This window comes from Streptomyces sp. NPDC007917, assembly GCF_042959105.1.
Lineage (GTDB): Bacteria > Actinomycetota > Actinomycetes > Streptomycetales > Streptomycetaceae > Streptomyces.
The window spans coordinates 1-55,394 of the sequence record NZ_JBIBKK010000041.1; the positions used below are offsets into that span (position 1 = coordinate 1).

The 55,394-nt window shown below is 70.9% G+C and carries 56 protein-coding genes (1 of these 56 running past the window's edge); 22 read left to right on the forward strand and 34 right to left on the reverse strand.

All coding sequences use genetic code 11. The annotated features are described in order from the left end of the window. Positions 1-104: 104 nt before the first annotated feature. Positions 105-1,265, forward strand: coding sequence for an oxygenase MpaB family protein (locus ACFZDL_RS44090; RefSeq protein ID WP_353596375.1), 1,161 nt, complete (start codon positions 105-107; stop codon positions 1,263-1,265). Positions 1,266-1,665: 400 nt separating this feature from the next. Here ACFZDL_RS44090 and ACFZDL_RS44095 read toward each other — a convergent pair whose 3' ends face one another. Further along, the gene (locus ACFZDL_RS44095) at positions 1,666-2,697 is read right to left on the reverse strand and encodes a helix-turn-helix domain-containing protein (protein WP_353596374.1); all 1,032 of its coding nucleotides are present in this window, start codon (positions 2,695-2,697) and stop codon (positions 1,666-1,668) included. Here ACFZDL_RS44095 and ACFZDL_RS44100 point away from each other — a divergent pair. After that, on the forward strand, positions 2,696-3,361 hold the full coding sequence (locus tag ACFZDL_RS44100; protein ID WP_353596373.1) for an HD domain-containing protein: 666 nt from the start codon (positions 2,696-2,698) through the stop codon (positions 3,359-3,361). The two genes, ACFZDL_RS44095 and ACFZDL_RS44100, sit on opposite strands and share 2 nt — an antisense overlap. Before the next feature lie 646 nt (positions 3,362-4,007). On the opposite strand, the gene ACFZDL_RS44105 is transcribed toward ACFZDL_RS44100, so the two are convergent. The 3 genes from ACFZDL_RS44105 to ACFZDL_RS44115 form a co-directional block, all read right to left on the reverse strand. Continuing rightward, positions 4,008-4,808 (reverse strand): alpha/beta hydrolase, encoded by an 801-nt coding sequence (locus ACFZDL_RS44105; RefSeq protein ID WP_353596372.1) that lies wholly within the window; start codon positions 4,806-4,808, stop codon positions 4,008-4,010. A gap of 393 nt (positions 4,809-5,201) precedes the next feature. Then, positions 5,202-5,852, reverse strand: a complete 651-nt coding sequence (locus tag ACFZDL_RS44110; protein WP_353596371.1) for an NAD(P)H-binding protein — start codon at positions 5,850-5,852, stop codon at positions 5,202-5,204. A 61-nt stretch (positions 5,853-5,913) separates the two neighbouring features. After that, on the reverse strand, positions 5,914-6,555 hold the full coding sequence (locus ACFZDL_RS44115) for a DsbA family protein (protein ID WP_353596370.1): 642 nt from the start codon (positions 6,553-6,555) through the stop codon (positions 5,914-5,916). Positions 6,556-6,694: 139 nt separating this feature from the next. Here ACFZDL_RS44115 and ACFZDL_RS44120 point away from each other — a divergent pair, with 139 nt between their 5' ends. The 3 genes from ACFZDL_RS44120 to ACFZDL_RS44130 all read left to right on the forward strand — a co-directional run bounded on the left by ACFZDL_RS44120 (position 6,695) and on the right by ACFZDL_RS44130 (position 9,312). Then, complete coding sequence (locus ACFZDL_RS44120; protein ID WP_353596369.1) at positions 6,695-7,612, forward strand: AraC family transcriptional regulator; 918 nt, start codon at positions 6,695-6,697, stop codon at positions 7,610-7,612. 168 nt (positions 7,613-7,780) lie between these two features. Next, on the forward strand, positions 7,781-8,368 hold the full coding sequence (locus tag ACFZDL_RS44125) for an HD domain-containing protein (protein ID WP_353596368.1): 588 nt from the start codon (positions 7,781-7,783) through the stop codon (positions 8,366-8,368). 164 nt (positions 8,369-8,532) lie between these two features. After that, positions 8,533-9,312: an SDR family oxidoreductase gene (locus ACFZDL_RS44130; RefSeq protein ID WP_353596367.1), complete on the forward strand. Its 780-nt coding sequence runs from the start codon at positions 8,533-8,535 to the stop codon at positions 9,310-9,312. A 136-nt stretch (positions 9,313-9,448) separates the two neighbouring features. Here ACFZDL_RS44130 and ACFZDL_RS44135 read toward each other — a convergent pair whose 3' ends face one another. Then, positions 9,449-10,693 (reverse strand): MFS transporter, encoded by a 1,245-nt coding sequence (locus ACFZDL_RS44135; RefSeq protein ID WP_353596366.1) that lies wholly within the window; start codon positions 10,691-10,693, stop codon positions 9,449-9,451. 217 nt (positions 10,694-10,910) lie between these two features. Next, positions 10,911-11,948, reverse strand: coding sequence for a helix-turn-helix domain-containing protein (locus ACFZDL_RS44140; protein WP_353596365.1), 1,038 nt, complete (start codon positions 11,946-11,948; stop codon positions 10,911-10,913). Between the two features lie 43 nt (positions 11,949-11,991). Between ACFZDL_RS44140 and ACFZDL_RS44145 the strand changes: the two genes are divergently transcribed. Further along, the gene (locus ACFZDL_RS44145; RefSeq protein ID WP_353596364.1) at positions 11,992-13,338 is read left to right on the forward strand and encodes an MFS transporter; all 1,347 of its coding nucleotides are present in this window, start codon (positions 11,992-11,994) and stop codon (positions 13,336-13,338) included. Between the two features lie 110 nt (positions 13,339-13,448). Here the strand turns inward: ACFZDL_RS44145 and ACFZDL_RS44150 are convergent, their stop codons facing one another. Beyond that, positions 13,449-13,976 (reverse strand): GNAT family N-acetyltransferase, encoded by a 528-nt coding sequence (locus tag ACFZDL_RS44150; protein WP_353596379.1) that lies wholly within the window; start codon positions 13,974-13,976, stop codon positions 13,449-13,451. A 182-nt stretch (positions 13,977-14,158) separates the two neighbouring features. Then, positions 14,159-15,541, reverse strand: coding sequence for an MFS transporter (locus ACFZDL_RS44155; protein WP_353596363.1), 1,383 nt, complete (start codon positions 15,539-15,541; stop codon positions 14,159-14,161). 487 nt (positions 15,542-16,028) lie between these two features. Here ACFZDL_RS44155 and ACFZDL_RS44160 point away from each other — a divergent pair, with 487 nt between their 5' ends. Next, the gene (locus tag ACFZDL_RS44160) at positions 16,029-17,201 is read left to right on the forward strand and encodes an aminotransferase class I/II-fold pyridoxal phosphate-dependent enzyme (RefSeq protein ID WP_353596378.1); all 1,173 of its coding nucleotides are present in this window, start codon (positions 16,029-16,031) and stop codon (positions 17,199-17,201) included. Positions 17,202-17,653: 452 nt separating this feature from the next. Here the strand turns inward: ACFZDL_RS44160 and ACFZDL_RS44165 are convergent, their stop codons facing one another. The 10 genes from ACFZDL_RS44165 to ACFZDL_RS44210 form a co-directional block, all read right to left on the reverse strand. Further along, positions 17,654-19,123: a hypothetical protein gene (locus tag ACFZDL_RS44165; RefSeq protein ID WP_353596362.1), complete on the reverse strand. Its 1,470-nt coding sequence runs from the start codon at positions 19,121-19,123 to the stop codon at positions 17,654-17,656. A gap of 49 nt (positions 19,124-19,172) precedes the next feature. Then, positions 19,173-19,649, reverse strand: coding sequence for a hypothetical protein (locus ACFZDL_RS44170; RefSeq protein WP_353596361.1), 477 nt, complete (start codon positions 19,647-19,649; stop codon positions 19,173-19,175). Between the two features lie 309 nt (positions 19,650-19,958). Beyond that, on the reverse strand, positions 19,959-21,764 hold the full coding sequence (locus tag ACFZDL_RS44175; protein ID WP_353596360.1) for a complex I subunit 5 family protein: 1,806 nt from the start codon (positions 21,762-21,764) through the stop codon (positions 19,959-19,961). Then, positions 21,761-22,108, reverse strand: coding sequence for a sodium:proton antiporter (locus ACFZDL_RS44180; protein ID WP_353596359.1), 348 nt, complete (start codon positions 22,106-22,108; stop codon positions 21,761-21,763). Before ACFZDL_RS44180 ends, ACFZDL_RS44175 begins: the two co-directional genes overlap by 4 nt. Beyond that, positions 22,105-22,863: an MnhB domain-containing protein gene (locus tag ACFZDL_RS44185; RefSeq protein WP_353596358.1), complete on the reverse strand. Its 759-nt coding sequence runs from the start codon at positions 22,861-22,863 to the stop codon at positions 22,105-22,107. Before ACFZDL_RS44185 ends, ACFZDL_RS44180 begins: the two co-directional genes overlap by 4 nt. After that, positions 22,860-23,129: a hydrogenase subunit MbhD domain-containing protein gene (locus ACFZDL_RS44190; RefSeq protein WP_353596357.1), complete on the reverse strand. Its 270-nt coding sequence runs from the start codon at positions 23,127-23,129 to the stop codon at positions 22,860-22,862. The genes ACFZDL_RS44185 and ACFZDL_RS44190 overlap by 4 nt, the downstream gene beginning before the upstream one ends. Then, positions 23,122-23,613, reverse strand: a complete 492-nt coding sequence (locus tag ACFZDL_RS44195; RefSeq protein ID WP_353596356.1) for a monovalent cation/H+ antiporter complex subunit F — start codon at positions 23,611-23,613, stop codon at positions 23,122-23,124. The genes ACFZDL_RS44190 and ACFZDL_RS44195 overlap by 8 nt, the downstream gene beginning before the upstream one ends. Continuing rightward, positions 23,610-23,786 carry a hypothetical protein gene (locus tag ACFZDL_RS44200; RefSeq protein ID WP_353596355.1) on the reverse strand — a complete coding sequence of 59 codons (177 nt, stop codon included), beginning with the start codon at positions 23,784-23,786 and terminating at the stop codon, positions 23,610-23,612. Before ACFZDL_RS44200 ends, ACFZDL_RS44195 begins: the two co-directional genes overlap by 4 nt. Positions 23,787-24,038: 252 nt before the next feature. Further along, positions 24,039-24,407, reverse strand: coding sequence for a DUF6479 family protein (locus tag ACFZDL_RS44205; RefSeq protein ID WP_353596354.1), 369 nt, complete (start codon positions 24,405-24,407; stop codon positions 24,039-24,041). Between the two features lie 79 nt (positions 24,408-24,486). Next, positions 24,487-24,930 (reverse strand): CBS domain-containing protein, encoded by a 444-nt coding sequence (locus ACFZDL_RS44210; RefSeq protein ID WP_353596353.1) that lies wholly within the window; start codon positions 24,928-24,930, stop codon positions 24,487-24,489. A gap of 277 nt (positions 24,931-25,207) precedes the next feature. Here ACFZDL_RS44210 and coxB point away from each other — a divergent pair, with 277 nt between their 5' ends. Genes coxB through ACFZDL_RS44225 form a run of 3 tightly spaced genes read left to right on the forward strand, consistent with a single transcriptional unit; the run spans position 25,208 to position 27,914 of the window. Then, positions 25,208-25,870: a cytochrome c oxidase subunit II gene (coxB, locus tag ACFZDL_RS44215; protein ID WP_353596352.1), complete on the forward strand. Its 663-nt coding sequence runs from the start codon at positions 25,208-25,210 to the stop codon at positions 25,868-25,870. Next, on the forward strand, positions 25,867-27,555 hold the full coding sequence (locus ACFZDL_RS44220; RefSeq protein WP_353596351.1) for a cbb3-type cytochrome c oxidase subunit I: 1,689 nt from the start codon (positions 25,867-25,869) through the stop codon (positions 27,553-27,555). The genes coxB and ACFZDL_RS44220 overlap by 4 nt, the downstream gene beginning before the upstream one ends. Further along, positions 27,552-27,914 carry a hypothetical protein gene (locus ACFZDL_RS44225; RefSeq protein WP_353596350.1) on the forward strand — a complete coding sequence of 121 codons (363 nt, stop codon included), beginning with the start codon at positions 27,552-27,554 and terminating at the stop codon, positions 27,912-27,914. Before ACFZDL_RS44220 ends, ACFZDL_RS44225 begins: the two co-directional genes overlap by 4 nt. A 54-nt stretch (positions 27,915-27,968) precedes the next feature. Here ACFZDL_RS44225 and ACFZDL_RS44230 read toward each other — a convergent pair whose 3' ends face one another. The 13 genes from ACFZDL_RS44230 to ACFZDL_RS44290 form a co-directional block, all read right to left on the reverse strand. Beyond that, positions 27,969-28,652 (reverse strand): SDR family NAD(P)-dependent oxidoreductase, encoded by a 684-nt coding sequence (locus tag ACFZDL_RS44230; RefSeq protein ID WP_353596349.1) that lies wholly within the window; start codon positions 28,650-28,652, stop codon positions 27,969-27,971. After that, positions 28,649-29,686, reverse strand: a complete 1,038-nt coding sequence (locus ACFZDL_RS44235) for a glycosyltransferase family 9 protein (RefSeq protein ID WP_353596348.1) — start codon at positions 29,684-29,686, stop codon at positions 28,649-28,651. Before ACFZDL_RS44235 ends, ACFZDL_RS44230 begins: the two co-directional genes overlap by 4 nt. Further along, positions 29,683-31,134: a D-glycero-beta-D-manno-heptose 1-phosphate adenylyltransferase gene (gene rfaE2, locus ACFZDL_RS44240; RefSeq protein WP_353596347.1), complete on the reverse strand. Its 1,452-nt coding sequence runs from the start codon at positions 31,132-31,134 to the stop codon at positions 29,683-29,685. The genes ACFZDL_RS44235 and rfaE2 overlap by 4 nt, the downstream gene beginning before the upstream one ends. Before the next feature lie 2 nt (positions 31,135-31,136). Then, positions 31,137-31,811, reverse strand: a complete 675-nt coding sequence (locus ACFZDL_RS44245; RefSeq protein ID WP_353596346.1) for an SIS domain-containing protein — start codon at positions 31,809-31,811, stop codon at positions 31,137-31,139. Positions 31,812-31,876: 65 nt separating this feature from the next. Continuing rightward, a complete protein-coding gene (locus tag ACFZDL_RS44250; RefSeq protein WP_353596345.1) occupies positions 31,877-33,151 on the reverse strand; it encodes a glycosyltransferase in 1,275 nt (424 codons plus the stop codon). Continuing rightward, positions 33,148-34,113, reverse strand: a complete 966-nt coding sequence (locus ACFZDL_RS44255; RefSeq protein ID WP_353596344.1) for a glycosyltransferase — start codon at positions 34,111-34,113, stop codon at positions 33,148-33,150. The genes ACFZDL_RS44250 and ACFZDL_RS44255 overlap by 4 nt, the downstream gene beginning before the upstream one ends. Next, positions 34,110-35,168: a glycosyltransferase family 9 protein gene (locus tag ACFZDL_RS44260; protein ID WP_353596343.1), complete on the reverse strand. Its 1,059-nt coding sequence runs from the start codon at positions 35,166-35,168 to the stop codon at positions 34,110-34,112. Before ACFZDL_RS44260 ends, ACFZDL_RS44255 begins: the two co-directional genes overlap by 4 nt. Continuing rightward, entirely contained in the window at positions 35,165-35,776 is a 612-nt protein-coding gene (locus ACFZDL_RS44265; protein ID WP_391194251.1) for an HAD-IIIA family hydrolase, read from the reverse strand. Before ACFZDL_RS44265 ends, ACFZDL_RS44260 begins: the two co-directional genes overlap by 4 nt. 60 nt (positions 35,777-35,836) lie before the next feature. Continuing rightward, the gene (locus tag ACFZDL_RS44270) at positions 35,837-36,865 is read right to left on the reverse strand and encodes a glycosyltransferase (RefSeq protein ID WP_353596342.1); all 1,029 of its coding nucleotides are present in this window, start codon (positions 36,863-36,865) and stop codon (positions 35,837-35,839) included. Positions 36,866-36,919: 54 nt separating this feature from the next. Beyond that, the gene (locus ACFZDL_RS44275; protein WP_353596341.1) at positions 36,920-38,599 is read right to left on the reverse strand and encodes a carbamoyltransferase C-terminal domain-containing protein; all 1,680 of its coding nucleotides are present in this window, start codon (positions 38,597-38,599) and stop codon (positions 36,920-36,922) included. 50 nt (positions 38,600-38,649) lie between these two features. After that, the gene (locus ACFZDL_RS44280; protein ID WP_353596340.1) at positions 38,650-39,624 is read right to left on the reverse strand and encodes an NAD-dependent epimerase/dehydratase family protein; all 975 of its coding nucleotides are present in this window, start codon (positions 39,622-39,624) and stop codon (positions 38,650-38,652) included. A gap of 107 nt (positions 39,625-39,731) precedes the next feature. Then, a complete protein-coding gene (locus ACFZDL_RS44285) occupies positions 39,732-41,048 on the reverse strand; it encodes an MFS transporter (protein WP_391194275.1) in 1,317 nt (438 codons plus the stop codon). 274 nt (positions 41,049-41,322) lie between these two features. Then, complete coding sequence (locus ACFZDL_RS44290; RefSeq protein WP_353596339.1) at positions 41,323-42,801, reverse strand: aminotransferase class I/II-fold pyridoxal phosphate-dependent enzyme; 1,479 nt, start codon at positions 42,799-42,801, stop codon at positions 41,323-41,325. A 241-nt stretch (positions 42,802-43,042) separates the two neighbouring features. Here ACFZDL_RS44290 and ACFZDL_RS44295 point away from each other — a divergent pair, with 241 nt between their 5' ends. The 4 genes from ACFZDL_RS44295 (at position 43,043) to ACFZDL_RS44310 (ending at position 45,130) form a co-directional block, all read left to right on the forward strand. Next, the gene (locus tag ACFZDL_RS44295; RefSeq protein WP_353596338.1) at positions 43,043-43,276 is read left to right on the forward strand and encodes a hypothetical protein; all 234 of its coding nucleotides are present in this window, start codon (positions 43,043-43,045) and stop codon (positions 43,274-43,276) included. A gap of 301 nt (positions 43,277-43,577) precedes the next feature. After that, the gene (locus ACFZDL_RS44300; RefSeq protein ID WP_353596337.1) at positions 43,578-44,105 is read left to right on the forward strand and encodes an alpha/beta hydrolase; all 528 of its coding nucleotides are present in this window, start codon (positions 43,578-43,580) and stop codon (positions 44,103-44,105) included. A gap of 81 nt (positions 44,106-44,186) precedes the next feature. Continuing rightward, complete coding sequence (locus ACFZDL_RS44305; RefSeq protein ID WP_353596336.1) at positions 44,187-44,960, forward strand: hypothetical protein; 774 nt, start codon at positions 44,187-44,189, stop codon at positions 44,958-44,960. Continuing rightward, complete coding sequence (locus ACFZDL_RS44310) at positions 44,954-45,130, forward strand: hypothetical protein (RefSeq protein WP_353596335.1); 177 nt, start codon at positions 44,954-44,956, stop codon at positions 45,128-45,130. The genes ACFZDL_RS44305 and ACFZDL_RS44310 overlap by 7 nt, the downstream gene beginning before the upstream one ends. A gap of 19 nt (positions 45,131-45,149) precedes the next feature. On the opposite strand, the gene ACFZDL_RS44315 is transcribed toward ACFZDL_RS44310, so the two are convergent. Beyond that, entirely contained in the window at positions 45,150-46,034 is an 885-nt protein-coding gene (locus ACFZDL_RS44315; protein WP_353596334.1) for an SDR family oxidoreductase, read from the reverse strand. Between the two features lie 99 nt (positions 46,035-46,133). Further along, a complete protein-coding gene (locus ACFZDL_RS44320; RefSeq protein ID WP_353596333.1) occupies positions 46,134-46,739 on the reverse strand; it encodes an XRE family transcriptional regulator in 606 nt (201 codons plus the stop codon). Here ACFZDL_RS44320 and ACFZDL_RS44325 point away from each other — a divergent pair. The 4 genes from ACFZDL_RS44325 (at position 46,738) to ACFZDL_RS44340 (ending at position 50,868) form a co-directional block, all read left to right on the forward strand. Continuing rightward, positions 46,738-47,256 carry an N-acetyltransferase family protein gene (locus tag ACFZDL_RS44325; protein ID WP_353596332.1) on the forward strand — a complete coding sequence of 173 codons (519 nt, stop codon included), beginning with the start codon at positions 46,738-46,740 and terminating at the stop codon, positions 47,254-47,256. The genes ACFZDL_RS44320 and ACFZDL_RS44325 overlap by 2 nt on opposite strands. Positions 47,257-47,386: 130 nt before the next feature. Continuing rightward, on the forward strand, positions 47,387-48,004 hold the full coding sequence (locus ACFZDL_RS44330) for a TOPRIM nucleotidyl transferase/hydrolase domain-containing protein (RefSeq protein ID WP_353596331.1): 618 nt from the start codon (positions 47,387-47,389) through the stop codon (positions 48,002-48,004). A gap of 308 nt (positions 48,005-48,312) precedes the next feature. Next, entirely contained in the window at positions 48,313-49,488 is a 1,176-nt protein-coding gene (locus ACFZDL_RS44335) for a macrolide family glycosyltransferase (RefSeq protein WP_353596330.1), read from the forward strand. 147 nt (positions 49,489-49,635) lie between these two features. Next, entirely contained in the window at positions 49,636-50,868 is a 1,233-nt protein-coding gene (locus tag ACFZDL_RS44340) for a GntR family transcriptional regulator (RefSeq protein ID WP_353596329.1), read from the forward strand. A gap of 87 nt (positions 50,869-50,955) precedes the next feature. Here the strand turns inward: ACFZDL_RS44340 and ACFZDL_RS44345 are convergent, their stop codons facing one another. Then, positions 50,956-51,621 carry a GntR family transcriptional regulator gene (locus ACFZDL_RS44345; protein ID WP_353596328.1) on the reverse strand — a complete coding sequence of 222 codons (666 nt, stop codon included), beginning with the start codon at positions 51,619-51,621 and terminating at the stop codon, positions 50,956-50,958. 94 nt (positions 51,622-51,715) lie between these two features. Here ACFZDL_RS44345 and glyA point away from each other — a divergent pair, with 94 nt between their 5' ends. The 4 genes in view from glyA to ACFZDL_RS44365 are tightly spaced (at most 32 nt apart) and all read left to right on the forward strand, a layout consistent with a single transcriptional unit that may run on beyond the window. After that, entirely contained in the window at positions 51,716-53,032 is a 1,317-nt protein-coding gene (gene glyA / locus ACFZDL_RS44350) for a serine hydroxymethyltransferase (RefSeq protein ID WP_353596327.1), read from the forward strand. Next, positions 53,029-54,249, forward strand: a complete 1,221-nt coding sequence (locus ACFZDL_RS44355) for a sarcosine oxidase subunit beta family protein (protein ID WP_353596326.1) — start codon at positions 53,029-53,031, stop codon at positions 54,247-54,249. The genes glyA and ACFZDL_RS44355 overlap by 4 nt, the downstream gene beginning before the upstream one ends. 32 nt (positions 54,250-54,281) lie before the next feature. Then, positions 54,282-54,578, forward strand: coding sequence for a sarcosine oxidase subunit delta (locus tag ACFZDL_RS44360; RefSeq protein ID WP_353596325.1), 297 nt, complete (start codon positions 54,282-54,284; stop codon positions 54,576-54,578). After that, a protein-coding gene (locus ACFZDL_RS44365; RefSeq protein WP_353596324.1) for a sarcosine oxidase subunit alpha family protein crosses the window boundary here: on the forward strand, positions 54,575-55,394 show its 5' end (the start). It continues 2,096 nt past the right edge of the window; the window shows 820 of its 2,916 coding nt (coding positions 1-820); the start codon lies at positions 54,575-54,577; the stop codon falls past the right edge of the window. The genes ACFZDL_RS44360 and ACFZDL_RS44365 overlap by 4 nt, the downstream gene beginning before the upstream one ends.

Here is a 55,394-nt window from a genome sequence, read left to right on the forward strand (position 1 = left end):
AGCCATCCAGCGGTCTCCCCACCATCTGCCATACCCAGAGCCCCTGGGTCCCGCTGATCTTACGAATGATCATTTCGAACCCACCAGAAAGGTAGAGCCCTGCCATGACCTACACCGAGGCGTCGATGGACGCCCTGCGGCAATCCGGTGACGAACTCGCCGACGCCACCGTCGCCGCGCTCTTCGAACGCGGCCAGATCGGCATGTTCAACAGCCTGATGCGCCACGTCTCCACCGCCGGCGCTCCCCTGCCGGACGGGCTGCCCGACGTCGCGCGGGACTACCTCGAGGCCACCCGTGTCCCACCGTCCTGGGTGGACTGGGCTGAGATGGAGAAGGCCCGGCTGTTCTTTATCGACAACAACGTGCACATCTCCACCGCGCTGTCCTTCGCCTCCATGCCCGCCTGCTACGTCGTTCCGCATGTGGCGAAGCTGCTGTCGGCCGCCCACGGACTGAAGTACCCCTCCAAGCGCATGGCGGAGACCGGCCAGTTCACCGTCTACCTGATGCAGCCGGACGCCTTCGAGGCCGGCAGCCGCTTCATCCCCGCCGCCCAGAAGGTGCGCCTTCTCCACGCCTCCATCCGCCACCACCTCAAACGCGAGAACCAGTGGGACACCGAGGTGCTGGGGGTGCCGATCTGCCAGGAGGACATGATCGGCGGGCAGATGTTCTTCTCGCTGCTCGTGCTGGACAGCCTGCACCGCCTCGGCATCCACATGTCGCAGGACGGCGCGGACGCCTACTACTACGCCTGGCGCGTGGTCGGTGCCATGCTCGGCGTCGACCAGGACGCCGTCCCCAAGGCCCTGGAGGAGGCGCGCCGGTTCCTCGACCTGTACATGGTCCGGCACATGGGGCCTTCCGAGGAGGGCACACATCTGACCCGGCAGCTCATCGACCTCTACGAGGAGGTGGTGCCCGGCACCTTTTTCGACCCGATCGTCTCCGCCCTCATCCGCCACCTCATCGGCGACACCTGCGCCGACTGGCTCAACGTGCCGCACACCCCGTGGGACACCGTCGTCAGGGCCGTACCCCACCTCCTCGGCATCCTGGAGACCATCGAGGATCGCTCCCCGCTCGGCGCCTGGGCCCTGGACCGCCTCGGCCACCTCACCACCGTCTTCGAGCTGTCCTCTCTCACCCGCGGACGCGTCATGCACTACGCCATCCCGGAGCAACTCAAGAAGGACTACGGCATCTCCAGTACGGTGCCGCGCACCCAGCAGTGGACCCCACCGGCCGCCACAGTCTCTTGAATCCGTTCGCGCAGGTCACGCAGGTCGGCGGCGTGCCGCGCGGTCGCGTACGCGTCCAGCGGCGCGGGCGTCCGGTCGCCACCGCGGGAACAGCGGACGAGCAACCATGGATTCCGCCTCGCACCACCACTGGCCGTCGGGGGTGCGGGTCCGACCGACTTCCGGTGTTCCTCCTCGGCCAGCGCCGGCCCTCGGTGCCAGCGGCCGACGACGTACCCGACCGCGTCCCCGGCTACGCCGACTACCTTCAGCCTCCCGAACCCGAAGTGATCGCAGCACTTCGCGCGGCGCGAGCGCACTTTCACAAGGCTCTCGGAACTACCCCAACCGCCTACCGACGCACCTTTCGACAACTCGCGGCCGCCTAGCCTCCGGGCGGTCTTCGGCAAAGGTTTGGCGGTCATGCATCCGCCGTCTCCTCCTTGTGCCGGAACAGAGTCCGGTATTCCTGAGGAGAGGTGCCGAGGTGCCGGTGGAATGCGGCCCGCAAGGAGGCGGGAGCGCCCAGCCCGGTGAGGCGGCCGATCTGCTCGATGGGCACGGTGGTCGCCTCCAGCAGTTCGCGCGCTCGGTCGATGCGCGCGTCGGTCAGCCAGGTCATGGGCGGAGTGCCGGTCTCCTCACGGAACCGGCGGATCAGTGTACGCCGGGACATATGGGCGCGTTCTGCGAGGTCGTCGACGGTGAGGGATTTCGTAAGGTTGTCAAGCATCCACTCCCGCAGAGAAGCAAGTTCATCTCCGCTCGCTTCGGGGCGGAATTGTTCGATGAACTGTGCTTGGCCTCCCCGTCGCCGTGGCGGCGCGACGAGATCGCGTGCGTGTGTGTTTGCCGCTGCGGCGCCCAGATCGGCGCGGATCAAGTGCAGGCACAAGTCAATTCCCGCAGTCACACCGGCGGACGTAAGGATCTCGCCGTCGTCGACGTAGAGCTGATTTGGCAGGACATCGACGTGTGGGTACCGCTGACGCAATTGCTCGGCGTGCCGCCAGTGAGTGGTCGCGGGGCGCCCGTCGAGAAGCCCGGCCGCGGCCAGCGCGAAGGCCGCGGTGCAGATGGAGACGAGCCGGGCACCTCGGGCGTGAGCCGCCCGCAGTGCCGCCAGAAGCCCAGCTGACGGGAGCGCGTCAATGTCGTCATAACCCGGAATGATCACAGTGTGGGCGTCGTCCAAGGCCTCAAGGCCGGCCGCGACGGTGATCTCGAAGCCGCACCCTGGCACCAGTCCGTTCCCGCAGTCAGCGCACACCGTCACCTCATAGTGCGGGTCCATTGCGAAGATCTGCGTCGCGGCACCGAACTCGAGCGGGAGCACACCGGGCAGTACGAGCACTGCAACGTGGTGTCTGTTTGCCATAATGGCACGACCGTAGCGCTGATTGACATCCGTGCCACTTTTGACAGGGGGTCCGGTCTCATAGCGTCGAGTCATGACTGACACCTCCGCCCTCTCGGAAGGGCCGCAGAACGAGGTACTCGCTCTCCCTACCGGGCCGCTGGTTGAGGCAAGCCTCGCGGCGGCACGGGATGCGGTGCATCCGTCTGTGCTGAACCACAGCATTCGCGGTTTCTACTGGGCCCGTCTGTTCGCCGCCCACAAAGGCCTCCTGAACGACGCGGAATACAACGAGGAACTCCTCTTCGCTGCCCATGTGATGCACGACCTGGGAACAGGACGCGACGCACCCGGCCGGCTCCGGTTCGAGATGGAAGGCGCCGATCTCGCCGCCACAGTGCTGACCGATCTCGGCGCTCCCGCCCGGGACGTCGACCGGGTCTGGGAGGCGATCGCTCTTCACAGCACTCCGCAGATCCCCGAACGAATGGGACTGCTGACCTACCTCACCTACGAAGGCATCTGGATAGACTTCGGCAAACATTTCGACCTCGTGGCCAAGGAGCAGAAGCAGATCCATGCCGCCTACCCACGGCTCGAGTGGGTCCGCCATTTTGCCGACGAAGTCCTCGTCCACGGAGCCCGCTCCGAGACCGCCGCGCCTCCTTACGCGCTCGCGTACCACCTGGCGCGTGAGCGGGAAGCGGATGGAATCACCTTCATGGAGCGTGGCGTAGCCAATGGCCCGTGGGGCGGGTAGGCGATAATCCCTCACCAGGTCGTGAAGCGGCGCGGTGACCGTTGCTCATCCAGACGGGACGAAAGCGCAACCAAGTGCAGGTGCAGCAGGCATGGACGAGATTCGCCCGCCTGCTGCATCTGCACTCCTCCGTGAAGGAGGTGCCGCCGCAGAAGGAATGGTGTACGACAACGACCCGCTCGATTCCGAAGAGGTGCTGGGAGACTGTGATCGAGCGAAGAGCGTCCGCTGCGCGTCCGCCTCCGACGATGACGGGGAACACCGTCGCTGTAGAACCTGTCTTCCTGCCGGACTCGTCGAGTACGAGCTCACCGGGGTAGACCTCGTCGCCGAAGTAGTCGGCCACCGCTTGCGCAGCCCCAGCCGCCCGGGGGTCAAAGCAGTAGACAGCGAGCGTCCTGACGGGAATGACGCTGGTGATGATCTCCCGTACTGCCGGTTCGTTGTAGCTCGGCTGCCCTCTGAAAGTGAACTCGGCAAATTTGTCACTGCTTGACTCCGATTCTTGCGCTAAAGCACCGACTCTGTGGCCTTACGGTGGGCGATGCCGTCTGAAGTGTGCGGCGCCACGGCGTCCCAGGCGATGTCGACGCATCGCTCCTCGACGGACGATCGCAGCCCGGCGGCACAGGGGCACTGCGAGGGTTTACAGCTGGGCGACGAAAGCGCTGATGTGCGCCGCCAGCTGGTCGGGGGTCTCAAGAGGTGAGAGGTGCCCCGCGTCTTCGAGGACGCTCATCGAGGCAGTCGGGATCAGGGGCAGCAGGTGGTCGGCGAGTACGGTCGGCGGCTCGACCTTGTCGCGGCTGCCCGCGAGTACCAGCACCGGGACGCTGATCGCTCCGACGCCGGCCGCCACGTTCTGGAGCATGCCCTGGTACGGCCAGGCAAGACGCGCCTCGCTTGCGCCGAGGAGGCTGTCCTCGAGCACCTGCTGGCGTAGCTCGGCAGTCAGCTTGCGGTTTGTCAGCATGCCATCAATGCTCTGCTGAACGGTCTCCTCGCTCTCGTATGCGCGAGAGACCGTCTCCTGCAGTTCCGGGGTCACCCCCACTGGAGCGGGCGGCGCGGGCGCCACAAGGACGACTCCGGCCAGGCCGGCAGGCTTGCGGGCGGCCAGTACCTGAGCCGCCTTGCCGCCCATGGAGTGTCCGACGAGCACGTAATGGGAGTACCCGAGCGTCTCGACGACCTGTTGTGCGTCGTCCGCCAGCTGCTCCATGTCGTACGGACCCGGCACGCTGGAGGAGTTGCCCCATCCGCGCTGATCGTAGGCCACGAATCCTTGCCGATGGTTCATGTGCTCGAGCACCGGAATCCAGGTGCGCCGCGATCCTCCGTAGTAGTGCAGGAAAACCAGCGCGGGACCGTCGCCCTCGCGGGCGTGGCCGTACAACCGGCCTCCTTTCACGTCGAAATGGCGCCCCGCCACATTCAGTGAACTCATTTGCGACCTCCTCATCAAAGCTGGGGCACGCGTTCCACCGCCGGTGAAGCGTGCGCCTACGGTTCTGTCAATTTTTCTGCTTCTCCTCCGCACGTGCCATGACTCCTTTTCCAACGTTCGAAAGTTTTGAGTCAACACTTTCGGGAGGAGGGGCATTCGACGAATGGCAGCCCGGAAGACCAGCCGGTGGCCGTTCTCTGTGGCTGGTGGGTTCGCGCAGAGCCCGGCGGATGTGTGGGGCCCGCGATGGCGGCCCGGAGCCGTCAAGGCTCAGGCCGCGAGCAGGTGGGTGAGCGCGTCCGGGTCCGCCTCCTGGCGCAGTTCGCCGCGCTCGCGCATCTTGCTCAGGCCGGGTGGGGAAGTGGCGGGCCGAAAAGCCTGTGCGCCTGTCGGTCAGTAGCCGACAGTGAAGCGCTGCCGGCGGTGGCTGGGCTGCTCGATCTCGTCGAGGAGTGCGACCGCGTAGTCCTCCACGGTGATGGTGCTGTTGCCGTCGTCGTCGGTGATGAGGTCGTCCAGGGCGGTGCGATAGCTGCCGGTGCGGGTGCCGGGCTCGATCATGGCCGCGGGGCTGATGTTGGTCCAGTCGACGTCGGTGACGGTCCGGTAGTAGTCGAGGGCGTCGCCGTGGGCGTGCATGATCTGCAGCAGGAAGTCGGGCAGGCCCGGGGCGTCCCACACCTGCTTGCCGTCGGGGGTGCGCAGGGAGCCGGCGCCGCCGACGGTGATCAGGCGGGGTGCCTGCCCGCCGAGCGTCCGCAGCCCTTCGGTGAGGGCGACGGCGGCGGGCTTGATGGTGGCGATGTGGCCGGGTCCGTCACCGCCGCCGACAGCGCTGACGAGGACGTCGTGGTCCTTCGCGGCGGCGGCGACCGACTGGGCGTCGAGGACGTCGCCGGTGGTGACGGTCAGGTTCGCGTGGCGTTCGGTGACCTTGGCGGGATCGCGGACGACGGCGGTGACGGTGTGGCCGCGGTCGAGGGCCTCGCGGACGATGGCGGAGCCGATGGTGCCGTTGGCGCCGAAAACAGCGATGTTCGTCATGGCAGTGCTTTCCTTCGTGATCTGTCGTGGTGGTTCGGTGGTCCGGTGGTTCGGTGGCCGGTCAGGCGGAGGTGGGGGCCAGGTGCCGGTCGAGGGCCTCGGTGAGCTGGAGGGCGCTGGAGAGCGCTCCGCCGAGCCGGTGAGTGCCGGTGGGGGTGTGCAGGAGCAGGGTCGGATAGGCGTCGACGCCGAGCCGGCGCAGTTCCCGGAAGCCGCCTTCGGCTTCGGTGCGGCCGGCCGGGTCGAGGAAGGCTTCGGCGACGGCGTTGGCGTCGAGGCCGTGCCCGGCGGCGATGGACCGGTACACGCCGAGGTCGGAGAGGCTGTGGCCGTCGACGTACCAGGCGCGCTGGAGGGCACTCGCCAGTTCCAGGATGCGTCCGGGAGCCTGGCGGCTCAGCGCGACCAGGCCGACGGCAGCGTCGGTGGAGTCCATCACCACGGTCCCCTTGGCCAGGGCGTGCTGATAGCCGTCACCGAAGGTGACCCCTGTGGCGGCGGCGATGCGCTGGTTGGCGGCCGGGATGTGCGGGTACGCCGCCACGGGCAGGGCGCGCGGACCGGAGAAGAGGCCGCCGGACAACACCCGCAGATCGATACGGTCCGCGTTGCCGTCAGCGAACTGCCGCAGCGCCGGGCCCAAGCCGTAGCACCAGCCGCAGTAGGCGTCGAACGCGTACGTCAGACGGACACGGTCTGTCATTCGGACCTCCTGACATTGGTAGAAGTCAGTCATCGATATCGGCCGGGCGCTGCGACGTCCTTGCCGCCGCGTATGCTCTCGACTGACTTCAAACGTAGGAGCCGAGAAGGGTTCCGCCCAGGTACGGCGAGGTCTTGTCGTGGTGAAAAACGGACACGAAGCGATCCCGGAGATCCAGTACGTCCCGCCGGCGGCCGACGCGGTCGGCGTCGAAGTGATGCCCATCGCCGAACTGCGCCGCCGCATGCATCGCCGCGGCGGGGCGGAAGGCGCCCGGGACGCCGAGGGAGCCGGCCGCGCTCAGCGCCCGGACTTCCATCTGCTCCTCACGGTGGAGCAGGGGCTGCTGTGGCACATGATCGACTTCGCCGACTACGCCGTCACCGACAGCACCTGGCTGTGGGTCCGCCCCGGCCAGGTACAGCGCTTCGGCGACCTCAGTGCGGCGACCGGCACTCTGGTGCTGTTCGAGCCCGACTTCCTCGACCCCGCCACCGCCGCCGACGTCCGCCTCGACGATCCCTTCGGACGCACCCTGTGGCAGATCACCGGAGAGGACGCCCCCGCCCTGCACCGGGCCCTCGACCACCTCGCCCAGGAATACGGCACCACCCACATGCCGGCCCCCACCCGCTCTGCCATCCTCCAGCGGCTGCTCGGCGTGCTCCTGCTGCGTCTGACCCACCTGACCGCACCCGTGGGCACCCTGCCCGCCGGGCACGCGGAAACCTTCCAGCGCTTCCGTGCCGCCGTCGAATCCGACTTCACCCGGGCCCGCGACGTCGGACACTACGCGCGCGCCCTCGGATACTCGCCGCGCACCCTGACCCGGGCCGCGCTCGCCGCGGCCGGCGTCGGGGCCAAGGAGTTCATCGACCGTCGCGTCGTGCTGGAGGCCAAACGCCTCCTCGCCCACGGCGAAGAACCCGTCGCGGGTATCGGGGCCGGCCTCGGCTTCCTCGACACCAGCAACTTCGTCAAGTACTTCATCCAGCGCACCGGCACCACACCAGCCACTTTCCGCAGCCGGTACCGCCCGGCCCGCGCCGCCCGCTGAAGCCGCCGGCCAAGAATCACCCACACATCACTGAGAATCGCCGGCACACCGGCAGGACGAGGACCGCCACCTGGTGCTGATCCATTCGTCCACGTCATGACCCGATCCTGGCGATGCACGGCACCCGGGCCTCTTCTCGTTCTTGTTGCGCCCTCATACGTTCGGGGCATGAACGACATACTCGCCCTGCCCACGGGGCCGCTGGTCGACGCGAGCCTCGCCCTCGTACAGAAGACGGAGAGCACGCCGATCGCCGACCACAACATTCGCAGCTTCCTGTTCGCCCGCCTGTTGGCCGAGCAGGAAGGCTGCCTGAACGACGCGGCTTACGACGAGAACCTGCTCTTCGCCGCCTGCGTGATGCACGATCTGGGGCTGGGCACCCTCGCGGCCGGCCAGGCCCGGTTCGAAGTGGAGGGCGCCGATCTGGCGGCATCCGTGCTGACCGAGCACGGCATCGCCGCAGCGGACGTCGACCGGGTGTGGGAAGCGATTGCCCTGCACTCCTCCCTGGGCATTGCCCACCGGCGCGGACTGCTGACCTACCTGACGCACAAAGGTGTCCTCACCGACGCCGGCCACTTCACCGACCTCGGCGCCGCGATGCTCCAGCCGGTCTACGCCACATACCCCCGACCCGCCGACGACCGCTTTGTCCAGGACGCGATCGTCGAGCATGCCGCCCGCTCCCGGGCCGCGGCACCGCCATACTCGATCGCAGCCGAGTTGCTGCGCCAGCGACAGGCCGGAGAGTGACCTCAGAGAACCCGCACATGACCTGTTGACCGTGCAGCCCGGGCAAAGCCAGGTCGGCGGCCAGCTCCTGCTTGTCCATACCCCAAGTCTGCGCGCCGCGCGGCGCGGATCCTGGTACCGCCTGTGCCTGCATCCGGCCTGGGGGCCGACCTGACACTGTCGTCATGACGGACAACATTGACATTGCACCCATCGGCCTGCTCACCGGCAAGGTCGTGTTCATCACCGGTGCCAGCCGTGGCATCGGGGCGGCCGCGGCCCGGCTCTTCGCCTCCGAGGGCGCCGCCGTCGTGCTCGCCGCCCGCAGCGCGGACGCCCTCGACCGCGTCGTCACCGAGATACGCGCCGACGGCGGCGTCGCCGACGCCGTCACCCTGGACCTCGCCGACCGCGCGAGCATTCGCGCCGCGGTCGACCGCGTCGAGGAGCTGCATGGACGGCTCGACGGCGCCTTCAACAACGGCGCGGTGATCCAACAACCCGGCCCGCTCGACACCACGAGCGACGAAGACGTCGACGAGCAGTTCGCCGTGAACTTCCGCTCGCACTGGACCGCTATGAACGCCGAGGCCGCACTCATGCGACGGAACGGCGGGGCGATCGTCAACACCTCGAGCATCGGCAGCCGTCGCGCGAACCCTGCCCTCCCCGCTTACGGCGCCATGAAGCGCGCGCTCAACAGCATCACCGAGACGGCGGCCGTGACCTGGGGCCGTCAGGGCATCCGAGTGAACGGCATCACCCCCGGCGGCACCGCCACGGAGATGATCGACGCGTGGGAGGCGGTGTCCCCGGGCATCATCGAGCGCAATAAGGCGGCGACCCCACTCGGCCGCATGGCCGAGCCCCGCGAGGTGGCCGAGGTGGCAGCGTGGCTGCTCAGCGACCGTGCCTCGATGGTGACCGGCGCGATCTTGCCGGTCGACGGTGGCGCCGGCGCCTGAATGGAAGTCCTGGGCCGGTCTGGTGGATTCGCATGTGCGGCACGGCGGCGGCTGGGCTCAGGGCGACTCGATCGCGGGTCGAGCACGCCCTCGGCGTACGGCCGTCGGGCTGTGGCCCACCCGGGTCTGAGGCGCCTCAGCGGGTGCGGCGTTCCGCGCCGGCCGTGGCCGCCAGGGCGACAACGGTCAGCAGGGACAGCAGGGCCCAGGCCGGGGTGAAGCTGCCGGTGAGGTCGACCAGCAGGCCCAGCGCGGGCGGCACCACGACGATCGCGATCTGGTTGACGGACATGGCCAGGCCCAGGGCGAAGCCGGTCCTGCCCGGTGGGGCCGCTTCGGTCACGTAGGCGACCCACGGGCCGTACCAGCCGAAGCCGAAGAACCCGAGCCAGACGAAGACGCCGGAAGCGACGAACGGTGCCCGCCCGGCCGGCGTCATCAGCACAGACAGCCCCGCGATCACGGCGACCATACAGACCAGCACGATGACGTAGCGTCCGGACCTGCTCCGGTCGCTCCAGGCCGCCAGGCATATCCGGCCCGCGACCCCCGCACCCTGGGATGCCATCAGGATCAGGGCCGCCTGCCCGGTGCCGACCGATGACGCCTGGTGGAGGTGGAGCACCGTCAGGATGCCCACACCACACTGCACGGAGATCAGACTGGTCCCCGACAGCATGATCTTCACCATGGACGGTTCACGGAGCATTCGGAGCCGGGCGCGGAGCCGTGCCGCGAGCCTGTCCGACGGCTCCTCCTCCCGCGTGGCCGGAAGTGCGGGCGGCCGACGGTAGCAGGCCATGAAGAGCCCAGCCCCGAGCAGCGCGACGAAGCCACCGGTCAGCAGTGTCGCCCGCCAGCCGAACTCCTCAGCGACGAACGGCAGTACGGCCGAGGCGAGCGCCGCCCCCAGCGGCAGCCCGGCCTGCCGGACACCCATCGCGAAGCCCCGCTGCGACGCGTCGAACCAGGACGCCACCGACTTGCTCCCACCCGGCTGGACGGTGCTGTATCCCGCCCCGACCACCAGCAGTGCGACCAGCAGGACCGCGTACCCCGGCGCCAGGCTCCCAGCGCCCAGCGCCAGCGCGACCACGCAGGCCCCGAACCCGACCACCCAGCGCTCGCTGTAGCGGTCCAGCAGCTCACCGGCCACCATCAGCCCGGCCAGCGGCACAAGCTGAGCCGCCGAGACCAGCAGACCCAGCTGCGCCGTACTCAGGTCCAGGGCGCGCTGGAAGTGCAGGCCGAGCGCTCCGATGCCGCCCACGAAGAAGCCGGACGCGGCTTGGGTGAACGTGGCAATGCCCAGCACGATCCAGCGGTAACGCCACGGGTCGCGGGGCCGGGATCCGGCGCGTTCGGCGGTTCGTTGTGTCATGCCGACCACACTGCTGTAAGGGTCTTATGACTCTCAACCCTTACCAGCGACGATGCGGCGAACCAGGCCGCGTAGGTCGCGGGATGCCGCGCGGGCCGGGCTTGCTCGGCCCAGCAACGGCCCGGCGGTGGGCCGGATGCCGAGCGGCCCGAACTCGTCGAACGCGAAGTCGCCGTGCCACATGCGATGGCCTCTCAGCCGCCCCGCTCCCTGCGTTTCACCCAGCCGCACCCGGCCCGCGGAAGGTGGCACGATAAGCGCTGGGCGATGTCCCCAGCGCCTTGCAGAAGTGTTGGCGCAGATTGGCGGATGTACCCAGCCCCGCACGCTCGGCCACCTGCTCCACCGGCAGATCCGACTCCTCCAGCAATTCCCGGGCACGCTCCACGCGCTGCTGGGTCAGCCAGGTCATCGGGGTGGTGCCGACCTCGTCACGAAAAAGCCGGGTGAAATGCCGCACGCTCATGGCCTCCTGGGCCGCCATCTGCCCCAGGGTAATGGGATCCCCCAGCCGCTTCAGGGCCCAGCTGCGCGCAGCCGCCGTGGAGGGCGAAGACGGCTCCGGCACGGGGTGACGGATGTACTGCACCTGTCCGCCTTCCCGGTGCGGGGGTACGACGGTGCGGCGGGCGACGTCGTTGGCGACGGCCATGCCGAAGTCGCGGCGGATCATGTGCAGGCACAGGTCGATCCCCGAAGCGCACCCCGCCGACGTCAGTACGTCACCGTCGTCGGTGTACAGCACATCCGCGTCCAGTCGCACCTGCGGGAACAGGCGGGCGAACCGGTCGGCGTAGCGCCAGTGTGTCGTCGCCACCCGTCCGTCGAGCAGCCCGGCGGCGGCCAGGAGGAAGGCGCCCGTGCAGATCGAGGCCACGCGGGCGCCCGGGCGGATGCGGGCGAATGCGCCGGCAAGCGGCGCCGGGAGACCGAGGTGCTGTTGCTCGTAGTCCTCGTAGGAGGACATCACGATCACCGTGTCGGCATGGTCCAGTGCCTCGGGGCCATGCGTGATGTTGATGGTGAAGTCCCCGTCGGTGCGTATCGGGCCGGGCCGCAATGCGCAGGTGACGACCTCGTACAAGGGCTCACCGGCCGCCGATGCTCCCGTCCGGGCCTGCCCGAACAGCTGGTGGACGATGCCCAGCTCGATCGGCAGTGTCATCGGGCGGGCCAAGACGGCAACGCGGTGGCGTGTGGAGTGGGAGAAGACAGTCCTGTCCGGCATGGCCACATTCTTGCGCACCACGGCCATCGAGACACTCGCATGGTGATCACGACCCCGCCAGGCTGGAGCCATGCCCCAGCCCCCGCAGACCTCGCTGACCACACAGCCCCACACCGCACCGCCCCATACCGCACCGCCCGACACCGCACCGCCCGCCACCACGCCGGCCGGCCCCCGCCCCCGTGGACACCGCGCGTGGGCCATCGCCGCCGTCGCAGGCACAGCCATCGTCACTGCCGGGGCCTTCACCACCGTCCCGGGCCTGCTGATCACCCCACTGCACCAGGAATACGCCTGGGACCGCGGTCAGATCGCAATGGCCGCCTCCGTCAACATGGTCCTCTTCGGCCTCACCGGGCCCTTCGCCGCCGCCTTGATGGAACGGGCGGGAATCCGCCGCGTGGCAGCAGGCGCCATGCTGCTCATCGCCACCGGTGCCTTCCTCACCAACACCATGGCCTCACCATGGCAGCTGGTCCTGTACTGGGGCGTCCTGATCGGCCTGGGCAGCGGCTGCCTGACCATGACCTTCGCCGCCCTGATCACCAGCCGCTGGTTCGCACGCCGGCGCGGCCTGGTCACCGGCGCCCTCAGCGCCTCCAGCCACCTGGGACAACTCCTCTTCCTGCCGCTGCTCGCCCGGGCAGTCGACCACTACGACTGGCGGCCGCCACTGGTCACTCTGGCGCTGGTGGCCCTGGCCGTGTCCGCTCTGATCGCCCTGCTCCTGCGTGACCACCCGGCCGACGTCGGCGCCCTGCCCTACGGGGGCGAGAAACCCGTCGCCAAACCGGCCCCCGACGCCGGCGCCGCCCGCCGCACCGTAACCGTCCTGTTCAGCGCGGCCCGCACCGGAACCTTCTGGTTGCTGGCAGGCATGTTCATCATCTGCGGGGCGTCCACCAACGGCATCATGTGGAGCAACTGGATACCCGCCGCCCACGACCACGGCATGCACGCCACCGCCGCCGCATCCGTGCTGTCCCTCATCGGCGTCTTCTCCTCCCTGGGCGCTGCCGTCTCCGGCTGGCTCACCGACCGCTTCGACCCGCGGCGGCTGCTGACCGTCTACTTCAGCGTCCGTGCGCTCACACTGCTCGCCCTGCCCCTGATCTTCGCCGCCTCAGGACAACACCTCGTGATCGCCTTCGCCGTCATCTACGGTCTGGTCGACGTGGCGACCGTTCCCCCGGTCATCGCCCTCAGCCAGCAGGCATACGGGGACGACGGCCCCATCGTCTTCGGCTGGGCCAACGCAGCACACCAACTCGGCGCCGGGGTTTCCGCGTTCCTCGGCGCCACGGCGCGCGACCTGTTCGGCAGCTACGACACGGTGTGGATCGGTCTGAGCGCAGCCTGCCTCGTAGCCGCCCTCCTGGCCATGGTGGTCCGGGCCTCCCCTCCGGCAAAGGCTTGAGGACCAACCGCCCGACGATGCACAACAGGACGGGGTTGTCGTCGAGGGCCACTGCGATGACGCCGGCGCCGCCAACGGCTCCGGTGAGACAGCCGACTGCCAGGCCGGGGTCAGGGCCTGCCGGCCGGTGAGTGTGCCAGGGAAAGCTCCCACCTGATCTCGCCTTCGTGCCAGTGACCGGTGGGAGCCAGGCCGGCAGCAGCGGCAACCGCAGCGGATGCGTGGTGATCCGGATGAATGTGGGCACAGATCGCCATCACCCCGTGCTCCTGCAGCCAGGCAACCAGTCCTCGGGCCGCCTCGGTGGCGATCCCGCGCCCTTGCCACGCGGTCCCGACCACCCACGCGACCTCGGCCTCGCGCCCGTGCTCAGTCGCGATGACCGTTGCCTGCACGGTCCCGGTCAGGCATTTCTCCTCGCGGAGCTGGATCACCCAGTTCCACCAGGTCACGGAAGGGTCGGGTGAGCCGACCACCAGGCGCTCGTACCGTGCCCGCAAAGCCTGCGGAGAGTACGGGGCACCGCCGATGAAGACATGCAGAGCCGGGTCGGAGAGGACCTCGGCCATCTCCTGTGCATGCTCGACAGCGAGCGGCACGAGGCTCAGCCTGCCAGTCTCGACAGCCGCGATCTTCATGGCGTCCACGCCGTCTCCTGTCCCACCGACCCCGCTGTCGGTGCCCATGCGACACTACGGTGCTGCCAAGGCTCGCGAACATTCAGGGGCCGCGCCGATCATCACTTGGCCATCCGGCCGTCCGCGGACCTTGCCCCGCGACATCCAGCCCCAGCACGTTGGCCCGGCGGCCTCGAGACTCCCTACGTCCTCACGGACTTCGCCGGTACGCACAGCCACGCGATGCCTGCGGCGATCAGGTAGGCGAGCGCGCCGATGGTCATGCTGGCGCGCAGCCCGGTGGAGTAGTCGGTGGCTGTGGCGAGCAGGCTGCCGCCGAGCGCCACGCCGGTGGCGCTGCCGATCTGGCGGGTGGTGTTGAACAGCGCGGAGGCGGCCCCTGAGTACGCCGGGGGCGCGGCACCCATCACGGTGGCGGCCCCGCCGGTGAGGGCGAAGGAGGTACCGAACCCCGCGGCCATCATCGGGGCCACCAGCAGCGGGTAGGCGGGGTCGACTCCCGCCGCGGCCCAGCCGGCCAGCCCCACGGCAGCCAGCAGCATGCCGCAGATCACCAGCGGACGATCGCCGGTGCGGCGGGCCAGCCGCCCGGACAAGGCGGAGGCGAACATGGTCATCGCCACCGCCGGGAACAGTGCCAGCCCAGTGCCAAGGGCGGTGAAACCGCGCTGGTGCTGGAACTCCAGGCTGGCGGTGAACACCATGCCGTAGAAGCCGAAGTTGAACAGCATGCCGATGACGGCTCCGCCGCTCATCGCACGAGAGCGCAGCAGGCCCAGCGGCAGGGCAGGAGACCGGGCCAGCCGCTCGCGCACCGCGAACGCCGCGGCGGCCAGCACGGCCAGGCCCACCCCGGCGAGTAGGGCCGGATCCCACCACCCCCGCCGCCCGGCCTCGTTGAGCGCCGCGGTCAGCAGCGCCACCGCCGCCACGACCGCGCACTGCGCCGGCCAGTCCAGGGCCCGGGCGGTGCGACGGGGCGAGCGTGCCACATGCCGCAGCGTCAGCATCAGGCAGGCCACACCGACGGGCAGGTTGATGAGGAACACCCAGCGCCAACCCACCGTGGAGACGAGCAGCCCGCCCAGCAGCGGCCCGGCGGAGGCCGCGATGCCCGCCATCGAACCCCACAGCCCGAAGGCGTGCGAACGTGCGGCCGGCGCCGGGTAGGCCTGCTGGAGCAGGGCCAGGGAACCGGGCACGATCAGCGCCGCGCCGAGTCCCTCCACCAGCCGGGCCGCAACCAGGAAGGGCGCGCTGGGCGCGAACGCGCAGGCGGCTGAGGACACCGTGAACACCGCCACGCCCGAGCAGAAGACCCGGCGGTTGCCCAGCCGGTCGCCCAGCGCGCCACCGGTCAGCAGGAACCCGGCGAACACCAGGGTGTACCCATCGGTGATCCACTGGATGCCCGTGAGCGAGGCCGGCAGTTCCCGGCCGATCACCGGCACAGCGACGTTAATGACCGTCACGTCCAAGATCACCATGAAGTATCCGGAGCACACTGCCAGCAGCGGCGCCCGGGACCGCCGCCCGGGCTCCGGGGCCGACTCGGGAGAGGGCATGGACTCACCACTATCGGCCGACTCGGCGAACGCCACAGCCCCAACTCCATCCTGTCCACGCAGACCTCACACCAAAGGCCACAATAAGTGACATATACTCCGCACCGCGGGAGCAGCCGACCATTCGTCAAGCGCCGGCGGCCGCCTGCGGAGCGCACCGGATATGACGCGACGCCGCATCAAGCAGGAGTCCCACTCTGTTCGCCAATCGCATAGCGGCCCGCGATACGTATCAATTCGCTACACCGATCGACCCGCTTCCAGTGAGCCGCCTGGTACACCGAAGGACGCCTGCACTCCGCGCCCGACTCCATACGGCCTGTCGAGAACAAATGCGACTTCTGGCAAAGCCAGGAACAAGCCCCACAGTTTGCCTGAAATGAGATCACCGGACTCCATGGAACTCGGGCAGTAAAAGATGATCCGGGAAAACAAAAGAGGCGAAAGATTTGCGCGGCTCTTCGCATATCTTTGGCCCATGAAGATCATGCCTCGCGACATCGTTGCGCCTCGTGTTGCCAATCCGCTGTGCCAGCTCTCTTGGGAGGAGCTGCGGAGGCGCACGAGCCTGAAGTGGCGGACGTACGCCGAGGACGTGCTGCCCTTGTGGGTCGCCGAGATGGACGTTCCCCTGGCCGAGCCCGTCGCACAGGCGATCCAGGACGCGGTGGCGCTGGGCGACACCGGTTATCCGACCGGGAACGGGTACGCCGAGGCTCTGGCCAAGTTCGCGAGCGAGCGGTGGGACTGGGACGGGCTCGTGGTGGAGCGTACGGCCGTCGTTCCAGACGTGATGCTGGGCATCGTCGAGATGATCAAGCTGGTCTCCGGACCGAGTGATCCGGTGATTGTCAACTGTCCGGTGTACCCATCGTTCTACCAACTCGTCGAGAACATGGGCCGGCCGATCATCGAGGCTCCGCTCGGCGCGGGCGGACGGCTCGACCCCGGCCTGCTGGAGGTCGCCTTCGAGCATGCGCTCAAAGGCGGGGGCCAACCCGTGTATCTGCTGTGCAGCCCGCACAACCCGACCGGCACCGTGCACACCGCCGACGAGTTGACGGACGTGGCGGCGGTGGCGCGGACGTGTGGCGTGCGGGTCGTCGTCGACGAGATACACGCCCCGATCGTGGTGGCGCGCACGACATTCGTCCCGTACCTGAGCGTGCCCGGCTCGGAGAGCGGGCTGTCGCTGATGTCGGCGTCCAAGGCGTGGAACCTGGCGGGGCTCAAGGCCGCCCTGGCCATCGCCGGCCCCGACGCGGCCGACGACCTTGATCGCCTACCCGAAGCGATCGGTCACCCCAGCCATGTCGGGATCATCGCCCACACCGCCGCACTGCGGGACGGTGGCGACTGGCTCGACTCCCTGCTCGCCGGCATCGACGACAACCGCCGACTGCTCGCCGACCTGCTGGCCGAACACCTGCCCACCGTGAGCTACACCCCGCCCCAGGCCACCTACCTGGCCTGGCTGGACTGCCGAGCCCTCGGTCTGGGAGACGACCCGGCCGCGGTGTTCCTGGAGCGCGGCCGTGTCGCCCTGAGCTCCGGCGTCCCCTTCGGCACCGGCGGCGCCGGCTTCGTCCGGCTGAACCTGGCCACCTCCCCCCAACTGCTCGCCGAGGGGGTCCGGCGGATGGCCGCCGCGCTCGACTGACCCCGTACGGCTCTCCAGGCCACCGGCGGCACCCCGGCTCGTGATTCTGGCCCGCAATCGTCAATCGCCCTGCTCCGCCTTCCGGTGCGCTGCCCTTCACGTGACCAGTTGAGGGACCGGTCATGGGCCGCGATGATCTGCTGGTGCAGGTCAAAGCCCGAGTCGTTTCTGTCTTAACCTTTTCGGACCCGGCGACCATCACGAAAGGAATCCCACAACACCATGAGGGCCACTGCGACACCGACCACCCTGCCATAGACAGACCTGGGCGAGTTCCACCCGTCTTCCCGCACAAGGTCCAGTTCCCGCTGAAGCAACTCTCGTGCCTTCTTCGAGTAAAAGTGAATCTCGGCGAACGCGATAAGTGTCGCTGTTGCCTGTCGCGGGCCGCACCCCCAGCGCAAGCCAATGTCCGGTCCGCGTGACGACCTCTTCACTCCAGCCTCGTAGGCTCACCGAGTGGCGTTCTCCCGACCGGGATCCGTGCGCCCGCCCTCCCGCCCCGGTTCGTCGGGTTTCGGGAGCGCTCCGTTGTTCGGGCTGGATCCGCCCAGGTCGTAGTGTTTGACCGAGCTGGAGCCCGACATGCTGAACTCCTGGGCGAGGCCTGTGGTGTGCAGTCGCGACGGCTGTCCGTCCGGGATGTGGAACTTGCCGATGTCCACGCCCTTGCCCTTGTCCCAGTTGTAGCGGTCCCAGGCGTTGGCCTGGTAGTCGAGGCCGACCCTGGGCTTGCCATTGGCGTCCGGCTCCACCGTGACCACGCCGGTCACGTTCGAGCCAGTGGATCCGACGGCGAAGAACCAGTTGGGGTTCTTCTGCTGGTCGAAGGAGTAGCCGCTGTTCCCGGTCTGCACCGGGATGGCGACCGGCCTGCCGCCGTTCCTCCGGAACTCCGCAAGCGCCTTTGCGCGCCACTCGCTCTGGTGCCTTCTGATCTGTTCGTCGATGTGGGCCTGGAACCCCTTGTCGTCGGACAGCATCTTGTCGACAGGCAGGTCCATGGGGCTGCCGGAGTTGTTGAGGTAGTGCGCCATGTGGCGGCCCGCGTCGGCCATGCCCCTCCAGTCGGCCGCCTCGGCCAGCAGTTGCATCTTCGCCCTGGTCTCCACCTCCGCCATGCCGGGAGTCTCCGCACCGTGCGGGCCCGAACCCGCGTCCGGGGAGAGTCGCTTGACCGTGGTTTCCAGCAGACCCGCCGCCAGCAGGTCCTTCTTGTGCTCCTTCCACAGCTGAGCACGCGCCTCCGGACTCAGCGACTGCCACAGGCGTCCCAGTTCGGCGCGCTGCTGCGGGTTCGCGTCACCGCCGAGCGCGGCCAGTTTCAGGGCTCGTGGCAGCTGGTCCTCATCCAGCGAGGTGTACTTGGCGTGGCCGGGGTTCAGGGGTTCGCCACCGTGGGTGTTCTTCAGGGCGCGGGAGACGGCGGCGTCGATCTCCGAGGCGTGGGCGACCAGCCCCGTGAGGGTGTCCGCGTACCACTGCGCCAGGTCCTTGGTCCGCTGCGAATAAAGAGGGATGTTCTTGCTGCACAGCGCGCGCACCGTCACCGTGCCGTTGCCGTTGTCGGACACGGACATGCCGGGGTCCTTCTCGCCGCCCTTGCGCGCCTCCTCGTCCAGCTTCTTCGCCCGCTTCTGGACCGCCGACAGTTCGGTGTAGGCATCCTGGAGCACGTTGTAGATGGACTCGGCCTCCAGGTGCAGATCGCCGAACTCCTTCGCCGTGCTGCGTACGAACTCCCTGGTGACGGTGGCATTCACCCCCTGCCACCGTGCCGCCTCGGATTTCGCAACCAGCCCCCTGGAGACCTCGGTCTTGAGCTTCGCCAGGTCGCCGACCATGGTCTTCCAGTCGGCAACCGCGGCGCCCAGCTTGCCGAGGTCCATCGTGAGGAGATTGGTGTATGTGAAGGTCGCCACTCTCGCTCGCCCCCCGCCTGCTTCACGTGCTTGCTACTTCACGTACTCGCTACTTCACGTACTTGGAGATCTCCGAGACCGGGACCGCGGAGCCGTCGCGGTGGCGCAGCGATGCCGCGACGTACTCGTCGTCCTTCGCGTGTGCCTTCTTCGAGTAGTCCAGGTGATTCGAGATGTGGGCGCACATCTGGAGAATCGTCTTGACCTGCGTGCCCCAGACCGAGACCGTGGTCGAGAGCTCGTTCCCCATGGTCATGTTCTGCGTGGACAGCTCCTTGGCGGCCTGCAGGGTGGAACCCGACCCGCTCTTGTCCATGCCCGCGCCCTCGATGTCGGCCTTCTTCCGCAGCACATCGTGCAGCTCGTACGCCTCGTGGCCGACGGCTCCCAGGTCGTCCTGGTGGACGACCAGGTCGTGATTGGCCCCGCCACCCGGGCCGGGCTGGGCCTGGTTGAGCCGCATCCCGACCGACTGCTGCTCCTTGGCTGCGGAAACGAGGTCCGCCCACTCCTGGTCGAACGTCATCTTCACCACCATCCCCCGTGTATCGCTTTCGGTGGTCTGACACGCATCCTGCCTCGAAGGGGCGTAAAAGTCCTTTGCCTGGAGTGCCAACTTCTTGACGCTGAGCGCAACGTTGCGGTGCCGCCGTCGCCGGTGAGGCCGAGGGAGTCCTCAAGCTCTCGGGTATTGCTCGAAGCGCCGCACCGGGTCGTCGTCCGCGTGCCAGCGGCTTTCCAGGGTGATGAGCTGGGAACGTTGGGCTCCGTACGCGGTACGTGCCGTCCATACGACGCCGACGGCGTAGGCGACGGCCGCACACGGAGCCCGGGCTCAGGCGAGCAGGGCTCCCAAGAGGGTGATGCCCGCCAGGAACCAGGCGACGTAGTCGCCCACATGACCGGAGTGCAGCCGTCTCAGCGGGGCGAACCAGCGGGCCGATTCGCCTGCTGGACGCCGTGTGGCCAGCAGTGCGAGCGTCGCGGCAAGGACGGTCGCCAGCAGACCCCACAGCAGGCCGGAGGCCGTCCAGTGCGGCGCGGGGGTGGGCGCGGGCTGCGTCGGTCGGCCGTACAGCACGGAGACGAGGTAGCCGTGGTGGTCGGTGAAGGTGTCCGCGGCGTGGCCGACGCCGGTGCGCAGGCCGGGGACCAGTCCCACCGCGAGCGCACCGGCGAGCAGTGCGGCCGGGACGGCGAGCATCGAGTTCGGGACCCGGGACAGCGGGCCGCCCCGGGTCTCCGGCTCTTCCGCTTCGCCGGTCGTCTCTTCCGGGACGTCCGGAGGGCGCGTGCCGAGCCCGAGGAACACCCGGGCGCCGGCCCGCAGCACCGCGCCACCGGTGATCGCCGAGGCCAGCACGTACAGTGCGGTCCCCCAGCCCCCCGCGGCCTCCTCGGCGACCGATTTGCCCAGTGCGGTGCCGAAGGGTGGCAGCCCGGCAAGAGCCAGGCCCCCGATCCCGAACATCACCCCGACCCCGAGCAGTCCCCGTCCCCTGCCGTGCAACTGGTTCTCGTCGACGCTGCCGAGACGGTCCAGCAGGATCCCCACGCAGGCGAACAGCGCTGCCTTGGTCCCGGCGTGTGACAGGACGTACAGCGCCACGCCACCGATCCCCTCGGGGCTGAGCTGCGCCAGGCCGATCAGGAACAGCCCGGTGTGCGCGACCGTCGAGTAGGCGAGCAGCCGCTTGAGGTGACGCTGCTGCCAGCACATCACCGAGCCCAGTACGGCCGTCAACACGCCCAGAGTCAGCAGTGTCCGGTGTAGGTCGGGCGCCGGAATGCCACCGGGGCCGGCGAAGACGGTCCAGTAGACCCGGGCCATCCCGTATACGCCCAGCTCGACCATCACCCCCGACAGCAGCATGCACACGGGGGTCGGTGCCACCGCGTGGGCATCGGCGAGCCAGAAATGGAACGGCACCGCGGCGGCCTTGACGAGCAGACCGGTGGCGACGAGGACGAAGGCCGCGATCACCAGCGCGTCCGGGCCACCGGTGGAGTGGGCGTCCAACGCCCTCCCGATCTGCGCGAATCCCAGTTCGCCGGTGCGGGCGTACAGCAGGGCGATGCCCGACAACATGGCGTAGCCGCCGAGGGAGTTGACGACGCCGAACACCAGGCCGCCCTGCACGGCGCGCGCCTCCTCCACGCGGTAGCCGGTCAGCGCGTACGCGACCGCGCTCATCAGCTCGAAGAACACGAACGCGTTGAAGAGGTCACCGGTCAGGGCGAAGCCGCACATGCCGGCCTGGAAGAGCAGCACCAGTCCGGGGAAGGCACCGGCGTGGCGTCGTGGGGGTTCGTCGAAGTATCGCCAGGCGTAGACGAGTGCGGCCACCACCAGAAGCGAGACCAGCGTGGCGAGCCCCAGACCGATGCGGTCGCCGACCAGGACGATGCCGACGCTCACCCCGTGGTGCGGCCGCCAGTCCCCCACCCACTCAACGGGCCGCGCGACGGACGCCGAGGTGGCCGCCACGGCCCACAGGGCGAGCGCCGCGACGGCCGCGGCGAACAGGCAGGCCAGCAGCTCGGCGGCGTACCGAGGCAGCCGGCGGCCCGCTCCGACCAGCACCGCGGCGCCGAACAGCGGGGCGCATACGATCAGTGGCAGGACCTGTCCGGCGGTCATCCCCTCAGCTCCGAGAGCTCGTCGGGATCCACGGTCCCGTGCCGTTTGCCGATCTGGATGACCAGGGAGAGCAGGAGCGCGGTGACGGTCGCCCCGATGACGATGTCGGTGAGGGTGAGGGCCTGGACGACGGGGTCGACGACCGGCCGTGAGCCAGGGGTGATGTCGGAGAAGACCGGGGCGGTGCCGCCCTTCCGGTATCCGATGGCGAGCAGCAGCACATACGTCGAGGACTGACAGACCGACAGGCAGCCCACCGCATGGATGAGGTTGCGGCTTGTGGCCAGCCCGTAACAGCCGATCAGGAAGAGCCATCCCGCGATCGCATACGGCAGCACGCTCACCGCTCGCCCTCCTCACCGACGTCCTGTCGTTCGCTCTCGATCTCCACGGCCTGGTCCAGGAAACCGGCCAGCAGCACCACGACGCCGGCTGCGACCTCCACACCGATGGCGGCGTTGAGCAGCGGGACGGTGCCGCCGGAGGCGAGGGTGTTGAAGGTGCCGTAGGGCAGGTAGTTCGTCAGGAAGGCCGCACCGGTCAGCAGGGCGGCCGCACCCACCAGGAAGTAGCCCGCCTCGCCCGCAGCGTCCGCCACCTCATACATTCCGACGGGGCGGATCCGTTCCAGCGCCCGGTAGTCCACGGCGATGTAGAGCAGGTGCAGCGAGGTCGCCACCACCACACCGCCCTGGAAGCCGCCACCGGGGCTGAGCTGGCCGTGGGCAACGACATACAGCCCGATCAGCAGGGCGACCGGCAGCACGAGCAGGGCGTAACGGCGTACCGGCGGCGCCACCCGGACGGGTCGCGGGGGCAGCCGGTCCTCATCGCGGGTCTGCCGCAGCAGTACGACGGCGCCCAGGACGGAGCCGAAGAGGATGGACTCCTCCCCGAGGGTGTCCAAGGCCCGCTGGTCGAAGTTGACCGAGGAAACAGTGTTGGCGGTGTGCCGGGCGAGAGCGGCTCGCACCGCCCGGTCACCGTAGGGATGCCACTGTCCGCCGAACGCGGGCAGATCGAGGCAGGCCAGCAGGTAGAGCACGGCCGTGCCCAGGCCCCCGAAGGCCAGCACCCACAGCCGCATCCGCACGCTCACTCGCGTTCCTCCCGGCGCTCGCCGCGGGCCCTGCGGCGCACCTTGTGTACGGACAACAGCACCATCAGCGGTGTCAGCGCCGCACCGACCGCCAACTGCGAGAGCGCGACGTCGGGCGCCTGCAGCAGCAGGAAGAGGGTGGCGAGCGCAAGGCCCAACAGCGACATCAGGAAGGACTGCCGCACGGGGTCGCGCACAAGGACGGTGCCGGTTCCGGCCGCGGCCACCAGCAGAAGGCCGAGCAGCAACGGCAAGTCGTCAGCCATCTCCCACTCCCTCCGCAGGCGCACCGGACGTGTTTCCGGCGGTGACGGCGGCGGTCACCGCGCGGGTCGCGCTCCAGCTGCCGAGAATCAACAGGGCGCCGATGACCAGTAGTTTCACCGTGGCCCGGCCAGGGACGGTGACGAGGCACAAGGGAAGCAGTACCGCCGGCACCGCCAGGTAACTCAGCGCGGTCACCATCCGCAGCAAGTGCGCCCTCGGCGGACGGTCCGCCAACTCGCCGGAAAGCAGCCGTGCGTAGAGCAGAGTGCCGGCCGGACCGAGCACCGAGAGCACCAGCGCCGTGTCGGTGTAGGCCGGGCGGCGAGAACCTTGCGCGAGCAGGAGGAAGACCAGGGACAGAAGCGTGGTGGTCAGGTTCTGTGCGGGCACTCGGCGACGGGCCGGGCCGGTGGCCACGCACCATGCGGCCGGTGCCACTCCACAGAGCAGCAGCGCGGCGCCGGCAGCGGTCCAGCCGCTCATCGGTCACCGACCGCGCGCCGCGCGCCGCAGGCGGCGGCGGCCGACACCAGCCCGGCGCCGGCGCCGACCAGCCACTCCAGGGTGTCCACGGGGCCGATCAACACGATCCACAGCAGGGTCAACATGGTCCAGCTGCCGATGAGTTCGGCGCCCGCCATCAGCCGTCGCGCCACCCTCCACGCACCTCCTGCCGACCGGGTACCCGGCCCACAGGCTCACATGCGGGGCCCCGGCCGCCCCGTCACCGCGCCGCGCGTTACCTCCGTCGGAGGTGCCGCACGCGGGCGCGAGCCGCAGCTTTCGATACCACGCCTCTCGACGCCACATGCGAGTAACGCGTGGCCGGCGCGCACGGACCTGCCGATCGACGGCGCGGGGCGAGCTCTTGGAGTGCTCGGCGTGTGGAGTTCCGCGGTCCTCGGCCATCACGTCGTGTCGCTGCCTCCGCTTCCGAAGGATCCGCTGGATCCCGGTTTCCAACGGGGGCGGGACTGGTCTCCGCTCGGCCTGCTGGGGTTGTTCCCGAGTTCGTGCGGGGTGCGTCGGGCTCCTCCCCGCGTGGCGCGGGGCACCTCGTTGGGTTCTCGCATCTGCCGCTCCTCGCGAACCGGCCCCGAGTCGGGGAGCGTGGGCTGCTCCGCTCGCCGGGGCGGTGCCGGCTGTCGTCGCCGCGCCCTGATGCCGAGCGGCACGATCCACACCAGCGCGGCCGTGATGAGGAGACCGCAGAGGACGATGACGACTATCCCTGCCGCCGACCCGGCCGCGGCCATGTGCTCCTGTGTCGTGTCCATCGTCTGCGAGTACCCGCCCGCCGGGATCGAATGCCCGACAGGCGGTGGGGGAGGTCAGGGTTACCGATATCGGACCCGCTCAGCCCGGCTCCGGGCCGCCGTGGAGGTCAGGGGTCGGTGCCACGACGCGCGCGCGCCGCGGTTCCGAGTTCTCGTCCGTTGCCAGATCGCCGAGGCAGACGCTGCCGATGGGCTTCCCGTCTCCGTCGACCACCGGGAGGCGCGGGAGCGAATGTTCCCGCATCGCCTTGATGGCGTGGTCGACTTCGTCGTCCGCGCTGACGGCCACCAGGTCCTCGTTCACCGCCTGAATCACCGTCGTCTGCTCGGGGTCCGCCCCGTCGGCGAGAGCGCGAACCACCAAGTCGCGGTCAGTGACCAACCCCCTCAGGCGGTCCCGGTCCATCACCAGGACCGCGCTGACACCGTGGTCGCGCATCAGCCGGGCCACGGATGTCACTGGCTCTTGGGGTGCGACGGTCATGGGAACGTCGGCCATGACATCGCGTACGCGCTGGGCCATGATGAGCCCCTTCCACGATCGGGCGGTCCGGTCACCAAGCTCGCCGACCGGGTACCCCGCAATCGCTCTCTCACCCTCGCTCCCACCAGCATCGACAGGGGGCGGGGCGACCGGGTGCGGGAAGGGCGGCCGTTGCGCTGAGCGCCGCGCGCCGAGCCGGTCGTCCCCCTGACACGGTGTGTCCGCTCGTGGCCCCGCCCGGGAGAACCGTAATGTCCCGGATGCCCAGCGGTGACATCGCCGGGTGTGTGCGACCAGTCCTCGGGAGGAGCCCGGCGTGAACCGACGGCACGTCTTCGATCAGGTGTTCACCCTGGAGCTGGCCCTCGCCGCCATCGTCTTCGTCACCGTCCTGGGCGCCCTGCTGTACTCCGTCGTCCGCCGCCGGGCCGGTTCGGGGGTCTCGCCGTCGCGGCGTGCCGAGCGGCCGAGGATGGAGTCCTACTACGTCGCGGTCCTGGCGGTGGTCGCCGTCTTCCTGGTCGTCTACACCGCGCTCGCCAACCACCACGAGCGGCACGCCCCCGCACACCGCCCGACCGTACGGGTGGACGTCACGGCGTACCAGTGGTGCTGGCAGTTCGCCCACCCCAGGGCCCGGGAGAGGGCGGTGTCGACCACCGCCACCTGCCGCGACGGCCGCCTGCCCACACTGGTCGTGCCCACAGGGCGGACCGTCAGGATCGAGCTCACCTCCCGGGATGTGATCCACTCACTGTGGGTGCCCGCTCTGCGCTACAAGATGGACGCTTTCCCGGACCATGTGAACACCTTCACCCTGACCTTCGACCGGGAAGGCCGGTGGATCGGCCGATGCGCCGAGTTCTGCGGCCAGCGCCATCACTCGATGGATTTCTGGTTGAAGGCCGTCTCCCCGAGGAAGTACGCCACATGGCTGCATGAACACTCCCAGGCCGGTACGGGCGGGGCCTCGGTATGACCCTGGCGCCCGAGGCCGGGGCCGGGTCCGTACGACGGGCCCCGTCGCCGGGTGGCTGGCTGGGCTGGATCACGACTACCGACCACAAGCGCATCGGGCTGCTCACCTCGGCGACATCGCTGGTGCTGATGTTCGTCATGGGCGTCCTGGCCCTGCTGATGCGTGCTCAGCTCGCCCAGCCGAACGAACACCTGATGGGTCCGCAGCTCTACAATCAGCTGTTCACCATCCACGGCTCCGGCATGATCTACATGGTCATGACGCCCTTTGCCCTCGGTCTGGGCGTGTATCTCGTCCCGCTGCAGATCGGCGCCCCGGCGATCGCCATTCCCCGCACCACTCTGCTGGGCTACTGGCTGTACGCCATCGGCGCGGTGATCATGCTCGCGGGTTTCGCCACCCCCAACGGGGCCCACGCCGACGGCTGGTTCTCCTATCCGCCGATGGCCGACAGCCAGTACTCCCCCAGCGTGGGATCGGACCTGTGGATCGTCGGTGTCTCCCTGGCGGCGACGGGAGTGATCGCGATGGGCTGGGCGGTGCTGTGGACCGCGCTGCGCAAGCGGGCACGCGGGATGACCATGCTGCGCATGCCCGTGTTCTCCTGGTCCATGGTCGCGACCTGTCTGATGGTGATCGGCGCCTTCCCCTCGCTTCTGGCCGCGCTCACACTGCTCGCCATCGGCAGGGCGGATCCGTCGGTCTTCTCCTCGAACGTGTGGAACATCGGCTACCAGCATCTGTTCTGGTTCTACGGCCACCCCGTGGTCTATGTGATGTTCTTCCCCTATCTGGCCGCGGTGGCGGAGGTGCTGGCCGTCTTCTCCGGGCGGCGTTTCTTCGGCTACAAGGGAACCGTCCTGTCGCTGCTGGCCTTCGCCGCGCTGTCGATGAGCGTGTGGGGCCACCACATGTTCACCACGGGACAGGTGACCAACGACTACTACTCCCTGACCTCCATCACGCTGCTGATCCCAGCGGGGGTGGAGTACTTCGCGCTGATCGGAACGGTGCTGGGCGGACGGCTGGTGTTCCGTTCACCCATGCTGTTCGCACTGGCCTTCATTCCCCAGTTCCTCATCGGCGGCCTCACCGGAATCATGGTCGGCACCCCCGTCATCGACTACCACGCCCAGGACAGCTACTTCGTCGTCGCCCACCTGCACTACGTCCTCTTCGCGGGCAGCGCGTTCGGGCTCTTCGCCGCCCTGTATTTCTGGTTTCCCAAGGTCGCCGGGGTGATGCTGAACGAACGCATGGGGAGGATCCACTTCTGGCTGCTGGTCGCCGGCACAAACCTGACCTTCCTCCCGATGTTCGCGCTGGGCTACCAGGGCATGCCCCGACGCGTGTCCACCTACCCGGTCTTCGACGGGTTCGGGCTGCTCAATCTGGTCACCAGCTGCGGTGCCGCCGTGCTCGCCGCCGGGATGACGGTGTTCGCCGTGAACGTCCTGTGGACGCTGCGCACACGGTCGCTGGGACGCCACCGGCCTGCTCCTGACGATCCCTGGAACGCCCACACCCTGGAGTGGGCCACCTCATCACCGCCCCCGCCGGTGAACTTCACCCCCGAGCGGCCCCTGCCGCCCATCACCAGCAACGCTCCCCTTCTCGACCTGAGGCGACGCCGCGCGGCGGAAGGCGCCGTGGGGCGGGCCCCCGGGACGGGAGACGGGTCGTGAAGATCGGGTCCCCGGGGTTCTGGGTGGCGGCGGGCTGGGGCCTCGGCAACGCCCTGCTGATCGCGGTCCTGGCCGGATACGGGGAGAACTCCCTGACGTACTGGCTCTGGGGCTCGGCAGTGGTCTTGATCGAGGGGACCGCCCTGGCCGTCCTCATCTCCTCCCGCGGTGGCTCCGAGGAACAGCTCGACTACCGCGCTCCCGCCACCGGCGGCGGTGCCGCCCTGCCCGCCGCGGCCGGCCTCGCCGCCCTGGCACTGGCGTTCGTCTACGGCTGGTGGCTCTTGAGCCTGGGGATTCCCCTGCTGGGTGTGGGACTGACCGTTGCCATCAGGGCCCGTCTCACGCGGACCAGGTGATCGCATGTCCCGAGCTCGGCTCGCCGGGGCACCGCCGGACACCGAGCGGCCGCTTCAGCCCCGTCGCCAGTCGTCACTTTCCAGGTGGGACCCGGCCATCGGCCCCATGCGGAGCATGCCGCCGTCCACCGCCCAGGAGGCTCCGGTGACGTAGGCGGCGTCCGGGCCCGCGAGGAAGGCGACGTGTTCGGCCAGTTCGAGGGCCATCACCTGGGTGAGCAGGCCGAGTCCGCCTTTGGCCGCGCAGTAGGGCGCGGCGCCGACGCGCGGCTGGGACTCGTGCACGCTGGTGATGTTGACGATCCGGCCGCCCTCGCCCTGGCGGATCATCCGGCGGGCGGCGCACTGCCCGCACAGGAACGGGCCCACCAGGTCGACGTCGAGTACCTGCTGGACGGTGGTGTGGTCGAGGTCGAGGAAGGGGGTGGCGGTGCCCGTACCCGCGTTGTTGACCAGGACATCGAGGCGACCGAGCCGGTCGGCCAGGTGGTCGACGACATCGGCGGCCGCCGGGAGAGCGGTGAGGTCCAGGCGCTCGACCACGGCCTGGCGTCCGCGGTCCCGGACCTCGGCCGCCGTCCTTTCGGCACCCTCCTGGTCGGTGTGCCAGGTGATGCCGATGTCCATGCCGTCGTCGGCGAGCCTCACGGCCGTGGCACGGCCGATCCCCGAATCCGCGCCGGTGATCACGGCGGTACGGGGAAGAGGGCCGGATTCGTTGTTCGTGATGAGGGTCATCCATGGGCTCCGGTGAATTCGGGTGGGTGTGGCCGGTGGACCGGGGGGCCGCCGGGGCGTGGCAGCTGGTCGAACGCCGTCAGGACGTCGCTCACGCTGATGCTGAGCAGTCGTTCGTCGGGGACGTCGCCGTGGGCGTTCCCGGGGCGAGGGGTGTCGTCGCTGCCGTACCAGAGCGCCTGGTGCAGCTCACAGCGCGGTGGTCCCCACAGCCGGGGGGCCACCGGCCCGAACAGGACGACCGAGGGCGTGCCCAGGGCGGTGGCCAGATGTGCCAGGCCGGTGTCGCCGACGACGACGGCACGGGCATGGGCGAGGAGTGCGGCAAGTTCAGCGAACGGCACATCGGCCTCGCCGCCGAGCACGACCGTCCGGGGCAGCCCGGCTCGCAGGGCGACCTCTTGGGCCAGGGGCGCCTCACCGGCGCCGGCGGTGACGATGACTTCGTGACCGATCGCGGCCAGGGCGCGGCCCACCGCGGCGAAGCGCTCGGCGGGCCACCGGCGCGCGGCGGCATCGGCGCCGGGGTGGACGACCACCGCTCCGGGCGCGGGCGAGCCGCGGTCGTCGGGGGCGGCGATCCGCCGGTCCTCCGGATCGGCGGGGATGCCGAACCAGGTGAGCAGTCGGCACCAGCGCGCCCCCTCATGTTCGTCCTCGCGCCACTGTGGTCCGGGGATCTGGGGGGTGGCGGGGTGCGCGTACGCCAGGGTGCGTCCGGGGCGCAGGGCGTTCAGCAGGAGGTGGCTGGGCGGCCCGTTGCCGTGGAGGTCCACCGCCATGTCCGGCGGCGGGCCGGTCCAGTCGATGCGGGTGGGGACGGCCCGGCCGGGAGCGGACGTGGGGAGCAGCCGGTCGACGGCTCCGGTCGCCGCCGAGGCCTCGGCCAGCCGGCCCGGCGCGGCCAGCAGCAGTTCGTGTGCGGGGTGGGAGCGCCGGAGGGCGCGGAGGGCCGGGACTGCTGTGAGCAGGTCGCCGAGCCCGAGGGCGCGCAGGACCAGCAGGCGGGGGCGGTGGCCCGCGGTGCGTGTCATCGGCGGCCCCTCGTCGGCGCCGGGGTCGGGCCCGCGGGGCGCTGCAGGGCCGCCCGCCGGGCGAGTTCGGTGGTGGACCGGCCGTCGAGGTACGGCAGGACGAGTGCCTGGCCGCCCCATTCGTGGAGCACGGTGGCCTCGGGCAGGGCATCGGCGCTGTAGTCGCCGCCCTTGACCCACACGTCGGGGCGCAGCCTGCGCAAGAGCCGCTCGGGGGTGTCCTCGTCGAAGACGGCGACGGCGTCGACGCAGCCGAGCCCGGACAGCACCCGGACCCGGTCGGCCAGCGGATTGATGGGCCGGCCCGGTCCCTTCAAACGGCCCACCGAGGCGTCTGAGTTGACGCACACGATCAGGCAGTCCCCGGTGCGGCGGGCGTTCTGGAGCATTCCCACGTGCCCGGCGTGCAGCAGGTCGAAACAGCCGCCGGTGGCGACGACGGTGCCGCCCCGGGCCCGGACCGCTTCGGCCAGGTCCTGGGCATCCGCCGGGGGATGGGTGCCCGCCGGGAGATGGGCGTCCGAGTCGTCGCTGGGGGCCCGTCCCAGATCGAGGTCGCCGACGCCACCCGCCGCGACAAAGGCGGCGGCCTCGGCGACGGCCAGCTGAACCGCCTCTTCCGGGAGCCCTCCGCCCGCCAGCACGTTCGCCGCGGCGGCTGCGAAGCAGTCCCCGGCGCCGCAGGGATCGCCCCCGGCCCGGTGGACGGCCGGGACGTACATGTGGTCGCCGCTGTGCGGGCGGGTGAGGATCGCGCCGCGCTCCCCCAGGGTGACGGCGACGGCCACGGCACCCCAGCGCTCACCGAGGCGGGCGCCCCGCGCTCCATGGGCCCGCAGTGAGCCCTGGTCCTTGTCCGGGGTGCCGTCGGCTCCGAGGAGGAGACGGGCCTCGGCGGCGTTGGGTGTGGCCAGCCGTACGCCGTGCACGGGCTGTTCACCGCGCGGGTGCGGGTCCCACACCACGGGCACGGTGTGGGCCGTATCGGCGAGAAGCGAGCGCAGTGCGCCGGCGGTGCCACGGCCGTAGTCGGCGACGAGGACGGCGCCGGCCTCCCGGAGCACGGCGGCCGCGGCCCGCCCGGGGGGTCCGGGCGTCCCTCCCCCGCTGTCGACCCGGACCAGCGGGCGGCCTCCGGCGCGGATCCTCATCTTGACCGGGAGAGTGCCGTCCAGGGGCAGCTCGGCCAGGGTGACATGGGCACGGAGCACCTCGCGGGCGGCCCGGCTCGCGGAGTCGTCGCCCAGCGCGGTGATGAGCACCACCTCGCGTCCGCCGCGGGCGGCGAGCAGGGCGGCGAGTCCGGCACCGCCGGGGCGGCTGTGTTCCACCGCGACATCGACGACCGGGGCCGGGGCGTCGGGTGCCAGGCGGGTGGCTTCGCCGTCGACGTCTCTGTCCAGCAGGGTGTCCCCCACGACGACCAGGGGTCGCTGCACGGCGCCCATGTTCACCTCCGGCCAGTCGCGCGGGGAGGGTGGGGGGCGAGGGTTTCCGCACGCGCGAGTCCGGGGCCTTGGGCGGTCATGGGGCCGGTGGCATCCCCCACGGTGAGCGTCTCGTGGTCGAACGTCTCGCACAGCAGGTGGAGGGCGATGAGATGAGCCTCCTGGACGGTCGCCGTGGTGCCGGAGGCGATGCACAGGGCGTCGTGGGCGCGGAGGGCCAGCGGGTTGGGCCGGGCGCCGGTCATGGCCCACACCTGCAGCCCGGCGGCGTGTCCGGTGTCGGCCGCGGCCAGGAGATTGGGGCTGCGTCCGGAGGTGGACATCAGCACCAGCACATCACCCGGTCTGCCGTGAGCGGCGACCTGACGGGCGTACAACTCCTCGAAGCCGTAGTCGTTGCCGATGGCGGTGAGGCTGGAGGTGTCGGTGTGCAGGGCGATGGCCGAGTAGGGGGGCCGTTCGCGCCGGTAGCGGCCGACGAGTTCGGCGGTCAGGTGCTGGGCCTGGGCGGCGCTGCCGCCGTTGCCCGCGGCGATGAGCCGGCCGCCGAGGGGGAGGACGGCGGCCAGGTGGTGGCCCCACGCGGTGAGCTGTTCCAGGTCGTGTTCGGCCAAGGACGCCACGGCGTCCTGGAGCGACTGGCAGTGGGCCCGGGCGGCGCGCAGCGTATCGGTCATGGGTGTCCGGGCCGGTGTCCACCACGTGGGGGGCGCCGGCCCGTACCTCCTTCCCGCGGGGTCGGTCACGGGTGGGCGCCCATCGAGACGGTCGGGCACGGCGGTCGGGCCACTGCGAGTCCGGCCGCCAGGACATCGCGGTAGGCGCTTTCGGTGGCGGCGGCGATCCTGTCCCAGCCGTAGTGGCTCAGCACGCGCCGACGCCCCGCTCTGCCGCATGCGGCGGCCCTTTCGGGGGCGTTGAGGAGCCCGGCGACCGCCTCCGCCAGGGCGGCCGGGTCGCGTGGCGGCACCAGTCGGCCGGTGTCCGGGTCGACCACCGTGTCCCGCTGACCGCCGACCGCGGTGGCCACCACGGGTGTTCCGCAGCTCATGGCCTCCAGGGGCACGATGCCGAAGGGCTCGTAGTCGGCGGGACACAGCACGAGGTCGGCGGCGCGCAGCAGGGCCGGCATCTGTTCGGGGGGCAGGCCGCCGGTGAACACGATCCGGTCGGCGACGCCTGCTTGGCGGGCCAGGGCCTTCAGACGGCGTACCTCCGGGTCCCGGTCCACCTCGGCCGGCGGTGGCCCGCCCACGATGAGCAGCACGGCGTCCGGCAGCCGGGGAAGGGCGGCGATGGAGACGGCTGCGCCTTTCCTGGGCACCAGCCGGCCCACCTGGACCAGGAGGGCGCGGTTCGCGGGCCGGGATGCGGTGGGCCCGCTGGGGATGAACAGTGCGGGGTCGACACCGCAGGGCACGACCGTGATCCGGTCCATGTTCAGCCCCATGGCGGCCAGTTCGGCGACCTCGTCCCGGCAGGTGGCGATGATGCGGTCACAGCCCTCGCCGACCTTCGTCTCCCACGCCACGCGGTCCGGGGGGCTGGTGTCGGCGTCCTTCTGATGGCGCCGCTTGACGGTCCCGAGCGCGTGGTACGTCTGGGCGAGCCGCAGTCCGAGGGCTCGGGCGGCCTGGAGCGAGGCCACGCCGGACATCCAGAAGTGGGAGTGGACGACATCGGGCGGGGCGGCCCGCCACTCGTGTTCGAGGTGGTTCCCGAATGCGGGCATGTGCGGCAGCAGCTCGTCCTTCGGCAGTGGCCGGGCCGGGCCGGCGGACACGTGCCGCACCTCGACGCCCTCGCGCATCGGCACGCCGGCGGGCAGGTTCGGCGCGTCGCGGCGCGTGTAGATCCGGACGCGGTGGCCGCGGTCGGCGAGGGCCCCGGCGAGCCGGGCGACGTGCACGTTCTGGCCACCCGCGTCCACCCCGCCCAGCGCGGCGAGCGGGCTCGCGTGCTCCGATACGAGCGCGATGTCCAGTGAGGCGGAAGGGCGGTCGTGGCGTGGAGTCATCGGGTCACCTCCTCTATCAGCCGCTCCCAGTCGTCGAGGAAGCGCTTGAGTCCGTACCGGTCGAGAGCGGCCCGGCGGGCCCTCGTCCCGTCCTCGGCCGCGGCGTCCGGGTCGTGCAGATAGCTCCGGGCCGCGCGGGCGAGGACTTCGGGGCGGGTGGAGAGCACACCGGCGCCGTGGGGGACAGCCTCGACGGCCTCGGTGGTGGCCAGAGCGACGACGGGCATGCCGAGGTGCATGGCCTCCAGCAAGGAGAGCCCGAGCGAGGTCCAGCGCACGGGGTGCAGATACAGCCGGCGGCGCGCCATGGCGGTGTGCAGCCGGGCCTGGGGCAGCTCATGGGTGCGGCAGCGGTCGGCGGACAGGCCGAGATGGCGGGCGAGCCCGCGCGTCCGCATGCCGAAGACATCGAGCGGTGCGGCCTCGCTGAGGCCGGGCAGCAGGTCGGTGCCGGTGTGGCGGCCGCGCCGTACCGGTTCGTTGATGACGACGGCGGCGCGCTCGTACTCCCCCGTGTAGCGGTGGCCGGGATCCACGACTCCGTGCTCGATGACGGCGGTGGGGGCGCGTCCGCTGTCCCAGAAGAGCCGGTTGAAGTGGGTGACGTGGACCAGGGTGAGGTCGTCGCGGCCGGCACAGGGGTGGCGGGTGCCCGGGACGTCCCCGTCCGGCGCGTTGTGCTCGAGGTAGACGGCGGGCACCTCGTGTCCGGGGCGGCGGCCCCCGAGCCAGCGGAGGGCGAGCTCGGCCTCGTGGGGCCTTTGGAGGACGATCAGGTCCACGGGGGCCGCCCGGAGCTCTTCCGGGCTGATCTCGGCGACCGACTCGGGCCAGGGGAAGGTGCGGGCCCGGCCGCGGCCGTCGGGTCCGCGGCCGGGGAGGACGGGCACCAGATAGCGGTGGGGGCCCTGGACGAAGGCCGTGGTCCAGGAGCCGTGCACATGCCACAAGAGGATGTTCATGCCGTCGCCTCCAGGGGGTCGTCGTCCGCCCTGCCCGTGGCGAGCAGCGCGTCCACGGCGGCGACCACCTCGGCGTCGGTCACCGAGTCCAGGCAGGGGTGGCCCGCCACCGGGCAGACGCGGGCGCGGCTGCCCGCGCAGGGAGCGTCCTGGCGCCCCAGCAGGCGGTGGGGCACGCGGTAGGGCGCCCAGCGTTCGGCGGGCACCACGGGGGCGAAGAGACAGACGACCGGGGTGCCGACGGCGCTCGCCAGGTGGCTGGGGCCGGTGTTGCCGGTGACCACGGCATCGGCGCCCGCGAGGACCCCCGCGAGTTCGCCGAAGGTGGTCCGTCCGCCGAGGTCGAGGGCAATCCCGTCGGCCACCAGCGCGGTCAGTTCCTTCTCCGACGGACTGCCGGTGACCACGACGCGGTGGCCCGCCTCCTCCAGGGCCGTCACCGCTCGCGCGGCACGGGCCGGGCTCCATGCGCGGGCGGGCACGGCGGCGCCGGGGTGGACGACCACGTACGGCGCGGCCCCGGTGAGCGGCGCGGTGTCGGGGAGCGGCGTCAGGAGGAGCCGTGCCCCGTCGCCGGGTGGCAGGGCGAACCCGGCCGCCTCGGCGAGGTCGAGGGCGGCGCGTGCCTCGTGGCGGTGCGGTGCGCGCTGGTGCCGCAGGTCCAGCAGGGTGCCGGGGTAGTGCTCGCTGTCCGCCGCGATCCAGGGGACTCCGGCGAGCTTGAGCAACAGGGCGGCGGGGAGGGGGCTTTGGTGGTGGGACGCGAGGACCAGGGCGCGGTCGAATCGGCGGGCGGCCAGTGAGGTCAGCAGGGCGTCGGCGGTCGTACGCCGCACCGGCGGGGCGTCGAAGCCCACCCATGGCGCGTCGTGGACCAGCACCTCGTCGACCCCCGGGAGCAGCCGGGCGGCGGCTTCCCCACGGGGGCCGCACAGCATGGCGGTGTACCGGGAACCGGCGGCGACGGCGCGCACGGCCGGGCCGGCCAGCAGGACGTCCCCGGCGCTGTCGAGCCGTACGACCAGGGTGCGCGGCCCGACGCACGCCCGGCTCACGTGGTGCCTCCGGGAAGGTTCAGCAGCCCCCGTACCGCCGTGAGGAGGTCCGGGGCCGTACGGTCCGCGGCGGCGGTCTCCTCCGGCCGGGTCACCGGAGTGGGGATGAGCACCCCGGTCCCGCCGGCCGAGCGGGCCGCCTGGATGTCCGCGCCGATGTCCCCGAGCACCACGGTCGCACGCGGGTCGGCGCCCAGGAGGGCGCAAGCGGCGTGGACGAGCCCCGGGGCGGGCTTGCGGCACCCGCAGCCGTCCTCGGGCTCATGCGGGCACACCGCCCAGACATCGAAGGGACCGAGCAGTTCCTCGACGCGCCGCCGCACGTCCTCGACCGTGCCGCGGGTGAGCACTCCGCGGGCGAGGCCGGGCTGGTTGGTGACCACACCGACCGGTATGCCTCGGGCCCGTAGCTCGCCGACGGCGGCCTTGGCATGCGGCATGAGCCGCACCCGGTCGGGGTCGCTGTCGTGGGGCAGGTCCTGGATCAGGGTGCCGTCGCGGTCGAAGAGCACCGCCTGCGGACCCGTGCGGCGGGTACGAGGCCGGAGGGGGACCCGCCGCTCATCGGGGGTGAGCAGCCATGGCCTGGAGGCATACGCGGTCAGCACGGCCCTTGGGTAACCCGTAGATTCCGTTACCAAACGAGGCAAAGCGCTACACATGGTCCATCACTCCGCGGCCACCGCCACGGGGGCCGGCCGAGTGACCGAGCGGTGGCGGACCAGCCCCACCACCCGGTAAGCGGTGGCCACGGGCGGGATGGCGGCGCTGGTCAGGGCCATCGTGATGATCTCCTCGCGGGTCCGCGGACCGGGCCGGATCCGGGCCAGGGCGAATTCCGCGGTACCGGCCAGCCACAGCGCCGCACCGCACACGGCCGGCCCTCGGCGCCCGGTCATGGCGCCGAGCACCGCGGCGGCCCCGGCCGCGGTGACGGCCATGTGGCGGGGCAGCCGACCACGCGGGGCGCCCGCCCTGGTCCACCAGTCGTGTCCGTGGGCCTTGGTCATCAGGACGTCGTCCGCGTTTCCCGCCTGGGTCCGGACCGACACCCAGCGGTCGGCCGGGCGCACCGGATGGGTCGTGCGGCGCGCGCCCACGGACAGCCGCCATCCGGCACCCATGACCCGTAGTGCCAGGTCGGCGTCCTCGCGGAAGGCGCGGCGGAACCGCTCGTCGAAGCCGCCGACGGCCTCCAGCGCGGTGCGCCGGTACGCCATGTCGGCGGTGATCCAGCGGGCGGTGGCGAGGCCCGCGGTGTTGCGCTCCCAGTCGGTGGGTCCGCGGTCCCCGGTCAGGGGTACGGTGATCCGGCCCTGGACGCCCCCGGTGTCCTCGTCCGCCGCCGCCAGATCGGCGGCGAGGTCATCCGCCCAGGTGGGGCCGGGGACCACATCGTCGTCGAGGAAGACGGTCCAGGGCTCGGGGGCGGCCCGCCAGCCGATGTTGCGCGCGGAGGCGGGTCCGGCGGCGCGTCCGGGCGCGATGTCCACCGAGGGGGCGAGCTCGTCGGGGATCGCGGCGGCCAGCGCGGTGCGGTCCTTTGGCGGCCGGTCGTCCACGAGAACGATGCGGCGTGGGGCGGGCCCCTTGGCGTCGGCGAGGGCTCGCAGGGTCACGGAGAGACTGGGTCGGCCCAGCGTAGGGATGACCACGGCGTACTCGGCCGCGGTGGCGCCCTCTGCCGCTTCCGTCATGACGGGCTCCTGGCTCGGGGGTGCGGGTTTCCAGGTCCGGTGGCACGGGGGCGCCTAGTCGGGCTTCTCGACCGGTGCCGTACCGACCTGGCCGCCCTTGAACAGGACCCCACGGCGGATGACGAACGGCCCGATCGCCAGCAGGTCCACGGGGGCGGAGCCGAAGCACTCCAGAGCGTCACGCGGGTCGTCCACCATGGGGCGGCCGGAGGTGTTGAGGCTGGTGTTGACCACCACGGGCAGCCCGGTGCGCCGTTCGAACGCCATGAGCATGCGGGCCACCAGCGGCTCGGTGGTGGCGTCGACGGTCTGGATGCGGGCTGTGCCGTCCACATGCACGACGGCCGGGATGCGGTCACGCCACTTCGGGTCGACATCGTGCACGAAGAGCATGTAGGGGCTGGGCAGGGGCCCGTCGAAGATGTCGGCGGCCCGCTCGGCCGGCACCATCGGGGCGACCGGGCGGAACTGCTCCCGCCCCTTGACGTCGTTGAGCCGCTCGAGGTTTCCGGACCTGCCGGGGTGGGCGAGCAGTGAACGGTGGCCGAGCGCCCGCGGCCCGTATTCGGAGCGCCCTTGGAACCACGCGACGATCGCGTCGTCCGCGAGCGCTTCGGCGACCGTCTCGGCGATGTCGGGCGGACGCTCGAAGGGCACGGCGGCCGTCTTCAGCCACGCCTCCAGCTCGGCGTCCGACCAGTGGCGGCCGAGGTCGGCTCCGGCCATCGGTTCGGGCCGGTCGCCGCTTAGCGCGGAGAGCAGCAGGGCACCGCCCAGCGCGGTGCCCGCGTCACCGGCGGCGGGCTGGACCCAGACCCGGTCGAACGGCCCCTCGCGGGCGATGCGGGAGTTGGCCACGCAGTTGAGCGCCACTCCCCCGGCCAGGGTCAGCACCCGGTCCCGGGTGCGGCCGTGCAGCCAGCGGACCAGGTCCAGCAGCGTCTCCTCCAGGCACTCCTGGACGCTTCGGGCGAGGTCGGCGTGGGCCTGTGACCACGCCTGGCCGGGGCTGAGGGCGGGACACAGATCGGCCCAGGGCACGCCGGTGGCGTGGAATCCGCCGTCGCCGGTGGCGAACACGTACCGGCGCAGTTCGGGCAGCATCCGGGGGGTGCCGTAGGAGGCGAGGGCCATGACCTTGTACTCGTCACAGGAGCGCAGGAAGCCCAGGTGTTCGGTGAGTTCCTCGTACACCAACCCCAGGGAGTGCGGCAGCTCCTGCCCGTACAGCGGCTCCAGTCGGTCGCCGGTGCGGCGGGCCGCCAGGTGGGAGGTGGCCTCGCCCCGCCCGTCGAGGACGAGGACGGAGCTGTTCTCGGCTTCGGGCGCGGCGAGCGCGGACGAGGCGGCGTGGGCCATGTGGTGGGGGACGAAGCGCACGGCGCCCGGGTCGAGCCCGGGAAGGGCGGTGTGCAGGAAGCCCGGGGCCTGGCGGGCGTAGGTGAGCCGGAGGTGGTCCCAGGGGTCGTCCAGACCCATGCACGCGGCGGGCCGGGCGAGGGCCGGGTCGAAGGAGTAGGAGACGGCGTCGAGGTCCTGGGGGCGCAGCCCCGCCTGTTCCAGACACCATGTGGCCGCCTTCTCGGGGAGTTCCCAGGCGGCGAAGGGCACGGGACGCTTGCCGTGTTTGCGCCGCGAGAACCGCTCCTCCTCCGCGGCGGCGACGGTACGGCCGTCGATCACCAGGGCGGCGGCCGGGTCGTGGAAGAGGGCGTTGATGCCGAGAATACGCATGGGCGTGGCCTTTCCATGGCTCCGGGGCCGCCGGGCTACGGGTCGAAGGCTCAGGCGGCGGCCTGCGAGCGGAACCACTCGATGGTGCGGGCCAGCCCCTCGTCGACGGAGACGACGGGCGCCCACTGCAGTTTGCCGCGCGCCAGGGTGATGTCCGGGCAGCGGACGGCGGGGTCGTCGGTGGGGCGGCCGATGAACTCGACGGTGGAGCGGGACCCGGCCAGCCGGATGATCTTGTGAGCGAGATCCAGCATGGAGATCTCGTCCGAACTGCCGATGTTGACCGGTCCGCGGAGATCCGACGCGGCCATGGCCAGAATGCCGCGTACGGTGTCGTCGATGTAGGCGAGCGAGCGCGTCTGTCTGCCGTCGCCGGTGACCGTGAGCGGTTCCCCGTCCAGCGCCTGACGGACGAACGTGGGCACGGCGCGTCCGTCGTGGCCGCGCATCCGCGGGCCGTAGCTGTTGAACAGCCGGACGATAGCGGTGTCCGTGCCATTGGTCCCGGCCTCCGCGGTGGTGAGGGCCTCGCCGAAGCGCTTGGCCTCGTCGTAGACGCTGCGCGGCCCGACGGGGTTGACGTTGCCCCAGTAGCGCTCGCTCTGTGGATGCTGCTGGGGGTCGCCGTAGGCTTCGGAGGTCGAAGCCAGCACGAAGCGGGCCCCGTGGCGGCGGGCCAGGGCCAGCGCGTTGCGGGTGCCGAGACTGCCGGTCTCCAGGGTGTGCAGGGGCAACCGCAGGTAGTCGGCGGGTGAGGCGGGGGACGCGAAGTGCAGCACCAGATCGGCGGGCCGCTCCACGTCGAAGGGGTCGATGACGTTCGCGTGCAGCAAGGAGAAGCCCGGCCGGCCCATCAGGTGGGCGATGTTCTTGGCGCTGCCGGTGGAGAAGTCGTCCACACAGGTGACGGCGGCCCCGTGAGCGAGCAGGGTCGTACACAGATGCGAACCGACGAATCCGGCCCCACCGGTGACGACGGCGTGTGCCCAGGAGCGGACAGGAGCTGCGGAGTCACTGAGCGCCATGACCGATCCCCTTTCCGTTGCGCATGAGAACGCTCAAGTACCCGTACAAAAGACGCGCAATCGGAGAGCGGCGCGGCAGCGGCGCCGGCCGCGGGGGGCTCGTGGGACTACACCACGGACGCCTCGGCGGGTTGCGCTACGGGCAGGGGCGCCGCGCGGCGGCCGTGGAGCAGCGCGCCGACGCCGATCACCGCCACGATGAGCAGCCCGCCGGCGACCAGGGCGCCACGGGACCCCGCCCATTCCATGAGCAGTCCGAGCAGCGGCGGGCCCACCAGGCCCCAGCCGGTCTGTGCGGTGCGCCACACGCCCAGTACCCGTCCGCGCATCGCGGCCGGCGGATCGGTTTGCAGCACCGTGGTCCCGGCCGTGTCGGATATCGACTCCACGACGGCCATCGGTGCCGTGACCACCAGCAGCATCATCAGGGTGGGCGAGAGCCCCGCGACGACCTGCAGGAGCGCCCCCACCGCCGCGAGCGCGGCGACCACCCTCACCGACGGCTGCCGCATGCGCCCAGCCAGGACGGCGCCCACGATGCCGCCGACGGCCAGTACGACGGCGACGGTCCCGAACTCCTCGGAGCTCCCCGCCAGGGGGCCGGTGACCAGCACCGCGAGCGTCAGCCCGTAGTTGCGGCCGAAGACGGCGCTCACCGCGGTGACCACGGTGAGGGCGACCAGCCGCGGCCTGCTGAGGAAGTAGGACAGACCCTCCCGGGCGCCGCCTACGGGCCGCCGGGACCGCCGGTCCGGTTCGGCCGGAGCGTGCCCGGCCACCGGGCGGAGGAAGGGAATGACCGCGGCCACGAAGAGGAACGACAGCCCGTTGGCCGCGTAGGCCACGGAGGTGCCGAGCGTGCCCACCGCGATACCGGCGCAGGCCACTCCGAGGAGCCGTCCGGCGCTGTGCACCACCGAGCCCAGGGCGATCGCCGAGGACACGTCCCGGGCGGGCACCAGTTCGTTGCCGAACAGGGCACACGCCGGTCCCTCCACGGTGGCCACCAGACCGGTCAGCGCGGAAAGGATCATGAGCGCTGCCACGTTGAGCAGGTCGAAGGCGACCAGAGCCGCTGTGGTGAGGGCGATGGCCGCCAGCGCCACCTGGCTGACGGCGGCGGTGAGCTTGCGCGGCCAGGCGTCCACCGCCGCTCCCCCGGCCAGCCCGAGGAGCAGCCCCGGCGCCGCCTGCACCGCCAGTGAGACACCGGTGGTGGCGGCGGAGCCGGTGATGTGCAGCACGAGCAGGTTCTGCACGGTCAGCTGCATCCAGGTGCCCACGTTCGACACCAGGTTCGCCGCCGACCACCACCGCATCCCGCGGTGGCGGAGGCAACGCCAGGGCGAGCGCCCGCTCCGCCCGGGGGTGGGAGGCGCGGGGCGCTCTGGAGAGCGGGGCGCGGGTATCGAAGGCGAGGTCAGGGTCACGAGGCCATGCCGGGTGTAGGTCCGAAACAGAAAGAGAGCCCCGTCCGGGGCCCGGCTGATCACCGGCGACACTGCTACGGCTCAGCGACCGTCCATGTTCACAGACCGAACCCGTGGAAGGGGGCTCCGCACCTGGTGGTTTTCCTCACAGCCCAGCCGGGAAGCCGCCTCGTTCGGGTGCGGCCCCCCGCGATTCCCGGCCCATCGCCGGGTGGGACGGATTCCGCCGGTCCGCGCGACTGGTGTCGCGCGCCTGGCGGCAGCCCTCTCAGTCGGCGCTGGTTCCTTCGACCAGGACACGGATGGTGTCAAGACCGGGGTTGGCCGCGTCGGGGAGATTCATCCCGGCCTCCACCCCGGTGCGCAGATAGTCCAGGACCGGCCGCTTCAGCACCTCACCGGGCAGGACGGCCGGTATACCCGGCGGATAGGGCGTGATCATCTCGGCCGCCACGCGGCCCTCCGCACGGTCCAGGGGCATGTCCTCGACGGAACCGAAGTAGGCGTCGCGCGGCAGACGGGACTGTTCCATCCGCAGTTCGCCCGGTGTCGGCACGGCCACCTCGGGAGCGGGCCGCAGGTCCTCCGCGTGCGCGGCGAGGTCGCGCAGCGCCGTCAGCAGGGCGCCGGTCGTCGAGGCGTCGTCCGCATGGGTCAGCTGGGCGCTGATCCGCCGGTGGTCGGCCAGGTGGGCATTGACGTCATGGTGTTCCCGGAGCCAGTCCGCCGCCCGGTAGCCGCTCACGCCGAGGCCGCTGAGGTCGATGACGACCGGGAGCGGATCGAAGTCGGCGGCCAGCCCGGGGCCCACGTAGTCGTCGCGGCCGTCCACGTGCAGCCCGTCGACGGCCTCGATCTCCGCGCGTACCGCGTACGCCCGGCGCAGCGCGGCGCCGACCAGTTCCTCGCCGTTCAGAGCCATCTGCCGACGCCACGCGTCCATGCCCGCGTAGAGGAGGACGCTGGGGCTGGTGGTGCCGAGCAGATCGGCCCGGGACGTCAGCACGGCGGGGTCGATGAGGTCGCCCTGCAGATGGAACACCGAGCCTTGTTCCAGGCCACTGCCCATCTTGTGGATGCTGGTCACGCAGACGTCGGCGCCCGCGTCCATCGCCCAGCTCGGCAGACCGGAGCAGAACGGCAGATGTGCTCCCCAGGCCTCGTCGACGATCAGGGGGCGTCCGAGGCGGCGGCACACCGCGGCGATCCGTTCCAGATCGGCGCAGGCGCCGTACGGTGTCGGGCTGGTGACCAGAGCCCCCTTGGCCTCCGGGTGACGGGCGAAGGCGCTCTCGTAGGCTTCGGCGGAAGGCGGATGGGCGATGTGGCGTGTGCCGTCCCACTGGGGCTCCACCCAGACGGGGCGGACCCCGGAGATGACCAAGCCGGAGATCACCGACTTGTGCGCGTCACGGCCCACCAGCAGTGTCTCGTGCGGGCCGGCGACCGAGAGCATCGCGGCCTTCGCCGAGAGCGAGCTGCCGCACGTGGAGAAGAACGTGTGATCGGCGTGGACCGCGTCCGCCATCAGCTGCTCCGCGCGCTCCAGCACGCGGCCCGACCTCAGCCGGTCGTCCAGGCCGCCGAAGGCGAGCACGTCGGCGCGGAACACGTCCTCGCCCAGAACCTTGCGGGCCTCCGGGTCGACGCCCCTGCCCTGCTTGTGTCCGGGCGGAGTGAACGGGAGGGACCCACGCTCGTGGTACTGGGCGAGGGCCTCCAGAACGGGAGCCTGCGTGTGATCCATGGCCGACGAGTGCCCCGCTGACCGGGCGGAAAACGGCCAACCGGCGTCCGGGGTCCGGGGTCCGCCGAGTGACCAACGGCACGACGTCGGCGGATTCTTGACGAATCACCACGGTGATCAGGGGCACCCGGCGACGTGCGATCGGCGGGCGAAGCCCCGCCGATCCGGTCAGAAGGGCAACCGCCCAGCGAACGCCGGGCGGTTGCCCGCATCACCACCTCACGGAAGTGGAGAGACCACCATGGCCCACACCGCCGAAACCGGCGAGGCCACCGGTACCAGGGACAAGGACTACAACCTCGTCTGGTATGTCGAGGCGTGCCTGAGCAACGCGCTGCGGATGGAGACCTACATCCAGGACGCGGAACGTGACAAGGACACCCATGTCGCGGAACTGTTCCGCAAGGCACAGGCCGACAGCCGTAAGGGCGCCGAGCTGGGCAAACAGCTGCTGAGGAGCCGACTCGGCAGCTGAGCCGCCACCCGAGGGCGCCGGGCCGGGGCCCTGGCCGGCCGGGACATCACGGAGGCATGCGGCCGTCGCCATGAGCGCCCTGCGCCCGGCCCCTCAGGCCTGGGCCGATGACCGGCCCCACGGCCCGTCAGCCGTCCTCGCCCTTCGTCCGGGCTCATCGTCCCGTGCCACACCCGGCCCCGCTCCGCGGACGGCCTGAGCTGGTCAGTACCGGCCGCTGTCCCGACGCACCGCCACGATCCGGATCGGCGGGCTGTGCTTCGCCGAGGCGGTGGGCGTGGAATACCGGTAGGGATGGACCATGCGACGGATCGTGGCGGCGGTGGACGGCCGGCCGGTGATGGCCTGGCGCAACACCGGGCGCGGACCGTCGGTCGTATGTGTCCACGGCGCCGGCGTCTCCAGCCGGGAGTTCCGGCCGTTTCTCGAGGCGTTCGGCCATCGTCACGATGCGTGGGCCGTCGACCTTCCCGGGTTCGGCGCGAGTGCGGGGCCTCCGTATCCGCTGTGCCTCAGGGCGCTGGCCGACGCGTTGGCCGAGTGGCTGAACACCGTCGGTCTGGACCGTGCGGTGCTGCTCGGCGGGTCCTTCGGCTGTCAGGTGGCCGTGGAGGCCGCCGTTCACCATCCGGACCGTGTGGCGGGGCTGGTCCTGGTCGGTCCGACCGTGGACCCCGCCGCCCGTACCTTCGCCCGTCAGCTGCTGCGGTGGCTGCGCAACTCGCGCCATGCGCCGGCCTCAATGGCGGCGCTGAACGTGGCCGACTACCGCGACGCGCGACGCGGGCCTGCGCCGCGTGTTCGGCTCGTTCACCGAGGCGTTGCGTGACCGCATCGAGGACAAGCTGCCCCATGTCGCCCTGCCGGCCCTCGTGGTTCGAGGAGCCGGGGACCGGCTGGTTCCCCAGAAGTGGGCCGAGGAACCCGGCTCCCCACCGCCGTCGAGATGCCGCTGTCCGCCCTGCTCGGCGTCCTCAACCGGCTGCCGACGGCGGCGCGGGAGCGGGCCTACGCCGCGAGCGGCTGGACCGAGGCCCTGCCACTGCGCCGGGTCGGCGCCGTCCGGTCCGAAGCACTGGCCGCGTGGGTCACCGCCCACTACCCCCGGCGCCGCTATCCCGTGATCTTCATCGGCTCCGCCAACGGAGCACTGGTCCATCTGGCCGCCGTCCACGAGGCGGGCCGGGCCCTGCTCACCGCCAACCCGGACCTGGTCCTGCACCATATGCACGATCCCAACCAGGACCGGCTCATGATCGCCGGAATGACGTACTTCCGCGTCAAATGGCACCGAGTGCCGACCGCCTACCGGCGGTGCGTCCGAGACCACCTGGCGCCCGGCGGCATGGTCATCGCCGTCGACTGCACGCTGCGCTGGCCCACCACGCGCGTGGCCGACCGGTATGTGTTCCAGTTCGGCGCCCTGGGTGACGCCACGCCCGAGGAATACCAGCTCGGCGGCCCGCGCGTCGCCGACCTGCTGGCCCGCTACGGCTCCGCGGTGCGCTCCTGGGCCCGCCCGCCGCCGACGCCGAGAGCCCGGAGGCGGAGCGGGGCCTGCAGCCGGCGCTCCTCGACGACATCTCCGCCTTCGCCGGACGACACCGGATCCGCCTGGGTCTGCTGGCGAGCGCGGACGACTGGCGGCGTATGGCCGCCCCCGCCCGCAAAATCGGTGTGCTGACGGGTGTGGACGCCTGCGCGTATCCGCGCGACTTCGCCGGCCTGGTCCGCTCCCACCGAGAACTGGCCAAGATCCGCAGGCGCTGTCCGATGCCACCGCCGCTCGGCCTCGACGACGCCACCGCGGCACTCACCGGCCGAGACCACGTTCTCTGGCGCCCGGCCGGATGAAGCGCGCCGGACCGGACCGCTAGGGCAGAGGTGTGCCTCCGGTGGCGTTGACGATCTCCGCGGTGATGTAACTGGCCTGCTGTGATGCCAGGAAGACATAGGCGGGGGCCATCTCGGCGGGCTGCGCCGGGCGGTTCAGGGGGCTCTGCAGACCGAAGGACGAGGTGTCCGGCAGCGTGGCGGGGATCAGGGGTGTCCACACGGGGCCCGGGGCCACGGCGTTGACACGGATGCCACGCTCGGCGAGGTTGCCGGCCAGTCCCTGGGTGAAGGTGACGATCGCGCCCTTGGTGGTGGCGTAATCAAGCAGGTGGGGGCTGGGTTTGTAGGCCTGGACCGAGGTGGTGTTGATGATGCTGCCGCCCGCCGGGATGTGCGGAAGCGCCATCTTGCACAGCCAGAACATGGCGTAGAGGTTGGTGCGCATCACCCGGTCGAACTGCTCGGTGGGGATCTCCTCCAGCCCCTTGGGCCGTGACATCTGGTACGCGGCGTTGTTGACGAGGACATCGATCCCGCCGAACGCCTCGACTGCCCGGTCGACCAGCTGTTGGCATGCGCTTTCCTCGCGAATGTCGCAGGGAAAGGTGACCGCCCGACGCCCGGCCGACTCAATGAGACGCACCGTCTCCTGAGCGTCCTTCTCCTCCTCGGGCAGATAGCTGATGAGTACATCGGCACCCTCCCTGGCGAAGGCGAGAGCCACCGCGCGGCCGATCCCCGAGTCACCTCCGGTGATCACGGAGCGCCGGTTCTGCAGCAGCCCGTGGCCCTCGTAGGTGTCCTCGCCGTGGTCGGGCCTGGGCTCCATCGCCTCCGTCTCGCCCGGATGCGCCTGGTCCTGGCTCGGGAACTTTGGCTGTGGGTGCTGCTCCACCGGATGACGCTGCTCCTGCTGGTTCACTGCGGCACCTCCCGTGCCACGGAGATGGGGCAAAATCCTCCGGTTCCGAGTGCCCTGGGACCCATCTGGGCAAACGCCGGTACGAGCGGTGAGGGCGGGTCACGGGGTTGTGCCGCGGGTGAGGATGACGGCGTAGCGGCACTCGGTGTCGGTGGTGTTGGCGAAGGCGCGCTCGGCCGGCTCGCCGAGTTCGATGGTGTCTCCGGTGCCGAGTTCGTGGACGGTGTCGCCGTCGTGGAAGGTCAGGCGGCCGTCGAGGACCCAGACGACCTGGCGGATGAAAGCGAAGGCGGCGGCCGGATAGGGCACGCGGGCCCCAGGGGGCAGTCGGATCTCGGCGATCTCTGCGGGGAAGTGGGGGCCGGTGATCTGGCGGCGGCGGTAGCCGGTGGCGGGGTCGCGCCACTCGGCCGCGTCGGTCTGTCGGCGCACTTCCGCGATTCCGTCTGTGCCGATTCCGTCTGTGTCGTCCGCGCCTCCTTCGGCGAGGGCGAGCAGGGAGGCGACGCTGAGCTGGAAGGCGGCGGACAGTTTGCCGAGGACGACCGCGGTGGGGCTGCTCTCGCCGCGCTCGACCCGGTTGATCATGGCGCGGGAGACCCCGGAGGCATCGGCGAGCTGGGCCAGGGTCCACCTGCGGCGCTCGCGTTCGGTGCGGATACGGGCTGCGATCTGCCCCACCAGAGGATCTACTATGTTGGACATGAATCTAATATACGAGAGAAGCCGAGCCGTGGCGGTACGCCTGGCCCGCCCCGGCGACGCGGAGGCCATACGCGCGCTCCGCAACGACGCGATCGAGCACTCGACGGCCCTGTGGACGCAGACCCCGCAGTCCCCTGCCGAGGGGGCCGGCTGGCTGGCCGCGCACCTGGAGCGCGGATCGGCGTACGTGGCCGAGGCGGAGGGCGAGGTGGCCGGGTTCGCGGCCTACGGCCCGTGGCGGAAGCTGGACGGTTACCGGCACACGGTGGAGGACTCGGTCTACGTCCGCGAAGACAGGCACGGGCTCGGCATCGGCTCCGCACTGCTGGCCACCCTGATCGCATCCGCGCGCGAAGCCGGCCACCACGTCGTGGTCGCCGATATCGAAGCCGAGAACACCGCCTCGATCCGGCTGCACGAACGGTTCGGGTTCCGCCATGTCGGCACGGTGCCGGAGGTCGGTACCAAGTTCGGCCGATGGCTCGATCTGACGATCATGCGGCTGCCCCTGACCTGAACCGCCGAGGCACAGGAGGCACCGGGCGATATGGCGGATCCCTGACGTCTTCCTCCTTCGTTCGCCGGCGATCGACGCGCCGGCGGAAATTCCCTGGCGTGGTGACCGGAAGGGGGCGGAGACTCCTCCCATGGCTGACATGGAGTCGTTCCGCGAGGCGGTCACCGCGTGGGCCGCCGGTGGGACCGGCGACACCGCCCGCGAGTTGGCCGCACGGCTGTCCGTCCGGACGGCCGTCCTGCTCGAGGGGCGGAGCGACGTCGCAGCGGTCAACGCGCTGGCCGCGCGCCACGGGAGGAATCTGGCTGCCGAAGGAGTCTGCGTCCTGCCGATGGGCGGCGCGATGAGCGTCGGGCGCTTCGCTCGCCTCCTCGGGCCACCCGGTCTGGGCCTTCGGCTCACGGGACTGTGCGACGAGGCGGAGCGTGGCTACTACGCCCGCGGCTTGGAGCGGGCCGGTGCGGCGCACCAGGCGTTCTTCGTCTGCGCGGCGGATCTGGAGGACGAGCTCATCCGCGCGCTGGGGGTGACGCGGGTGAAGGAGCTCGTCCGGGCGGAGGGCGACCTGCGTGCCCTGCAGACCTTCCTGCGCCAGCCCGCACAGCAGGACCGCACCTCACAGCAGCAGATGCGGCGCTTCCTCGGCACGAAGAAAGGGCGCAAGATCCACTACGGCCGCGTCCTCGTCGAAGCCCTCGACGCCGACCGCACACCCGCCCCGCTCGAAGACCTGCTCGCCGGCCTCTGACCGCCGGGCGGCGTCGCCGACGGCGTCGGCGTGGCGAGTGCTTCCCCGCTGCTCCACGCAGGTGTGCGATTCCACGGGAGCGGCGGTGGAGGCGGCGGTCGACGGCAATTGAGGTGCCGAGACCCCTGGGGGAGGCTAGAGTCCCGGGTATGCACTTCCATCAGATCTACGGCTGACACGGTCGGGGCAGTGCCCCGGCCTCCCTCCCGCATGCCTCTGTGCGCCTCGCGGCCGAGCTGTTCTCGGAGTTGGCGGCGCACGGGTTTGCTGTGTCCTTTTCGCCGTAGACCTGAAATGAGTGATCTTCCATGTCCCGTCGCCGTGCCCACATCGCGATGGTCGGCATCCCCGCCGTCAGCCACGTCCTGCCGAGCCTTGAGATCATCCGCGAGTTGGTGATCCGTGGCCATCGGGTGACCTACGCCAACGACCCCGCGGTGGCCGACCTGATCACAGCCACCGGCGCCGAACTCGTCCCCTGTGCCTCCGGACTCCCGGTCGCCGACAACAACTGGCCCGAGGACCCCATCGCGGCGATGGGCCTCTTCCTCGACGACGCCATCCGGGCACTCCCCCAGTTGCGCGCCGTCTACGACCACGACCCGGCGGACCTGTACCTGTACGACATCGGCGCCTACGCCGCGCGTGCCCTGGCCGAATCGCAGGACCGGCCCATCATGCAGTTGTCCCCGACGTTCGTGGCCTGGGACGGCTACGACGAGGAGTTCGCGGCGCCCGTGTGGCAACTGCCGGGCGCCGACGCGTACCGGGCGAAGTTCGCACAGTGGCTCGCCGGCTGCGGGGCGTCCACCACCGACGTGGACACCTTCTCCGGTCGTCCCGCGCGGGCCCTGGCTCTGATCACCCGGGCGATGCAGCCGCACGCCGACCAGGTCGACACCGATACGGTGACCTTCGTCGGGCCCTGCTTCGACACACGTGCGGGCGGGGACGGCTGGACGCGCCCGGCGGACGTGGAGAACGTGCTGCTGATCTCCCTGGGCTCGGCGTTCACCCGTCAGCCGGAGTTCTACCGCCAGTGCCTGGCGGCCTACGGCAACCTGCCCGGCTGGCACGTCGTACTCCAGATCGGCAAGTACACCGATGTGCGGGAGCTCGGCGACATCCCGCCCAATGTCGAGGTGCACTCCTGGGTGCCGCAGCGGGCGGTCCTGGAGCAGGCGGACGCCTTCGTCACCCACGCCGGTATGGGCGGCTGCGGCGAGGCACTGCTGGCAGGCGTCCCGATGATTGCCGTGCCGCAGGGCGCCGAACAGTTCATGAACGCCGACCGGCTCGTGGAACTGGGCGTGGCCCGCCGCATCGACACCCCGGAGGCCACCGCCGAGACCCTTCGGGCGGCCCTGAACGACCTGGTCTCCGACGCGGAGGTGGCCCACCGCTCGGCGCTGCTGCGCGCCGGTGCGCGGGCTGAGGGCGGTACCCCGCGCGCCGCCGACCTCATCGAGGACACGCTGGCCTGAGCCTCGGCCGCCACAGCCGGGGGTGGTGAGACAGCGGTTCGCTGTTTCACCACCCCCTCTGTCGCGGTTGAGCGGAATGTTCAGCGAGAAGCGGGAACGGGAAACCGCGGCTACGGCCACGGCGTCCCGGGGGCGTGCCTCGGGGCGGTGGTCCCGGTTGCCGTAGGCGGCGAGCAGACGGCGGAACGGGGCGGGCAGCGCACGGAGGGCGCGCCCGGGGCGGACCACGCCGCCCTGCGTGCGTTTGTGGAGCAGGTGCGGCCGGCGGCTGCCGGCGCGAACGTGCACCTGCTGGCGTACGGCGTACCGGCCCAGGTGTGCGGCGTCGTGGAGCGACCGGACACGGCCGTGCCCGCCCGCCCGCGCCGGCACCACGCGCCCGGCCCCGCGGCGTGGGCCGACGAGGCCCGGCGCCTCCTCGCCGCCGATGCCCCACTCGCTGGTGAGGCCGCGCCGGACCTGCCCCGCCTCCGTGACGCGCTGCTGACCTGGTCCACCACCTGGACCCCCTCCGCGTCCCCCTTCACCCGGATCGCCGCGCCACGCCCCTCCTACGACGCCCCGGCCATCTGCGGCCCCGACAGCGACTCGGATGCCCATCCCGCGCGGGCACTCGGCCACCCTGCTGTGCCGCGGAACACATCCCATGACGCTCCGCCCGGCGCCCCCGTCACCACCGACCCCGTCGTGGGCCTGCTGCGCGAAGCGCTCCTGGCCGGTGGCCACCGGCCAGGTGACCGCGTCCGGGAGGCGCCCCTCGCGGCCCGCCTCGGTCTCTCCCGCCGGGTCGTCCGCGCGGGGCTGCGGGCGCTGGCCGAGGAGGGCATGCTCGATCTGCTCCCGGGTGGCACGACCGCCGTGCCCGACGTCACGGCGAAGGACGTCCTCGTTCTCTACGTCCTGCGCGCCAGCCTCGGGGCGCTGCTCATCCGCCGCGTCGCCATGCTCGGCCAGGAGAACCTCGCCACGGCCTCAGCGGCCCTCGCGGAGGTCGGCGCCGCCGCCCGGGACAACGACCACGCCCGGATACGGGAAGTCGACCTGCGGTTCCAGGACGCCCTCGCCCGTATCGCGGACCTCCCGCAGGCCGCCCGTACCTTCGAACGCCTCACGGCCCGGCTGCGCATGTTCGTCACCGTCCTGGACATGGACTACAGCCAGGCCTGCGACACCATCGCGGGCGAGGACACCGCCGTCCACGACGCGCTGTGCAAGGCTGACGGGAACGAGGCGGCCCGCCGGTGGCGGGTGAAGATCGAACGCTGCGTCCGCTACATGATCGCCCAGCTCCCCGAGGACGACGTCGCCCCGCATCTGTGGACCACCTTGGCGGGCAGGCCTCGTCTGCGTCCGGGGGATCCGCGGGGCGTCGCGCACTGACGCGGGGAAACCTTCGCCCCCTCCGGCGCCTTTCCCACTCGCCGGTGCGGAGGCGGGCTGTCGGCCTCACCGCATCACGGCGCCATGTCAGAGGGCGGCGCGAATGGCCCGTTCGAAGCCCTCGACATGGCTGCGGGCGAGCTGTGCCGCCTGGTCGGGGTCGCCGGCCACGATGGCCTCGATCAGCGGTCCGTGCTCTGCCACGTGGCCGGCCATGTCGGACAGGCGGTCGATGAACAGGCACCAGATGCGGGTGGCCAGGTTGTCGTGGCGGACGAGGGTGTCCTCGAGGTAGGGGTTGTGCGTGGCGGCGTAGATGGCCCGGTGGACCGACAGGTCCAGGTGCATGAGCTCGGCGGCCTCGTGGCGAAGGGGATCCACGCTCTCCAGCTCCCGCCGTACGGCCGCGAGGGTCGCACGGTCCGTGGCCGTGGCGCGCCGCGCCGCCTGGGCGGCGGCCAGGGGCTCCAGCTCCTGGCGCACCTCGGAGATATGGGCCAGGTCGGTGATGTTGACGTCGGTGGCGAAGGTGCCGCGCCGTGGGTAGGTCACGATGAGGCGTTCGTACTGGAGCCGCTTGAGCGCTTCGCGCACCGGCGTCCGTCCGACGCCGAGGGACTGGGCCAGCTGGTCCTCGTTGATCGGCTCGCCCGGGCGGATCTCGAGCATGACGAGCCGGTCGCGGATGGCGCGGTAGGCGCGCTCGGCGAGCGACAGCTCCTCACCCCTGAGCTCGGTCGCCACGTTCTGCATGATGCCCCCTTGACCCGTCCGGCGAGCTCCCATACCTTACCGCAGAGGCTGATATATCAGTTGTTCACTAGACGGCTCTCAGGATGGTGCACAGATGGCAACCTACCCGTCGATCACCAAGGCCACCTGCTCCCTCTCCGTTCCGCTCAGCGAGCTCGACCCGGACGTCGCCGCGGCGGTGGACGACGAGCTGCGCCGTCAGCAGTCGACCCTCGAGATGATCGCCTCGGAGAACTTCGCCCCGACCGCCGTCATGGAGGCCCAGGGGTCGGTACTGACGAACAAGTACGCCGAGGGCTACCCGGGCCGCCGCTACTACGGCGGCTGCGAACACGTCGATGTCGTCGAGCGGTTGGCCATCGCCCGGGTGAAGGAACTGTTCGGCGCCGAGGCGGCGAACGTGCAGCCGCACTCGGGCGCCCAGGCGAACGCGGCCGCGATGTTCGCGCTGCTCGAGCCCGGCGACACGATCCTCGGCCTCGACCTGGCGCACGGTGGGCATCTGACCCACGGCATGCGCATCAACTACTCCGGCAAGCTGTACAACGTCGTGCCGTACCACGTGCGCGAGTCCGATCTGCGCATCGACATGGACGAGGTCGAACAGCTCGCGCTCGCCCACCGGCCCAAGATGATCGTCGCCGGTTGGTCGGCCTACCCCCGCCGACTGGACTTCGCCGCGTTCCGGCGGATCGCCGACGAGGTGGGCGCCTATCTGATGGTGGACATGGCGCACTTCGCCGGGCTGGTGGCCGCGGGGCTCCACCCGAGCCCGGTGCCGTACGCCGATGTCGTGACGACCACCACCCACAAGACCCTCGGCGGCCCGCGCGGCGGTGTGATCCTCAGCCGTGCCGACCTCGCCAAGAAGATCAACTCCGCCGTCTTCCCCGGCCAGCAGGGCGGCCCGCTGGAACACGTCATCGCGGCGAAAGCGGTGGCGTTCAAGGTGGCCGCGACCGAGGAGTTCAGGGAGCGCCAGCAGCGCACCCTGGACGGCGCCCGCATCCTCGCCGGGCGGCTGCTGGCCGACGATGTGGCCGAGGCCGGGATCACGGTGCTCACCGGCGGCACCGAGGTCCACCTGGTCCTCGTCGACCTGCGCCACTCCCCGCTCGACGGACAGCAGGCCGAGGACCGCCTGCACCGCATCGGCATCACCGTCAACCGCAACGCGGTCCCGTTCGACCCCCGCCCGCCGATGATCTCCTCGGGGCTGCGGATCGGAACCCCTGCCCTGGCCACCCGGGGCTTCGGCGAGGCGGAGTTCCGGGAGGTGGCCGACATCATCGCCCAGGCCCTGAAGGACGAGCAGCTCGGCGACGAGCGCGCGGCCCTGCTCCGTGACCGGGTGGCCAAGCTCGCCGGCGCCTTCCCCCTCTACCCTCACCTGAACGGAGACGCGGCATGACCACCGAGCCGCTGCCGGAGCACCCGGACTTCCTGTGGCGCAACCCCGAGCCGCGCTCCTCGTACGACGTCGTCATCGTCGGCGCCGGAGGCCACGGCCTGGCCACCGCCTACTACCTGGCCAAGAACCACGGCGTCACCAACGTCGCCGTCCTGGAGAAGGGCTGGCTGGCCGGCGGCAACATGGCGCGCAACACCACGATCATCCGCTCCAACTACCTGTGGGACGAGAGCGCGGCGATCTACGAGCACGCGCTCAAGCTGTGGGAACGGCTCCCGGAGGAGCTGGACTACGACTTCCTGTTCAGCCAGCGCGGTGTGCTGAACCTCGCGCACACCCTGCAGGACGTCCGCGAGGGCGTGCGCCGCGTGGGCGCCAACCGCCTCAACGGTGTCGACGCCCAGTGGCTGGAGCCGGACGAGGTCGCCGAGGTCTGCCCCATCCTCAACGTCTCGCCCCGCACCCGGTATCCGGTCCTCGGCGCCACCTTCCAGCCACGGGCCGGCATCGCCAAGCACGACCACGTCGCCTGGGCGCTGGCCCGCCGGGCCGACGAGATGGGTGTGGATCTGATCCAGGGGTGCGAGGTCACCGGCTTCCTCAAGGACGGCGACCGGGTCGTGGGCGTCGAGACCAGCCGCGGCCGCATCCTCGCCGGCCGGGTCGGCCTCGCGGCCGCCGGTCACAGCAGCGTGCTGGCCGAGCTGGCCGGCATCCGGCTGCCGGTGCAGTCCCATCCGCTCCAGGCGCTGGTCTCCGAGCTGCACGAGCCGGTGCACCCCACCGTGGTGATGTCGAACCACGTGCACGTCTATGTCTCCCAGGCACACAAGGGCGAGCTGGTAATGGGCGCGGGCGTCGACGCCTACAACGGCTACGGGCAGCGCGGCTCCTTCCATGTGATCGAGCAGCAGATGGCCGCCGCCGTCGAGCTGTTCCCCGTCTTCGCCCGCGCCCATGTGCTGCGGACCTGGGGCGGCATCGTCGACGTCACACCGGACGCCTCCCCGATCATCGGCACCACCCCCGCCGAGAACCTCTACGTCAACTGCGGCTGGGGCACCGGCGGGTTCAAGGCCACCCCGGCCGCCGGCTGGACCTTCGCGCACACCATCGCCACGGGCGAGCCGCATCCGCTGAACGCCCCCTTCGCCCTCGAACGCTTCACGACGGGCGCACTCATCGACGAACACGGCGCCGCGGCCGTGGCCCACTGAGCGCCCCCAGGGCCCGCTGAGAGAAGGACACCGTGCTGCTGATCACCTGCCCATGGTGCGGTCCGCGTGACGAGACCGAGTACCACTACGGGGGACAGGCCCATCTCCCCTACCCCGAATCCCCCGCGGACCTCGACGACCGGCAGTGGGCCGAGTACGTCTTCTACCGCGACAACCCCAAGGGCCCCTTCGCCGAGCGGTGGATGCACGGCACCGGCTGCCGCCGCTGGTTCAACGTCCTGCGCGACACCGTCACCAACGAGGTGCTCGCCGTCTACCGGCTCGACGAGCCACGCCCCGAACTGCCCCAGGCCGGAGGAAATCGATGACCGACCAGCAATTCCGGCTCGGGCGAGGAGGCCGTGTCGACCGCGGCACCGTGCTGCGGTTCACCGTCGACGGCCGGGAGATGACCGGACACCCCGGAGACACCGTGGCCTCGGCGATGCTGGCGAACGGGCTCGTCGAGGTCGGCCCGTCGATCTACCGCGGCCGTCCGCGCGGCATCGTCTCCGCGGGCGTCGAGGAGCCCAACGCCCTGCTGCAGATCGACGGCGTGCACTCGGAGGGCATGCTGCCGGCGACGACGGTGGAGCTGTACGACGGCCTGTCCGCCACCACGCTGTCCGGGATGGGCCGGCTCGACCCGACCCCCGACCCCGCCGTCTACGACAAGAAGTACGTCCACACCGACGTCCTGGTCGTCGGCGCCGGACCGGCCGGACTCGCGGCCGCCGCCGCTGCCGCCGGCTCCGGCGCCCGGGTGATCCTCGTCGACGACCAGCCCGAGTCCGGCGGTTCGCTGCTGTCCGGGCGCACCGAGACGGTCGGCGCGCGGACCGCCCTCGAGTGGGTCGCCGAGGTGCGCGCGGCCCTCGACGCCGCCCCCGAGGTCGTCGTCCTGGGGCGCACCACGGCGTTCGGCAGTTACGACGACAACTATGTGCTGGCCCTGCAGCGGCGCACCGACCACCTCGGAGCCGACGCCCCCGAGCCGGCGGGTGCGTCGGCGGGTGTCTCGCGCCAGCGGCTGTGGCACATACGGGCCCGCCAGGTGGTCCTGGCGACCGGCGCCCATGAGCGTCCGCTGGTCTTCGCCGGCAACGACCGCCCCGGGGTGATGCTGGCCGCGGCCGTGCGCTCGT

Coding starts and splice junctions, on each gene's coding strand:
- ACFZDL_RS44090 (WP_353596375.1), top strand. CDS start 105: ATGACCTACACCGAGGCGTCGATGGACGCCCTGCGGCAATCCGGTGAC.
- ACFZDL_RS44100 (WP_353596373.1), top strand. CDS start 2,696: ATGACTGACACCTCCGCCCTCTCGGAAGGGCCGCAGAACGAGGTACTC.
- ACFZDL_RS44095 (WP_353596374.1), bottom strand. CDS start 2,697: ATGACTCGACGCTATGAGACCGGACCCCCTGTCAAAAGTGGCACGGAT.
- ACFZDL_RS44105 (WP_353596372.1), bottom strand. CDS start 4,808: ATGAGTTCACTGAATGTGGCGGGGCGCCATTTCGACGTGAAAGGAGGC.
- ACFZDL_RS44110 (WP_353596371.1), bottom strand. CDS start 5,852: ATGACGAACATCGCTGTTTTCGGCGCCAACGGCACCATCGGCTCCGCC.
- ACFZDL_RS44115 (WP_353596370.1), bottom strand. CDS start 6,555: ATGACAGACCGTGTCCGTCTGACGTACGCGTTCGACGCCTACTGCGGC.
- ACFZDL_RS44125 (WP_353596368.1), top strand. CDS start 7,781: ATGAACGACATACTCGCCCTGCCCACGGGGCCGCTGGTCGACGCGAGC.
- ACFZDL_RS44130 (WP_353596367.1), top strand. CDS start 8,533: ATGACGGACAACATTGACATTGCACCCATCGGCCTGCTCACCGGCAAG.
- ACFZDL_RS44135 (WP_353596366.1), bottom strand. CDS start 10,693: ATGACACAACGAACCGCCGAACGCGCCGGATCCCGGCCCCGCGACCCG.
- ACFZDL_RS44140 (WP_353596365.1), bottom strand. CDS start 11,948: ATGGCCGTGGTGCGCAAGAATGTGGCCATGCCGGACAGGACTGTCTTC.
- ACFZDL_RS44145 (WP_353596364.1), top strand. CDS start 11,992: ATGCCCCAGCCCCCGCAGACCTCGCTGACCACACAGCCCCACACCGCA.
- ACFZDL_RS44150 (WP_353596379.1), bottom strand. CDS start 13,976: ATGAAGATCGCGGCTGTCGAGACTGGCAGGCTGAGCCTCGTGCCGCTC.
- ACFZDL_RS44155 (WP_353596363.1), bottom strand. CDS start 15,541: ATGCCCTCTCCCGAGTCGGCCCCGGAGCCCGGGCGGCGGTCCCGGGCG.
- ACFZDL_RS44160 (WP_353596378.1), top strand. CDS start 16,029: ATGCCTCGCGACATCGTTGCGCCTCGTGTTGCCAATCCGCTGTGCCAG.
- ACFZDL_RS44170 (WP_353596361.1), bottom strand. CDS start 19,649: ATGACGTTCGACCAGGAGTGGGCGGACCTCGTTTCCGCAGCCAAGGAG.
- ACFZDL_RS44175 (WP_353596360.1), bottom strand. CDS start 21,764: ATGACCGCCGGACAGGTCCTGCCACTGATCGTATGCGCCCCGCTGTTC.
- ACFZDL_RS44190 (WP_353596357.1), bottom strand. CDS start 23,129: ATGGCTGACGACTTGCCGTTGCTGCTCGGCCTTCTGCTGGTGGCCGCG.
- ACFZDL_RS44195 (WP_353596356.1), bottom strand. CDS start 23,613: ATGAGCGGCTGGACCGCTGCCGGCGCCGCGCTGCTGCTCTGTGGAGTG.
- ACFZDL_RS44205 (WP_353596354.1), bottom strand. CDS start 24,407: ATGGACACGACACAGGAGCACATGGCCGCGGCCGGGTCGGCGGCAGGG.
- ACFZDL_RS44210 (WP_353596353.1), bottom strand. CDS start 24,930: ATGGCCCAGCGCGTACGCGATGTCATGGCCGACGTTCCCATGACCGTC.
- ACFZDL_RS44220 (WP_353596351.1), top strand. CDS start 25,867: ATGACCCTGGCGCCCGAGGCCGGGGCCGGGTCCGTACGACGGGCCCCG.
- ACFZDL_RS44230 (WP_353596349.1), bottom strand. CDS start 28,652: ATGACCCTCATCACGAACAACGAATCCGGCCCTCTTCCCCGTACCGCC.
- ACFZDL_RS44235 (WP_353596348.1), bottom strand. CDS start 29,686: ATGACACGCACCGCGGGCCACCGCCCCCGCCTGCTGGTCCTGCGCGCC.
- rfaE2 (WP_353596347.1), bottom strand. CDS start 31,134: ATGGGCGCCGTGCAGCGACCCCTGGTCGTCGTGGGGGACACCCTGCTG.
- ACFZDL_RS44245 (WP_353596346.1), bottom strand. CDS start 31,811: ATGACCGATACGCTGCGCGCCGCCCGGGCCCACTGCCAGTCGCTCCAG.
- ACFZDL_RS44250 (WP_353596345.1), bottom strand. CDS start 33,151: ATGACTCCACGCCACGACCGCCCTTCCGCCTCACTGGACATCGCGCTC.
- ACFZDL_RS44255 (WP_353596344.1), bottom strand. CDS start 34,113: ATGAACATCCTCTTGTGGCATGTGCACGGCTCCTGGACCACGGCCTTC.
- ACFZDL_RS44270 (WP_353596342.1), bottom strand. CDS start 36,865: ATGACGGAAGCGGCAGAGGGCGCCACCGCGGCCGAGTACGCCGTGGTC.
- ACFZDL_RS44275 (WP_353596341.1), bottom strand. CDS start 38,599: ATGCGTATTCTCGGCATCAACGCCCTCTTCCACGACCCGGCCGCCGCC.
- ACFZDL_RS44280 (WP_353596340.1), bottom strand. CDS start 39,624: ATGGCGCTCAGTGACTCCGCAGCTCCTGTCCGCTCCTGGGCACACGCC.
- ACFZDL_RS44290 (WP_353596339.1), bottom strand. CDS start 42,801: ATGGATCACACGCAGGCTCCCGTTCTGGAGGCCCTCGCCCAGTACCAC.
- ACFZDL_RS44295 (WP_353596338.1), top strand. CDS start 43,043: ATGGCCCACACCGCCGAAACCGGCGAGGCCACCGGTACCAGGGACAAG.
- ACFZDL_RS44300 (WP_353596337.1), top strand. CDS start 43,578: ATGCGACGGATCGTGGCGGCGGTGGACGGCCGGCCGGTGATGGCCTGG.
- ACFZDL_RS44325 (WP_353596332.1), top strand. CDS start 46,738: ATGAATCTAATATACGAGAGAAGCCGAGCCGTGGCGGTACGCCTGGCC.
- ACFZDL_RS44320 (WP_353596333.1), bottom strand. CDS start 46,739: ATGTCCAACATAGTAGATCCTCTGGTGGGGCAGATCGCAGCCCGTATC.
- ACFZDL_RS44330 (WP_353596331.1), top strand. CDS start 47,387: ATGGCTGACATGGAGTCGTTCCGCGAGGCGGTCACCGCGTGGGCCGCC.
- ACFZDL_RS44335 (WP_353596330.1), top strand. CDS start 48,313: ATGTCCCGTCGCCGTGCCCACATCGCGATGGTCGGCATCCCCGCCGTC.
- ACFZDL_RS44345 (WP_353596328.1), bottom strand. CDS start 51,621: ATGCAGAACGTGGCGACCGAGCTCAGGGGTGAGGAGCTGTCGCTCGCC.
- glyA (WP_353596327.1), top strand. CDS start 51,716: ATGGCAACCTACCCGTCGATCACCAAGGCCACCTGCTCCCTCTCCGTT.
- ACFZDL_RS44355 (WP_353596326.1), top strand. CDS start 53,029: ATGACCACCGAGCCGCTGCCGGAGCACCCGGACTTCCTGTGGCGCAAC.